Source organism: Streptomyces durhamensis, from assembly GCF_000725475.1.
Lineage (GTDB): Bacteria > Actinomycetota > Actinomycetes > Streptomycetales > Streptomycetaceae > Streptomyces > Streptomyces filipinensis.
Map to the genome: position 1 here is coordinate 281372 of NZ_JNXR01000005.1, position 56503 is coordinate 337874.

The 56503-nt window shown below is 72.4% G+C and carries 51 protein-coding genes (1 of these 51 only partly in view); 24 read left to right on the forward strand and 27 right to left on the reverse strand.

What is annotated here, in order from left to right:
• Positions 1–833: the 3' portion of a CaiB/BaiF CoA transferase family protein gene (locus IO33_RS0109045; RefSeq protein ID WP_031162289.1), read on the forward strand. It extends 376 nt beyond the left edge of the window; the window shows 833 of its 1209 coding nt (coding positions 377–1209); the start codon falls outside the window, past its left edge; the stop codon is at positions 831–833.
• 47 nt (positions 834–880) lie between these two features.
• Here IO33_RS0109045 and IO33_RS0109050 read toward each other — a convergent pair whose 3' ends face one another.
• From IO33_RS0109050 to IO33_RS0109060, 3 genes are all read right to left on the reverse strand, one after another.
• Positions 881–1150, reverse strand: a complete 270-nt coding sequence (locus tag IO33_RS0109050) for a hypothetical protein (RefSeq protein WP_031162291.1) — start codon at positions 1148–1150, stop codon at positions 881–883.
• Between the two features lie 126 nt (positions 1151–1276).
• The gene (locus tag IO33_RS0109055) at positions 1277–2092 is read right to left on the reverse strand and encodes an anti-sigma factor (protein WP_031162293.1); all 816 of its coding nucleotides are present in this window, start codon (positions 2090–2092) and stop codon (positions 1277–1279) included.
• The gene (locus IO33_RS0109060; protein WP_031162295.1) at positions 2089–2631 is read right to left on the reverse strand and encodes a sigma-70 family RNA polymerase sigma factor; all 543 of its coding nucleotides are present in this window, start codon (positions 2629–2631) and stop codon (positions 2089–2091) included. The genes IO33_RS0109055 and IO33_RS0109060 overlap by 4 nt, the downstream gene beginning before the upstream one ends.
• A 210-nt stretch (positions 2632–2841) precedes the next feature.
• Between IO33_RS0109060 and IO33_RS0109065 the strand changes: the two genes are divergently transcribed.
• From IO33_RS0109065 to IO33_RS0109080, 4 genes are all read left to right on the forward strand, one after another.
• Positions 2842–4386, forward strand: a complete 1545-nt coding sequence (locus IO33_RS0109065) for a DUF4331 domain-containing protein (RefSeq protein ID WP_031162298.1) — start codon at positions 2842–2844, stop codon at positions 4384–4386.
• Between the two features lie 99 nt (positions 4387–4485).
• The gene (locus IO33_RS0109070) at positions 4486–6246 is read left to right on the forward strand and encodes a hypothetical protein (protein ID WP_245235736.1); all 1761 of its coding nucleotides are present in this window, start codon (positions 4486–4488) and stop codon (positions 6244–6246) included.
• Positions 6243–7784 (forward strand): HoxN/HupN/NixA family nickel/cobalt transporter, encoded by a 1542-nt coding sequence (locus tag IO33_RS0109075; RefSeq protein ID WP_031162303.1) that lies wholly within the window; start codon positions 6243–6245, stop codon positions 7782–7784. Before IO33_RS0109070 ends, IO33_RS0109075 begins: the two co-directional genes overlap by 4 nt.
• A gap of 42 nt (positions 7785–7826) precedes the next feature.
• Entirely contained in the window at positions 7827–9458 is a 1632-nt protein-coding gene (locus IO33_RS0109080) for a serine/threonine-protein kinase (protein ID WP_031162305.1), read from the forward strand.
• An 18-nt stretch (positions 9459–9476) separates the two neighbouring features.
• On the opposite strand, the gene IO33_RS0109085 is transcribed toward IO33_RS0109080, so the two are convergent.
• Complete coding sequence (locus IO33_RS0109085) at positions 9477–10283, reverse strand: SGNH/GDSL hydrolase family protein (protein WP_031162307.1); 807 nt, start codon at positions 10281–10283, stop codon at positions 9477–9479.
• A gap of 375 nt (positions 10284–10658) precedes the next feature.
• Here IO33_RS0109085 and IO33_RS43980 point away from each other — a divergent pair, with 375 nt between their 5' ends.
• From IO33_RS43980 to IO33_RS0109110, 5 genes are all read left to right on the forward strand, one after another.
• Positions 10659–10979 (forward strand): hypothetical protein, encoded by a 321-nt coding sequence (locus IO33_RS43980; RefSeq protein ID WP_245235737.1) that lies wholly within the window; start codon positions 10659–10661, stop codon positions 10977–10979.
• A 367-nt stretch (positions 10980–11346) separates the two neighbouring features.
• Entirely contained in the window at positions 11347–12168 is an 822-nt protein-coding gene (locus IO33_RS0109095; protein ID WP_031162311.1) for a glycosyltransferase family 2 protein, read from the forward strand.
• On the forward strand, positions 12165–13250 hold the full coding sequence (locus IO33_RS0109100; protein ID WP_078963411.1) for a glycosyltransferase family 2 protein: 1086 nt from the start codon (positions 12165–12167) through the stop codon (positions 13248–13250). Before IO33_RS0109095 ends, IO33_RS0109100 begins: the two co-directional genes overlap by 4 nt.
• Entirely contained in the window at positions 13243–14043 is an 801-nt protein-coding gene (locus tag IO33_RS0109105) for a polysaccharide deacetylase family protein (protein WP_031162315.1), read from the forward strand. Before IO33_RS0109100 ends, IO33_RS0109105 begins: the two co-directional genes overlap by 8 nt.
• Positions 14036–17908, forward strand: coding sequence for a lipopolysaccharide biosynthesis protein (locus IO33_RS0109110; RefSeq protein ID WP_031162317.1), 3873 nt, complete (start codon positions 14036–14038; stop codon positions 17906–17908). Before IO33_RS0109105 ends, IO33_RS0109110 begins: the two co-directional genes overlap by 8 nt.
• Positions 17909–17923: 15 nt before the next feature.
• Here IO33_RS0109110 and IO33_RS0109115 read toward each other — a convergent pair whose 3' ends face one another.
• Positions 17924–19339, reverse strand: coding sequence for a GH39 family glycosyl hydrolase (locus tag IO33_RS0109115; RefSeq protein ID WP_031162319.1), 1416 nt, complete (start codon positions 19337–19339; stop codon positions 17924–17926).
• Between the two features lie 203 nt (positions 19340–19542).
• Here IO33_RS0109115 and IO33_RS0109120 point away from each other — a divergent pair, with 203 nt between their 5' ends.
• Complete coding sequence (locus tag IO33_RS0109120; RefSeq protein ID WP_031162322.1) at positions 19543–20637, forward strand: DUF5925 domain-containing protein; 1095 nt, start codon at positions 19543–19545, stop codon at positions 20635–20637.
• Positions 20638–20652: 15 nt separating this feature from the next.
• Positions 20653–21423, forward strand: coding sequence for a DUF72 domain-containing protein (locus tag IO33_RS0109125; protein ID WP_031162324.1), 771 nt, complete (start codon positions 20653–20655; stop codon positions 21421–21423).
• A 380-nt stretch (positions 21424–21803) separates the two neighbouring features.
• On the opposite strand, the gene IO33_RS0109130 is transcribed toward IO33_RS0109125, so the two are convergent.
• The gene (locus IO33_RS0109130; protein ID WP_031162326.1) at positions 21804–22172 is read right to left on the reverse strand and encodes a GntR family transcriptional regulator; all 369 of its coding nucleotides are present in this window, start codon (positions 22170–22172) and stop codon (positions 21804–21806) included.
• 70 nt (positions 22173–22242) lie between these two features.
• Here IO33_RS0109130 and IO33_RS0109135 point away from each other — a divergent pair, with 70 nt between their 5' ends.
• Both IO33_RS0109135 and IO33_RS0109140 read left to right on the forward strand, forming a co-directional pair.
• Positions 22243–23172 (forward strand): GNAT family N-acetyltransferase, encoded by a 930-nt coding sequence (locus IO33_RS0109135; RefSeq protein WP_031162328.1) that lies wholly within the window; start codon positions 22243–22245, stop codon positions 23170–23172.
• Positions 23153–23653 carry a ribonuclease FAU-1 family protein gene (locus IO33_RS0109140; RefSeq protein ID WP_031162330.1) on the forward strand — a complete coding sequence of 167 codons (501 nt, stop codon included), beginning with the start codon at positions 23153–23155 and terminating at the stop codon, positions 23651–23653. The genes IO33_RS0109135 and IO33_RS0109140 overlap by 20 nt, the downstream gene beginning before the upstream one ends.
• A 25-nt stretch (positions 23654–23678) precedes the next feature.
• Here IO33_RS0109140 and IO33_RS0109145 read toward each other — a convergent pair whose 3' ends face one another.
• Positions 23679–24311, reverse strand: coding sequence for a class I SAM-dependent methyltransferase (locus IO33_RS0109145; RefSeq protein WP_031162332.1), 633 nt, complete (start codon positions 24309–24311; stop codon positions 23679–23681).
• Positions 24312–24422: 111 nt separating this feature from the next.
• Here IO33_RS0109145 and IO33_RS53495 point away from each other — a divergent pair, with 111 nt between their 5' ends.
• Positions 24423–24557 carry a hypothetical protein gene (locus tag IO33_RS53495; RefSeq protein ID WP_107069264.1) on the forward strand — a complete coding sequence of 45 codons (135 nt, stop codon included), beginning with the start codon at positions 24423–24425 and terminating at the stop codon, positions 24555–24557.
• A 14-nt stretch (positions 24558–24571) separates the two neighbouring features.
• Here the strand turns inward: IO33_RS53495 and IO33_RS0109155 are convergent, their stop codons facing one another.
• Positions 24572–25030, reverse strand: coding sequence for a GNAT family N-acetyltransferase (locus IO33_RS0109155; protein WP_031162334.1), 459 nt, complete (start codon positions 25028–25030; stop codon positions 24572–24574).
• Positions 25027–26313 (reverse strand): cytochrome P450 family protein, encoded by a 1287-nt coding sequence (locus IO33_RS0109160; protein ID WP_051926557.1) that lies wholly within the window; start codon positions 26311–26313, stop codon positions 25027–25029. The genes IO33_RS0109155 and IO33_RS0109160 overlap by 4 nt, the downstream gene beginning before the upstream one ends.
• A gap of 394 nt (positions 26314–26707) precedes the next feature.
• Between IO33_RS0109160 and IO33_RS0109165 the strand changes: the two genes are divergently transcribed.
• Complete coding sequence (locus tag IO33_RS0109165; protein WP_031162336.1) at positions 26708–27700, forward strand: lytic polysaccharide monooxygenase auxiliary activity family 9 protein; 993 nt, start codon at positions 26708–26710, stop codon at positions 27698–27700.
• A gap of 51 nt (positions 27701–27751) precedes the next feature.
• Here the strand turns inward: IO33_RS0109165 and IO33_RS0109170 are convergent, their stop codons facing one another.
• Together IO33_RS0109170 and IO33_RS0109175 are read right to left on the reverse strand one after the other, a co-directional pair.
• Complete coding sequence (locus IO33_RS0109170) at positions 27752–28612, reverse strand: esterase/lipase family protein (RefSeq protein ID WP_031162337.1); 861 nt, start codon at positions 28610–28612, stop codon at positions 27752–27754.
• Between the two features lie 169 nt (positions 28613–28781).
• Positions 28782–29228, reverse strand: a complete 447-nt coding sequence (locus IO33_RS0109175; RefSeq protein WP_031162338.1) for a MarR family winged helix-turn-helix transcriptional regulator — start codon at positions 29226–29228, stop codon at positions 28782–28784.
• A gap of 87 nt (positions 29229–29315) precedes the next feature.
• Here IO33_RS0109175 and IO33_RS0109180 point away from each other — a divergent pair, with 87 nt between their 5' ends.
• Positions 29316–29690, forward strand: coding sequence for a cupin domain-containing protein (locus tag IO33_RS0109180; protein WP_031162339.1), 375 nt, complete (start codon positions 29316–29318; stop codon positions 29688–29690).
• 17 nt (positions 29691–29707) lie between these two features.
• Here IO33_RS0109180 and IO33_RS0109185 read toward each other — a convergent pair whose 3' ends face one another.
• The 8 genes from IO33_RS0109185 to IO33_RS0109220 all read right to left on the reverse strand — a co-directional run bounded on the left by IO33_RS0109185 (position 29708) and on the right by IO33_RS0109220 (position 40739).
• The gene (locus IO33_RS0109185; RefSeq protein WP_031162340.1) at positions 29708–30682 is read right to left on the reverse strand and encodes a DNA polymerase Y family protein; all 975 of its coding nucleotides are present in this window, start codon (positions 30680–30682) and stop codon (positions 29708–29710) included.
• Positions 30679–34116 carry a DNA polymerase III subunit alpha gene (locus IO33_RS0109190; RefSeq protein ID WP_031162342.1) on the reverse strand — a complete coding sequence of 1146 codons (3438 nt, stop codon included), beginning with the start codon at positions 34114–34116 and terminating at the stop codon, positions 30679–30681. Before IO33_RS0109190 ends, IO33_RS0109185 begins: the two co-directional genes overlap by 4 nt.
• 190 nt (positions 34117–34306) lie before the next feature.
• Positions 34307–35389 carry a S1 family peptidase gene (locus IO33_RS0109195; RefSeq protein ID WP_031162344.1) on the reverse strand — a complete coding sequence of 361 codons (1083 nt, stop codon included), beginning with the start codon at positions 35387–35389 and terminating at the stop codon, positions 34307–34309.
• Between the two features lie 328 nt (positions 35390–35717).
• Positions 35718–36620 carry a S1 family peptidase gene (locus IO33_RS0109200; RefSeq protein ID WP_031162347.1) on the reverse strand — a complete coding sequence of 301 codons (903 nt, stop codon included), beginning with the start codon at positions 36618–36620 and terminating at the stop codon, positions 35718–35720.
• Between the two features lie 207 nt (positions 36621–36827).
• The gene (locus IO33_RS43985; RefSeq protein WP_342448264.1) at positions 36828–37295 is read right to left on the reverse strand and encodes a hypothetical protein; all 468 of its coding nucleotides are present in this window, start codon (positions 37293–37295) and stop codon (positions 36828–36830) included.
• Positions 37296–37366: 71 nt separating this feature from the next.
• On the reverse strand, positions 37367–38128 hold the full coding sequence (locus IO33_RS0109210; RefSeq protein WP_031162349.1) for an amino acid ABC transporter ATP-binding protein: 762 nt from the start codon (positions 38126–38128) through the stop codon (positions 37367–37369).
• Positions 38125–39885 (reverse strand): FAD/NAD(P)-binding protein, encoded by a 1761-nt coding sequence (locus IO33_RS0109215; protein ID WP_031162352.1) that lies wholly within the window; start codon positions 39883–39885, stop codon positions 38125–38127. Before IO33_RS0109215 ends, IO33_RS0109210 begins: the two co-directional genes overlap by 4 nt.
• Positions 39882–40739 (reverse strand): amino acid ABC transporter permease, encoded by an 858-nt coding sequence (locus IO33_RS0109220; protein WP_031162353.1) that lies wholly within the window; start codon positions 40737–40739, stop codon positions 39882–39884. Before IO33_RS0109220 ends, IO33_RS0109215 begins: the two co-directional genes overlap by 4 nt.
• A gap of 412 nt (positions 40740–41151) precedes the next feature.
• Here IO33_RS0109220 and IO33_RS0109225 point away from each other — a divergent pair, with 412 nt between their 5' ends.
• Positions 41152–42102, forward strand: a complete 951-nt coding sequence (locus IO33_RS0109225; protein WP_031162355.1) for an ABC transporter substrate-binding protein — start codon at positions 41152–41154, stop codon at positions 42100–42102.
• 342 nt (positions 42103–42444) lie between these two features.
• A complete protein-coding gene (locus tag IO33_RS0109230; protein WP_031162357.1) occupies positions 42445–42888 on the forward strand; it encodes a cell division protein SepF in 444 nt (147 codons plus the stop codon).
• Between the two features lie 37 nt (positions 42889–42925).
• Here IO33_RS0109230 and IO33_RS0109235 read toward each other — a convergent pair whose 3' ends face one another.
• Complete coding sequence (locus IO33_RS0109235; RefSeq protein ID WP_031162359.1) at positions 42926–44116, reverse strand: acyl-CoA dehydrogenase family protein; 1191 nt, start codon at positions 44114–44116, stop codon at positions 42926–42928.
• A 101-nt stretch (positions 44117–44217) separates the two neighbouring features.
• Positions 44218–45831: an MFS transporter gene (locus tag IO33_RS0109240; RefSeq protein ID WP_031162361.1), complete on the reverse strand. Its 1614-nt coding sequence runs from the start codon at positions 45829–45831 to the stop codon at positions 44218–44220.
• A 260-nt stretch (positions 45832–46091) separates the two neighbouring features.
• Here IO33_RS0109240 and IO33_RS0109245 point away from each other — a divergent pair, with 260 nt between their 5' ends.
• Both IO33_RS0109245 and IO33_RS0109250 read left to right on the forward strand, forming a co-directional pair.
• Positions 46092–47456 (forward strand): glycosyltransferase family 39 protein, encoded by a 1365-nt coding sequence (locus tag IO33_RS0109245; RefSeq protein ID WP_031162363.1) that lies wholly within the window; start codon positions 46092–46094, stop codon positions 47454–47456.
• A 237-nt stretch (positions 47457–47693) separates the two neighbouring features.
• A complete protein-coding gene (locus IO33_RS0109250; protein WP_031162366.1) occupies positions 47694–48722 on the forward strand; it encodes a phosphatase PAP2 family protein in 1029 nt (342 codons plus the stop codon).
• A 190-nt stretch (positions 48723–48912) separates the two neighbouring features.
• On the opposite strand, the gene IO33_RS0109255 is transcribed toward IO33_RS0109250, so the two are convergent.
• Positions 48913–49128, reverse strand: a complete 216-nt coding sequence (locus IO33_RS0109255) for an I78 family peptidase inhibitor (protein WP_031162368.1) — start codon at positions 49126–49128, stop codon at positions 48913–48915.
• Between the two features lie 450 nt (positions 49129–49578).
• Between IO33_RS0109255 and IO33_RS50320 the strand changes: the two genes are divergently transcribed.
• Positions 49579–49914 (forward strand): hypothetical protein, encoded by a 336-nt coding sequence (locus IO33_RS50320; RefSeq protein WP_031162370.1) that lies wholly within the window; start codon positions 49579–49581, stop codon positions 49912–49914.
• On the opposite strand, the gene IO33_RS0109265 is transcribed toward IO33_RS50320, so the two are convergent.
• Together IO33_RS0109265 and IO33_RS0109270 are read right to left on the reverse strand one after the other, a co-directional pair.
• Entirely contained in the window at positions 49796–50836 is a 1041-nt protein-coding gene (locus IO33_RS0109265; protein WP_031162373.1) for a helix-turn-helix transcriptional regulator, read from the reverse strand. The genes IO33_RS50320 and IO33_RS0109265 overlap by 119 nt on opposite strands.
• Before the next feature lie 80 nt (positions 50837–50916).
• Positions 50917–51624, reverse strand: coding sequence for a LysM peptidoglycan-binding domain-containing protein (locus IO33_RS0109270; protein WP_031162375.1), 708 nt, complete (start codon positions 51622–51624; stop codon positions 50917–50919).
• Between the two features lie 539 nt (positions 51625–52163).
• On the opposite strand from IO33_RS0109270, the gene IO33_RS0109275 reads away from it, so the two are divergent.
• Complete coding sequence (locus IO33_RS0109275) at positions 52164–52955, forward strand: hypothetical protein (RefSeq protein WP_031162377.1); 792 nt, start codon at positions 52164–52166, stop codon at positions 52953–52955.
• A gap of 137 nt (positions 52956–53092) precedes the next feature.
• Positions 53093–53491 (forward strand): hypothetical protein, encoded by a 399-nt coding sequence (locus IO33_RS0109280; RefSeq protein WP_031162379.1) that lies wholly within the window; start codon positions 53093–53095, stop codon positions 53489–53491.
• Positions 53492–53556: 65 nt separating this feature from the next.
• Here the strand turns inward: IO33_RS0109280 and der are convergent, their stop codons facing one another.
• From der to cmk, 3 genes are all read right to left on the reverse strand, one after another.
• Positions 53557–55050, reverse strand: coding sequence for a ribosome biogenesis GTPase Der (der, locus tag IO33_RS0109285; RefSeq protein WP_031162381.1), 1494 nt, complete (start codon positions 55048–55050; stop codon positions 53557–53559).
• A 79-nt stretch (positions 55051–55129) separates the two neighbouring features.
• Positions 55130–55837 (reverse strand): lysophospholipid acyltransferase family protein, encoded by a 708-nt coding sequence (locus IO33_RS0109290; protein ID WP_245235739.1) that lies wholly within the window; start codon positions 55835–55837, stop codon positions 55130–55132.
• Positions 55795–56490, reverse strand: coding sequence for a (d)CMP kinase (cmk, locus tag IO33_RS0109295; RefSeq protein ID WP_031162385.1), 696 nt, complete (start codon positions 56488–56490; stop codon positions 55795–55797). Before cmk ends, IO33_RS0109290 begins: the two co-directional genes overlap by 43 nt.
• Positions 56491–56503 lie beyond the last annotated feature (13 nt).

A 56503-nucleotide genomic window follows, 5' to 3' on the forward strand; every position in this document is an offset into this window, starting at 1 on the left:
TCGCCGTGGACATCTCCGGGTACGGGTCCTTCGGGCCGTACGCGGACAAGCGGGCGTACGACATGCTCGTGCAGTGCGAGGCGGGGCTCGTGTCGGTGACCGGGACGCCGGAGCAGCCGGTGAAGGCGGGGGTTCCGGCGGCGGACATCGCGGCGGCCATGTACGCGTTCTCGGGTGTCCTCGCGGCTCTTGTGCGGCGCGGGACGACCGGGCGGGGCGGCCCGGTGGAGGTGTCCATGCTGGAGGCGCTCGCGGAGTGGCTGGGGCATCCGCTGCACCATGCGATGCACGGGGGTGAGCCCCCGGCGCGTACCGGCCTCGCGCACGCCGTCATCGCGCCCTACGACGCCTATCCGACGGCGGACGGCGGACGGGTCCTGCTCTCCGTGCAGAACGACCGCGAGTGGCGGCGGCTGGCCGAACAGGTCATAGGTCAGCCGGAACTCGGGAGGGATCCGGCGTACGCGACGAACGCGGCACGGGTCGCGCACCGGAAGAAGACGGACGAGCTGGTGGCGCGGGCACTCGGCGCGCTGGAGGCCGAGGAGGCGCTGGCCCGGCTGGAGAAGGCGGGCATCGCGTGTGCCCGGCTGCGGGACCTGCACGAACTGGCCGGGCATCCGCAGCTGGCGGCCCGGGAGCGGTGGCGTGAGGTGGGGTCGCCGGTCGGACCGTTGAAGGCCCTCCTGCCTCCCATCACGCTGCCGGGCGGGGACGAGGCGCGGATGGGTGATGTGCCCGCGCTCGGGCAGCACACCGAGGCGCTGCTGCATGCCGTGGGGATGACGGACGACGAGATCGCAGCGATGCGCCGGGACGGTGTGGCGGCCTGAGCGCCGACACCCCTGCGAGCGGACTTCGGGGGCGGCTCAGCAGCCGCTCAGTGTCCGCCGAACAGCGAGCGACGCAGCCGGCGCAGCGGCGCGAACAGGGAGACGCGGCTGACCCGCTTGCCCCGGTCACTGCGCTGGTGTGCCCTGTCACGCGCCGTCAGTTCGAGCATCAGCGAGGTCGCCTCGACCGTCTCCCGCTGCGGTATGGCGGGACCCGCCAGTACCGACAGATGGCGGTCGAGGCGCGAACTGGTCGCGCTGCTCCCGCAGGTGATCGCAGGGACCCTCGCCCTGCTGCGCACTGTTATCTGTTCCATGTCACTCCCCACCCGTACGAGTCCACCCGGCCCGGGCAGGGTAACCCTATCGCCCCAGGGGGGCACGCGTGTATCTCGGCCACAGGATTCACCTTCCCTGTAAGGCGGTTGACCATCCCTCACTGACTACTCTCCGAATCCGACCGGATTCAGGGAGAGTTGGACAACAGGCTGGCCGGTCGGCCGGGCTGAGCCGCCGTCAGGCTCGATGGTTACGGCGAGTGACGCCGACGACGTGGCGAGGCCCTTGGCGACGAGGGGCGTGTCGCCCGCGAAGAGCCCGAGGGAGCGCGGCCCCGCGCCGGGGCGCACGAGCCAGAGCTGGTGGACGCGGCCGCCGGGCGGGGCGCCGTATCCGCTGAGGGTGACGACGGCCTCCCGCTCCGATGCGGAAGCGATCACTCCGATACCGCGGCCCCGAGCGTCCTTGCTGGTCGTCGCCCGGGCGTCGGGCGCGGCCAGAACGTGGGCGATCTCACGTGCCCGGGACCGCTCCGCGGCCAGCCGGTCCTGGGTGCGGTGCGCCTGCACGGCGAAGAGGGAGGCGACGACGAGGGCCGCCGCCGCGGTGGCCGTGGTGAGCGGCACGAACAGGGAGCGCGTGCGGGGCGTACGGGTGCGTCCCGGCGGGGGCTGCGTGCCCCAGACGTGCGGGGGCAGTTGCGGCGTGCGCTCCCGGGCCGGGGCGGACCGCTCCTGCGGGGTGGTGCGCACGGCGGCGAGCACCCGCTCGCGCAGGGCGGCGGGCGCGGGGGCCGCCGTGGACCATGCCAGTCGTACGGCGTCCTCGGCGAGGTCCCGCACCTCCGCGGCACAACGGTCGCAGCCCTGCAGGTGCTTCGCGAACCTGCGCCGCTCGCCCGGTTCGAGGGCGTCGAGCGCGTAAGGCGCGGCGAGGGAGTGCGGGTCCTCCCGGCGCAGCAGCCGGCCGAGGATGCTCATGCGGCGCCTCCCAGGCACTCGCGGAGCCGGGTGAGCCCGTCGCGCATCCGCGTCTTGACCGTGCCGAGCGGCAGCGCGAGCCGCTCGGCCACCTCACGGTAGGTGTAGCCGTCGTAGTAGGCGAGGGTCACGGACTGGCGTTGCAGGTCCGTGAGCCGGCGCAGACAACGGCGCACCCACTCGCGCTCCATACCGGCCTCGACCTCCTCGGCGACCTGGTCGAAGGCGGGCTCCCCGGCGCGCAGGGCCTCCCGCTGCTCGCGTTCGCCGGCCGCGCGGGCGCTGCGCACCCGGTCGACGGCCCGGCGGTGGGCGAGGGTGAGGATCCAGGACAGCGCGCTGCCCCGGCCGGGGTCGAAGCGGGCGGCCGAACGCCACATCTCCAGCAGCACCTCCTGGGCGACCTCCTCGGACTGGGCGGGGTCGCGCACCACCCGTCGTACGAGTCCGTACACCGGCCCGGACACCAGTGTGTACAGGTCCTCGAACGCCCGCTGGTCACCGCCCGCGACGAGCACCAGCAGCTCGTCCGCCCGCATGCGGGCCCCCTCTCCGTGGCCGCATCCGGCCCTTCCGTGCACTCCACGCATCCGCACGAACGCACACCTCCCGCGAGTGATACGGATCGGCGGGCCGAAAACGCGGGTCGGGAAGGGTCCCAAAGTTTTTCTTCGTCCGACCCATCCGATCGGGTCGTCGGCTCCGTATACCCGTCCGTCAAAGGCAAGTCGGCACTGAGGACGGACGGCATGACACCTCTCTTCTCCAGGAGCGGCACGGGACGCACCGGCCTGGTCACGCTCATCTGCGGTGCGCTGGCCGCCGGAGGGCTCACCGCCGCCGGCGCCGCCGCGCTGGCACCCGGGGAGGCCTCCGCCTCCTCCCACCGGGAGGCCCCGCTGATCTCGGGCACCCCGCAGTACGACAACACCGACCTGTACGCGTTCGTCAGCCCGGACAAGCCCGACACGACGACGATCGTGGCGAACTGGATCCCGTTCGAGGAGCCGGCGGGCGGTCCTAACTTCTACACGTTCGCCGACGACGCCCAGTACGACCTGCACGTCGACAACAACGGCGACGCGCAGGACGACTTGGTGTTCCGCTACACCTTCACCACGCACACGAAGAACGGGAACACCTTCCTGTACAACACGGGGCCGGTCACCAACCTGGCGGATCCCGACCTCAACATCACGCAGACGTACGACATCGATCTGCTCCACCTCAAGCACGGGCACGCGGTGTCGAAGACGAAGGTCGCGGACGATGTGCCGGTGGCACCGTCGAACGTCGGCAAGGCGTCCATGCCGTACTACGGCAAGCTGCGCGACCAGGCCATCTACAAGGCCGCGGGCGGCGCCACGACCTTCGCCGGGCAGGCGGACGACCCGTTCTTCGCGGACCTGCGCGTCTTCGACCTGCTGTACGGCGGCAACCTGAGCGAGGTCGGCCGGGACACCCTGAAGGGCTACAACGTCAACACCATCGCCCTGCAGGTGCCGAACGACCTGATCCGCGAGTCGGCGGGGCAGCCGGTCGTCGGCATCTGGTCCACCACCCAGCGCCGCAACGCGCAGGGCTACTACACGCAGGTCTCGCGCCTCGGCAACCCGCTGGTCAACGAGGTGGTCAACCCGCAGAAGGACAAGGACAGGTTCAACGCCTCCCAGCCCGCGTACGACGCCCAGTTCCTGAAGAACGTCACCAACCCCGAGCTGCCGAAGCTCATCGAGTCGATCTACAAGATCAAGGCGCCGGCCGAGCCGCGCAACGACCTGGTCGACGTCTTCCTGAAGGGCGTGAAGGGCCTGAACCAGCCGCCGAACGTGCGCCCCTCGGAGGAGCTGCGCCTGAACACCTCCGTCAAGCCGAGCATGCATCCCAAGCGGCTGGGTGTCCTGGACGGCGACAACGCGGGCTTCCCGAACGGGCGCCGGCTCACCGACGACGTGATCGACGAGGCGTTGCAGGTCGTCGAGGGTGAACTGGTCGGTTCCAAGAACGACCTGGGTGACGCGGTGGACAAGAACGACAAGGGCTTCGAGAAGTACTTCCCGTACGTCGCCGAGCCGACCTCCGGTTCGCGCGGCCCGCTCGCCAAGGGCACGACCGCGGGCACGGACGTGCGCAGCCAGCTGGGCGACGCCCTCCAGCCCGCCGATTCCGCCGGCGGCTCGGGTTCCGGCAACACGGTGCTGATCGCCGCGTCGGCGGCCTCGGGTGCCGCCGGGATCCTGCTGCTCGGCACGGCCATCGGCTGGTGGCGCCGGCGCATCCGTCGCCCGTACTGACCCTCGCACCCCCCTCAGACCGGCGCGGCCCGTATCCCCCTCCCCCACGGCGGGCCGCGCCCTCCCTTCCGACCAGCACCAGGCGACCGAGGAGAGGCCATGTCTCCGCGTACGAACGACGACGAGGCCGGCGCGCGGCAGGTGAACCCGCGGGAGGCGTCGGCCGCGGCGCGCCCCGCCGCAGGAGGCGCCCCGTCCGAGACGGGCACCGACGGCGCCGGGCCCGCTTCGGCGGACTCCCCGGCCGCCGGTCACGAACGCACGCCTCCCGGTCCGAAGGAGCCCCTGGCCGGCGCCACCGATCCCGCGGCGCCCGGCTCCGAAGGGCCTCCGGCCGACGACGGCGAGCACGCGGCACCCCGCGCGGAGCACACCCCCGCCTCCCCCCGCGAAGAACCCCCGGCCCACGCCGCCGGGTCCGGCTCCCACGAGCCCCCGGCCGACGGCGGCGCCGAGCCCGCGGCGCCCGGCTCCGGGGTGTCCTCGGCCGCCCGCCGCGACGAGCGTGTGGTCAGGCTCCGGCGGTTCGCCGCTGCCGGGCGGAGCTGGCGGGGCGTCCAACTGGGCGGCTGCGCCGCCCTGCTGGCGGTCGCGCTGACCGGCGGGGCGATCGCCATGGGTGCGAACCCGGCGCCCACCACGGTGCCGGCCGCCTCCACCGCCGTGGACCCCGGTGTCCTGGGCGGCGGGGACCTGGACGCGAGCATCACCGCTCTCCAGGCACATCTGCGCACCCAGCCCCGGGACTTCGGCGGTTGGGCGACCCTGGGCCTGGCCTACGTCGAGCAGGCGCGGACCAAGGGCGACCCCTCCCGCTACCCGCAGGCCGACAAGGTACTGCGGCGCTCCCTCTCCCTGGCCCCGGACAACGACCAGGCGCTGGCCGGCCGCGCCGCGCTCGCCGCCGCCCGGCACGACTTCAAGGACGCCCTGACCTACGCGGACGAGGCGCTGCGGCAGAACCCGTACAGCGAGCGAGCGCTGTCCTCCCGTGTCGACGCCCTGGTGGAGCTCGGCCGGTACGCCGAGGCGGCGAAGGCGGCCGGGACCGCCGACGCCCGCAAGCCGGGCGTGCCCGTCTTCACGCGGTACGCGTACGTGCACGAGCTGCGCGGCGACGTGACGACGGCCCGGCGGGTGCTGGAGCAGGCGCTGGCCGGCGCCACCTCGAAGGGCGACGTCGCCTACGTGTCCGCCCAGCTCGGTCAACTCGCCTGGAACCAGGGCGACTACAAGACCGCCCTCGGCTGCTACGCACGTGCCCTCGCCGCCGACGACACCTACCTCCCGGCACTGGAGGGCCGGGCACGGGCGCAGGCGGCGAGCGGCGACCGCGCGGCGGCGGTCAAGGGGATGGAGACGGTGGTGTCCCGGTATCCGCTGCCGGGCCCGCTCGTCGAACTGGGCGAACTGTACGAGGCGCGCGGCGCGGCCGGCGACCGGGCCAGGGCACGGCGCCAGTACGCCCTCGTGGACACCTGGATCGCGCTGGCCCGCGCCAACGGCGTCAACGCCGACCTCGACACCGCGCTGGCGGCCGCCGACCACGGCGACAAGGCGGCCGCCCTGCGCGCGGCCCGCGCCGAATGGTCCCGCCGCCACACCGTGCACACCGCGGACGCCCTGGCCTGGGCGCTGCATGCGAACGGCCATGACGCCGAGGCCCTGCCGTACGCCCGCAGGGCCACCGCCACCGGCTACCGCAACGCCGCCTTCCTCTACCACCGCGGCATGATCGAGCTGGCCACGGGCCACCGCGCGGCCGGCCGCGCCTCCCTCACCTCGGCCCTGCGCCTGAACCCCGGTTTCTCCCCGCTCGGCGCGGCCGAGGCCCGCAAGGCGCTGGAGGCCGCGCGGTGAAGCTCCGCCTCCCCTTCCTGCTCCTCGCCACGACCGCCCTCGCGCTGCTGCCGGCCGGCCCGGCGAGCGCGCACCCGCTCGGGAACTTCACCGTCAACCGCTACGACGGCCTCGTCGCCGCACCCGGGCAGCTCCGCGTGGACCATGTGGAGGACCTCGCCGAGATCCCGGCGACCCAGGCCGAGCCGGACATCGAGCGGCTGGGCATGACGCGGTGGGCCCGGCAGCGCTGCACGCAGGCCGCTCGGGGCAGCGCGGTGACGGTGGGCGGGCACAGGGTCGCCCTCACGGTGCGGGACGGCAGGGCCGGCCTGCGCCCCGGCCAGGCCGGCCTCAACACCCTGCGGCTGGAGTGCCGTTGGACGGCTGCACTCCCGCGGACCGGCGCGCTCACCCTCGGCTTCCGCAGCGCGGTGAACTGGTCCGGCCCCGGCTGGCGGGAGATCACCGCGCGCGGCGACCGTATGACGCTCACCGCGACGGACGTGCCGAAGACCTCGGTCTCGCACGAACTGACCACGTACCCGAAGGACCTGCTGTCCTCCCCGGCCGACACCACCTCCGCCTCCGTGCGGCTGCGCCCCGGCGGGCCGGCCCTCGCCGAGGAGCCGCGGCAGGAGCCGGGCGCCGCGGTCCTGCCCCGGGGCGCCGACCGCTGGACCCGCGCGCTCGACGACCTCGTGGCCCGGCACGACCTCACCGTCGGCTTCGCCTCGCTCGCGCTGCTCGTCGCGGTCGTCCTCGGTGCGATGCACGCGCTCGCGCCGGGCCACGGCAAGACCCTCATGGCCGCGGCGGCGGCAGCGCGCGGTGGCCGGGCCCGCCTGCGGGACGTGCTGCCGCTGGCCGCCTCGGTCACGGTGACCCACACCCTGGGCGTGGTCGCGCTGGGCCTGCTCGTCACGGCCGGCTCGGCCGCCGGCCCGTCGGTGATCGCCTGGCTGGGCCTCGCGAGCGGCGCGCTGGTGCTGGCGGCCGGCGCCAACCTCGCACGGCGGGCCTGGCGCAACCGGGCCCACGGACACGTCCCTTCCCACGCCCACGACCACACCCACGAGCACCCCCACCCCCACGCGGACTCCGACGACAACTCCCCCACCCATGACCACGCTCACTCCCACGACCACGCTCACTCCCACGACCACCACGTCGAGCACACCCACGGGGGCCACACCCATACCCACCCCACCGCCCCCACCCTCCGCGGCACGATCCTGCTCGGCTTCGCCGGTGGGCTGGTGCCCAGTCCGTCCGCCGTGGTCGTCCTCGTCGGTGCCGCCGCGCTCGGCAAGGCCTGGTTCGGGCTGCTGCTCGTCGTGGCCTACGGTGCCGGGCTCGCGCTGACGCTCACGGCCGCCGGGTTCGCCGTGGTCCGGCTGGGCGCGGGGATGACCCGGGTGCTGGAGCGGCGTCCGAGCTGGACCGCACACCCGGTGGCCACGCTGGTGCGCCGATCCGTGCCGCTCGCGTCCGCGCTGGTCGTCCTGGCCCTGGGCGCCGGATTGGTGCTCAGGGGGGCCGCATCCGCGCTCGGCTGAGCTACTTTGGGGAGACGTCACGCGACTTGCCTGGGGGCGCCCGTGTCCGAAGAACCGGGCCGCGAACGTGTGATCGCGGGCCGCTACCGACTGCTGTCCCCGCTGGGCGAGGGCGGCATGGGCGCCGTGTGGCGCGCCCAGGACGAGGTGCTGCACCGCGAGGTGGCCGTCAAGGAGGTACGGATCCCGGCCGGGCTGCCCGCGTCCGACGTGGAGCGGATGTACGCGCGCCTGGAGCGCGAGGCGTGGGCGGCGGCGCGGGTCGCCCACCGGAACGTGGTCACGGTGTACGACGTGGCGGTGGAGGCAGGCCGGCCGTGGATCGTGATGGAGCTGGTGCGCGGGCTGTCGCTCGCCGACCAGCTGGAGGCGGACGGTCCGCTGTCGCCGCAGCGGGCCGCGCACATCGGCGCCGAGGTGCTGGCCGCGCTGCGCGCCGCACACGCCGCCGGGGTGCTGCACCGGGACGTGAAGCCCGCCAATGTGCTGCTCGCGAACGACGGCCGGGTGGTGCTGACCGACTTCGGGATCGCCTCGGTCGAGGGCAGCTCGGCGCTGACCATGACCGGCGAGGTGGTCGGCTCCCCCGAATTCCTCGCCCCGGAGCGGGCGTTGGGGCGGACACCGGGTCCTGGGTCGGACCTGTGGTCGCTGGGGGTGCTGCTGTACGCGGCCGTGGAAGGCGTCTCGCCGTTCCGGTACGACACCCCGATCAGCACCCTGCGGGCCGTGGTGGACGAGGAGTTGCCGCCGCCGCGCCGGGCCGGGCCGCTCGCCCCGGTCGTCGAGGGGCTGCTGCGCAAGGACCCCGCCGAGCGGCTGGACGCCGAGCGGGCGGAACACGAGCTGCGGGTCGTCGCGGCCGGGGGTGCCCCCGCGCGGGGCGGCACGCCCCGGACGGCGCCGCTGCCGGTGCCGCCGTACACCGGCCCGGCGGACGCGGGCCTGGGGCGTCAGCCGTCCCCGCAGTCCCCCACTCCGCCGGCGCAGCTGCCCGCCGGCACGCCGCCCGGTGTGCCGGAACGCTCCCGGCGGGCCGGTGCGGTGCTGGTGGCGGGCGTCCTCGCGGTCGTGCTCGCGCTGGCGGGACTGACGTACGCGCTGCTGCACCAGGGCGAGGGCGGCGGTCAGGGGAAGCAGGGCGGCGGCCGGGCGAGCGGGAGTGCGCATCACTCGCCGACCGCTCACCGCGGCACCGGCGCGGACACCGGGACGCCGGCCCCGAGCGGCAGCACGGCGTCGAGCACCCAGCCGGCGCAGTCCGTGCGCGTCACCCTGGCCGGGACGGACACGACGTACTCCGGGGGCTGTCCGCCGCCGGCCACGCAGACGCCCGCCTTCACGGCGACGTTCACCGTGGGGCGGCTGCCCGCGCGGGTGGAGTACCGGTGGGTGACGACACGCGGGTCGGTGTCGGATCCGGGGTGGCGGACGCTGTCCTTCCCGGCCGGCGGTGAGAAGACCCAGCAGGTGCGGGTGACGCTGACGGTGTACTCCGGTTCGGGGACGACCGAGGACCGGATGGGTGTGAAGGTGCGCGGTCCGGTGCAGACCACGTCGAACGCCGTCCCGTTCTCGGTGAGCTGTACGGCGACGCCGACGCAGACGGCGACGGAGACCCCGACGGGCGGGGCCTCCGCTTCGGCCTCGGGCTCACCGCAGGCTTCACCCTGAGGGGCGAGCCCGTTCGGATCACGCGTTGCTCGTGAACACCGGCAGATAGCCGCCGGACTGGCCGGCCGTGGTGGGGTGGTACGACTCGCCGATGTCGAGCCAGTTGACGCTGTGCAGCCAGGAGTCGCCGGAGCAGATCTCATGGCTGGAGAACGCGGAGCGGATGTCGCCGAAGACGAAGCCGTGGGCCTGGGCGCGCTTCTGGATGGCGGCGTCGATGTAGTCGGCCGCGCCGTTGATCGCGGACCGCTTGGTGTCGGAGAGTCCGAGGCAGGTCTGGCCGAGCAGGTAGAAACGGGGGTAGCTGAGCACGACCACCCGGGCGCCGGGGGCCTTGGCGCTGATCGCGTTGTAGACGGTGTCGAGCTTGCCGGGGAGCGTGGAGTCGACGTACGCCTTGGCGGTGGCGATCCGGGAGAGGCAGGAGCTGTCGGACTGGATCACACAGGTCGTCATGACGTCGGAGAAGCCGGCGTCGTTGCCGCCGATGGTGAGGGACACCAGCGAGGTGGAGGAGTTCAGCGAGCCGAGCTGGTTCGCGAGGACGTCGTCGGTCGTGGCGCCCGAGCAGGCGTTGAAGGCGAACGAGGACGGGTTGTGCGCGGCGTTCCACAGATAGGGGTACGCCTTCGTGCTGCGGTCGCAGCTGCCGCTGGAGCTGATGTAGCTGCCGGCTCCGACTCCGGAGGAGTAGGAGTCGCCGAGTGCGACGTAACCGCCGCTCGCGGCGGTCGAGGACGCCTGCGCCGAAGCGGCCCCGGTGAGACCGAGGCCGGCGGCGAGGAGGAGCGAGGTAACGAATCCGGTAAGTCGGGAACGTCTCATGGAACCTCCCTTTAGCAGGATCTCTGCCACAACTGTCGTAGCAACTACGCGTGTTGACGGGAAGTGTCCATGCCAAGACCATTCGGTTCTCAACAGGATCGACCCGAGACATTCACCGGTCATCTATTGCATGTGCATGCCAAACCTGTTGACGGTTCGACAATCGCCTTCTTGACGACCCCCCTCGGTCCGCGCCACAGTGAAGCCCGGCATCCGGCGCGTCGGGGGGCAAAGTCGCCAATGCAGACCTTAGGGATCAAGTCACCTTCATCAGATGGCGCCACCGAGCACTCCGGCGCAGCGCGGACCGGGCCGGGGAGGGCCCTGTCACCGCTGCTCGGGGGGGCGGCGACCGCCATCGGAGGCGTCGGCGCGGTGCTCGCGCTCGTCGACTCCCCCTCGGTACTGCGGGGGCCGTGCGCCCTGTTCTTCCTGCTCACGGCGCCGGCCGTGGCACTCGCCACGGTCCTGCGCGGGCTGGATCGGTTCGGCCGGACGCTCTGCGCGCTTGCGGGCTCGGTCGTCCTCAACATGCTGGTTGCCCAAGGCATGCTCGCGGTCCACAGCTGGTCGGTACGCGGCGGGGTGGTCACCGTGACCGTGCTGAGCGTGCTGCTTCCGCTCGCGGTCCTGCTTCGGGAACGCATTTCCGGAAAACGCACACGAAACCGAACAACACCGGCCAAGGTTGTGTAACGGCCAAACCAACAAAAACGTGAGGGAGCCCTCCAGGGGTTGCCTTTCGGGTTCAATCGTCAATACCGTCGTACATCTCACCCGCACCGGCACGTCGGCACACGGCTCCAGGGGAGGGCTCAGGGCCGCGGCGTCACCGGCGCGGGGCGCGGTAGGGGGGTGCCGTGCTCGGTGACCGCACCAGTGACCGAGTCGTGCCGCGCGACCGGCTGCCGTTCTTCTCCGGCGGACCGGCCATCTTTGCCAGCTCATCGGCGTGCACGGAGATCAGTTCGCCGCGCCGAAGATGAGTACCCCCCTTTCGAACCGGACACAGAGCCGGGCTGCCCGGGGGCGGGCGGTCCACCGGACGAGAGGGAAAAGACCCATGAGTTCTGTTCTGCGGCCGCCGAGTTCGGGGCGCGATCCCTCGATCGCGGCGCACTACCGGCCGATCTCCTCCCACCTGGCGATCACTCCGCCGGTGAGCGTGGTGATTCCCGCCATGAACGAGGCGGAGAATCTGCCCTACGTCTTCAAGACGCTTCCGGACTGGATACACGAGGTCGTCCTGGTGGACGGCAACTCCACCGACGACACCGTCGACGTGGCCCGTTCCCTGTGGCCGGACGTCAAGGTCGTCGAACAGCACGGCAGGGGCAAGGGAGATGCCCTGATCACCGGGTTCGAGGCGTGCAGCGGCGACATCATCGTGATGGTCGACGCGGACGGCTCGGCCGACGGCGGCGAGATCGTCAGTTACGTCTCCGCACTCGTCTCCGGCGCCGACTTCGCCAAGGGCTCGCGCTTCGCCAACGGCGGCGGCACCGACGACATGACCCTCATCCGCAAGCTCGGCAACTGGGCGCTGTGCACGGTCGTCAACCGCAAGTTCGGCGCCCGCTACACCGACCTGTGCTACGGCTACAACGCGTTCTGGCGGCACTGCCTCGACAAGATCGACCTCGACTGCACCGGCTTCGAGGTCGAGACGCTGATGAACATCAGAGTGGTCAAGGCCGGCCTGAAGGTGCAGGAGATCCCGAGCCACGAGTACCTGCGCATCCACGGCACCAGCAACCTGCGAGCCGTGCGCGACGGCATCCGGGTGCTGAAGGTCATCCTCAAGGAGCGCTCCAACCGGCGCGAACTGCGCCGCCAGGAACACCACTCGCCGATGCTCGACACGGTACCGGGAGAGGTGTCTTGACAGATCCCGGCATCTCCGTCGTGATCTGCGTGTACACCGAGGACCGCTGGGAGGACATCCTCGCGGCGGTCTCCTCGGTGCGCGCGCAGTCGTACCCGGCCCTGGAGACACTCCTGGTCGTGGACCACAACCCGGCCCTGAAGGACCGGCTGGCCCGCGCGTACGAGGAGACCGAGGACGTCCGGGTCCTGCCCAACGCCGGCCCGCGCGGACTGTCCGCCGGCCGCAACACGGGCATCGCCGCCTCCCACGGCGAGGTGATCGCCTTCCTCGACGACGACGCGGTGGCCGAGCGGGACTGGCTGCGCCGCTTCGCCGAGGGGTACGCCGACCCGCGCGTGATGGCGGTCGGCGGCCGTACGGAACCGGTCTGGGCGTCGGGCCGGCGGCCCGCCTGGTTCCCGGAGGAGTTCGACTGGGTGGTCGGCTGCACCTACAGGGGACTGCCGCCGGGCCGGGTGCGGGTGCGCAACGTGCTCGGCGGAAACGCCTCCTTCCGGCGTACGGCCTTCGAGGCGGCGGGCGGCTTCGCCAGCGGCATCGGCCGCGACGGCGACCGCCGCCCGCTGGGCTGCGAGGAGACGGAACTGTGCATCCGCCTCACCCGTGCCCGCCCCGACGCCGTCCTGCTCATCGACGACCGCGCGGTGATCCACCACCGGGTGCCCGCACCCCGCGAGCACTTCGCCTACTTCCGCACCCGCACCTACGCCGAGGGGCTGTCCAAGGCGCTGGTCGCCCGCAGCGTCGGCGCCGGCGAGGGGCTGAGCTCCGAACGCCGGTACGCCACCCGGGTACTGCCCGCAGGGGTCGCTCGTGGCCTGCGGGACGCCCTGCTGGCCCGGCCGGGCGGCGCCGGACGCGCGGGCGCCATCGTCGCGGGGGTGCTCAGCGCCGCCGGCGGCTATGCGCTGGGGGCCCTGCGGGCGCGCCGGAACGGTACGGCCTTCGCGCCGGTGCCGGTCCCCGAGGACGGCGAACCGATCCGGCGCGGCGCCGGACCGGAAGCCGGTGCGGCCGCGCCGGCCCGCGCCGAGCGCACCCGCGGCGGAGAGCCGGCCCGGGGAGGCGGCCATGGCTGACGCCCCCGTGCCCATCCTCATGTACCACTCCGTCGCCACCGCGCCCAACGACGCCACCCGCGCCCTGTCGGTCGCGCCCGAGGCGTTCGCCGAGCAGATGGCGCTGATCGGTGACCTGGGCCTGACCCCGGTCACCACCGCCGGCCTCGCGGCCCGCTGGCGCTCCGGCCGCCCGCTGCCCGCGCGGCCGGTGCTGATCACCTTCGACGACGGCTACGAGGGCGTGCACCGGCACGCGCTGCCCGTCCTCGCCAAGCACGGCTTCCCGGCCACGCTGTACGTGTCCACCGGCTGGCTCAGGGGCGCCCACGACACCGGGGGCGGCCTGGACACCATGCTCGACTGGCCGCAGGTGCGGGACCTGGCCGCCGCCGGCGTCGAGATCGGCGGGCACAGCCACAGCCATCCGCAGCTCGACCAGCTCGACGACGCCCGGCTGTGCACCGAGCTGAGCCGCTGCACGGAGATCGTCGCGGACGAACTCGGCACGCGCCCGGTCTCGTTCGCCTACCCGTACGGCTACTCCAGCCGCCGGGTCCGCGAGGCCGTGCGCGCGGACGGGTACACGCAGGCGCTCGCCGTCGGCAACGCCCTCGCCCGCCGCCGCCAGGGGCCGTACGCGCTCCAGCGGGTCACGGTCCGGCGCGGCACCGGCGTGGAGGAGTTCGAGCGACTGCTCCAGGGCCGCGCCATCGCCCGCACCTTCGCCAGGGACCGTGCCCTCACCAAGGGGTACGCCCTCGTCCGCAGATCCCGCCAGGTCCGCCGGAAGGCCATCCGTTCCCGTGTCTGACACGACCACCACGACCGAGGCCGCGACGACCGACGCCGAGGCGCCCGCGAAGTCCGGGCGCCGCCTGAGGCTGCCCGGTACGGGCCGGTCCTCCGGCGGCAGCCCGCTGTTCCGCAACGCCTACGCGCTGATGCTCAACACCGGCATCTCCGCCGTGCTCGGCCTCGGCTTCTGGCTGGCCGCGGCCCGCTACTACTCCGAGGACGCGGTCGGACAGGGCTCGGCCGCCATCGCCGCGATGAAGTTCCTCGCCGGACTGACCGCGGTGACCCTGACCGGCGCCCTGGCCCGCTTCATCCCGGTCGCCGGGGCACGCACCGGCCACCTGGTCTTCCGCACGTACGCGGGCAGTTCGCTGCTGGTGGCGCTCGCGGGGGGCGTCTTCCTGCTGACCCTGGACACCTGGGGGCCGTCGTACCGGTTCCTGCACGGGACGGTCAACGGGCTCGGCTTCATCATGGCCGTCGTCGCCTGGAACGTGCTCACCCTGCAGGACGGCGTGCTGACCGGGCTGCGCAGCGCCACCTGGGTGCCGGTCGGCAACACCGTGTTCTCGGCCGTGAAGCTGGCCCTGCTGGTCGCCTTCGCCGCGGCCCTGCCGACCACCGGTGTCTTCGTCTCCTGGGTGGCCGCGATCGCCACCTCGGTGGTGCCGCTGGGCTGGCTGGTGTTCCGCCGGCTGGCACCCCGGCACGCCGAGGCGACCGAGGGCCACACCACGCCGCCGACGCTGAAGCAGGTCGGCAGGTTCCTGGCCGGGGACTACACCGGCTCGCTGTTCTCGCTCGCCGTGGTCTACCTCGTGCCCGTGATCGTCGCCGCGCAGGTCAGCTCCGCGGAGAACGCCTACTTCTACATCGCCACCACCATCGGCGGCACCACCGACCTGCTCGCCATCAACATGGGCGCGTCGCTCACGGTCGAGGGCTCGCACGACCCGGCGCGGCTGGCCGCCAACACCCGGGCCGCGCTGCAGCGGATGGCCCGGATCATGCTGCCGATCGCGGCCCTGTGGATCATCGGCGCGCCCTGGATCCTCGGGGTGTTCGGCCAGGGCTACGCGCAGGCGGCGACCCCGCTGCTGCGCTGGCTCGCCGTGGGCTCGGTGCTGCGGGTCGTGATCGAGACGTACTTCGCGGTGCTGCGCGCGCGCAGCCGCACCGCCGGACTCGCCTGGCTGCAGGGCCTGTTGTGCCTGCTGGTGCTGGGCCTGACCCTGCTGCTCCTGCCCCGGATGGGGCTGACCGGCGCGGGCGTCGCCGAAGCCGCCAGCCTCGCGGTGATCGCGGCGATCGCCGCGCCGAGGCTCTGGAGGACGATCCGGACCGCGGCCGACGCCGTGCCCGACACCGCGGCCCCCGACGGCGATCTCGCCGACCTGGGGGCACCCGAGGTCCTCCCGTCCGCGCCGGCGCGCCGGCACAGCCCGGCCTGGGCGCTGGACTCCGAGACCCTCGCCCTCGGCATCCACGTCGACTTCGACCATGTGGAACGCCGTCCGGACGTCCGCCCGGGGCCCGGCACCCCGCCCGCGGGTACGCCGGTGCCTGAGGGCGGGGTGCCGGCGGGGCTTCAGACGGGGCTCCCGGGCGGTCCGGTGGGGCTCCCGCTGGGGCTCCCGGTGGAGGAGAGGGATCCCGGCAGCGAGGCCTCGCTCGGCCCGGCCGAGGCCGAACTGCTGCGGGAGGCGGAGGCGGCCCAGGTGGACGCCCCGTTCACCGAGGAGGAACGGCAGGCGACCTTCGACAAGCCCGGCCGGGCCGCCCCGGACACCGCCGTACCGGACGAGACCGCGTTCGAGGAGCCCGTGCCCGACGAACCGCCGGCGCCCGTGCCGCTCCGGCAGCGGCTGCTGCCCACCCGCCCTGGCGTCGTCCTCGGCTGTCTGCTGATCGCCGCGCTGCTGCTGTACTGGGTGCCCGCGCTGCGGCTCGGCGAGGCCGATCTGGACCGGATGGGCGGCCTCGGGCTGATCTCGGTGCTCCCGCTGCCGACCCTCGTCGGAGCGGCCCTGCTGGTCATCGTCTTCTCCGCGCTGCTCTGGCTGCGCCGCGAGCACCGGGCACTGCTGCTGGTCACGCTGGTGGCGACCGTGGTGTCGCTGCACGCGCTGCCCGCCGTGATCGAGACCGAGCCGCGGTTCCCGACCGCCTGGCAGCACCTCGGGTTCCTCGACTACATCGACCGCACCGGGTCCGCCGTACCGGACCTGGACGCCCGCTGGAGCTGGCCGGGCTTCTTCGCGGTGGCCGCGTTCGTCGGCAGGGCCTGCGGGGTCACCGACTTCACCGAGGTCATCCGCTGGTGGCCGACCGCCGTCCAGCTCGCCTATCTGGCCCCGGTGTTCCTGCTCACCCGGTCGCTGCGGGCGAGCTGGCGGGCGAAGTGGACCGGCGTGTGGCTGTTCGTGCTGTGCGGCTGGGTCGGCCAGGACTACTTCTCCCCGCAGGGCTTCACCTATCTGCTGTACCTGATGTTCGTGGCGATCCTGCTGGTCTGGTTCCGCCCGCCGCACGTGATCTGGACGAGGTTCCGCCCGGGCGAGGCGGAGGTGGAGCCGGTGGACCGGCGCGGGCGGGCGGTCCTGCTCCTGGTGCTGATCGGTCTGTACGCGGCGAGCGTCCCCGCGCACCAGCTCACGCCGTTCGTCATGCTCGGTGTGCTCGCGGCCCTCGTCCTGCTCGGGCGGTCGGAACTGCGCGGCCTGCCGCTGCTGTTCGCGGTGCTGGTCGCGGTGTGGGTCGGCTTCATGGCCGAGCCGTACTGGTCGGGACACTTCAACGACCTGTTCGGCGGCGTCGGCGGGGTCGGCAGCAATGTCTCGACCTCTGTCTCCGGCCGGATCCAGGGCGGCAGTTCCACCCACAAGCTGGTGCTGTACACCCGGGTGCTGCTGGCCGGCTCGGTGCTGGCGCTCGCCTGCTGGGGCTGGTGGCGCCGCCGGTTCCACCGCTACCGGGAACGCACCCTGCTGGTGCTCACCTTCGTGCCGTTCCTGGGCTTCGGCATGCAGTCGTACGGCGGTGAGATGGCGCTGCGTGTCTTCATGTTCGCGGTGCCGGGCGCGACCCTGCTCGGCGCCCTCGCCCTCTTCCCGCGCACCGGCGTCACCGCGAAGGAGCGCGAGAAGGACCGCCTCAGCCTCGCCCCGCTGGCCGCGCTGCTGGCCGGGCTGCTGCTGATGGGCGGCTTCCTGGTGGCCCGCTGGGGCAACGAGCCGTTCGAGCGGGTCCGGCCCGGCGAGGTCGCGGCCATGAACTGGGTGTACGCCCACGACAAGCCGACGCTGCGGCTGCTGTGGCTGACCCAGGACACGGTCAACGACGTGACGCCGGCGATGCCGTGGGGCGCGAAGGACATGGAGCGGGTGGACTACGTCCCGACACTCGCACCGACCGACCCGGTACTGGTGTCGGGCCTGGTCAAGGCGCTCAAGGACGCCGGTCCGAACTCCTATCTGATGGTCAACCGGAGTCAGGTGACCTATCTGCAGCTGGACGCGGGCTACTCCACGACCTGGGAGCCCCGGCTGGTCGAGAACCTGGACGACCGGCAGGAGCTGACGAAGGTCCTGGTCAACGACGACGTCACGGTGTTCGCGCTGCGCAGGCAGCCGGCGGGGGCGGTGCCGAAGCCGCACCCGGGCCCGATCGGGCCGCAGGTGACCTGGACCGCGTGGTCGGTGGTCGGCGCGCTGGCCGCCGTCGTCCTGGTCCTGCTGCTGGCCGCACGGGAGGTCGTACGGGTCGCGATCCGGCCGGGGGTGCGCCAGCTGCGGCTGATGCAGGGCTCGTTCTGGTTCTCGCTGCCGCTGCTGGCGGTGGTGCTGGCCTCGCTGGTGCAGCGTTTCCTGACCATGAAGTGAGGGTGGCCCGGCCGTTCAGCGGTCGAGCCACCTCACCTCGTACGGCCCCATGTCGAACCGCTTGCCGTCGACCTGGGCGCTGATCGTCCGGTTCAGCGTGTTGACCACCAGGGCCGTGCTGCCGCTCGCGAGGACGCGGACGTTGGGCAGGTCGTCCGGGGCCACGGACACGTTCTCGTACCGCGTCCCGGGCGGGAACGCCTTCGCGAACCGGGACACCAGGCCGTACAGGGGCAGGGCCCGGCCGCCGCCGGCACGGTCGGTGGGGGTCCACAGACAGCCGGCGCAGCCGGTGCCCGTCCTGTCCTCCGGGTTCCAGTAGAACCCGGAGTCGGCGCCGCCCTTGACCATGGCGATCATTCCGGTGGCCTGGACGGCGACGCGGTGCGGCTCGGTCCAGCCCTTGCGGTCGTCGTTGCCGTCGCCGGGCTCGACGTAGTACTCGGCCCACCACAGCGGCAGGTCGTGGGTCTGCCGCCGCACCCACGCGCCGACCGCCGTGAGCTTGTCGGTGGCCGCGAACGCGTCGGGCAGCAGCTCGTCGTCGCGGGTGTAGCTGGAGCCGTCGACCACGGTGAAGTCGGCGCCCGCCTTGTGGGCGTTCCAGTACGAGAAGGCGTCGAGCACCCGCTGGTCCATGGCGCCCCAGGGCCCTTTCAGCGCGGTGGAGGCGTTCGCGTCCCGTGCGTCGACGCTGTCCATCACGAGGTAGGGCCCGCCGACCATGATGTCCTTGTCGACCTTCTTCAGCGCCTGGTACACGAGGTTGTACAGCCTGGTGTACCCCTCGTAGTCCCAGCGGCCCCTGGCGTCGTTCCAGAAGCCCTTGAACTCGTTCCAGACGATGAAGTGCTTCACGTCCGGGTAGCGCCGGGCGACGGTGGCGGCGAGGTCGGCGAAGTCCTGGTAGTGGTCGGGGGTGGGTGCCTTCTCCAGGGAGGGCCGGCTCCAGTCCGTGTGGTCGACCCCGGCTCTGCCGCCCTTCATCCAGTCCGGGGAGCAGCACAGGGTGATCACCGGGGTGCCGCCGGAGGCCCGCATGAAGTCGACACGGCGGTCCAGCGCGCCGAAGTCGTAGTGCCCCCGGACCGGTTCGGGGTTGTCGGCGCCCCAGCCCATGATGTGCTGGTTCTGCGCCAGCCCGGCGTTCTGCCCGAGCAGCTGCCGCACGCGCGCGGTGGCGGCCGGGGCGCCCTCGTCGGCGCTGTACTGGGTGTGGGTGAAGCCCCAGCCGACGTACGGCTCGGGTTTCGCGCCGGTGGCGGGGATGCCGTGCACCTTGTCGCCGTCGCGTGTGGTGCCGGCCGTGCTGGGCCCGCCGGACAGCGTGCTGAAGAGGGTCACCATCAGGGCCAGCGCGGCCGCGCCGACACCGAGGAGAGCGGTGAGCCGCCACCGCCGAGCATCCGAATTCCACCCATGGCGTGCCATCAAGGACAACAGTAACGGCGGAACGGGCGGCTCGGGCGGGACTTGGAGACACAGGTGGCGCCGCTCCCGTGGGGGCGCCGCGTCAGGGGCGCGGGGCCGTTCGTGGGCGCGACCGGCCGCGGACGGCCCGCACATCAGAACCCGGCGCTGCCACCCCGGTGAAATGCCGTGCGCACAGTACATCCGTGCCGGATCATGGCGGCATGTCTGCGAACCCACACGACGCTCTGCCGATCCGGCTCCACGTCGACGACTCCGACTCGCCGTCCGACGTCGTCGACGCGCTGTTCCTCGGCCGCTTCGCGACGGGCGAGCAGCCGTACTCGCACGCGGCCAACATCGACCGGGTCCGCTCCGGCGCGACCCTGCTGCCCGACGGCGCCCGTGTGCTGCGGGTCGCCCGTGACGACGACCGCAGCGCCACCCTCGCCGAGGGCGACGGCTGGACGCTGCTGGTCTCCCGCTGGAACCGCGGCGCGGACGTCACGGTGACCGCGACCAGCGCCGAACTGGCCAAGCGGGTCCTGGACCAGGCCACGGACGGCGCCACCGACGAGCCGGAACCCCAGCCCGAGAACGTGACGATGGGCTTCTGGTACGTCTCCCCCAGGCGCGGCCCGCACCGCACCACACGCCAGATCTCCGCGGGGACCTGGGACGAGATCCGGCCCAACTACACGGCTCCGGTGGCGGACGCGATGGACCGCCTGATGAGGACGACCCCCGAGGACATCGCCGGCCGGCTGCTCCTGCTGCACGGCCCGCCCGGCACCGGAAAGACCTCCGCCCTGCGCACGCTGGCCCGCTCCTGGCGCGACTGGTGCCAGGTGGACTGTGTCCTGGACCCGGAGCGGCTCTTCTCCGACGTGGGCTATCTGATGGACATCGCGATCGGCGAGGAGGACAGCGCGGGCAAGGGCCGCTGGCGCCTGCTGCTCCTGGAGGACTGCGACGAGCTGATCCGCGGCGAGGCCAAGCACACGGCGGGCCAGGCCCTGTCCCGGCTGCTGAACCTCACCGACGGCCTGCTCGGCCAGGGCCGTAACGTGCTGGTCGGTGTCACCACCAACGAGGACCTGGAGCGCCTGCACCCGGCCGTGGTCCGCCCGGGCCGCTGTCTGGCCCGCATCGAGGTCGGCGCGCTGACCCGCCGGGAGGCGGTGAACTGGCTGGGCACCGAGGAGGGCGTCGGCCGGGAGGGGGCGACGCTCGCCGAGCTGTACGCGCTGCGCCGGGGCACGGCACCGACCTCGGTGCCGGGGGCCCGGGACGGCGCGGACGCGGGGCTGTACCTGTAGTGCTTTGATGGTGCTGTGACCTTGTTCGTCGGCACCTCCGGGTGGCAGTACAAGGACTGGCGGGACCTCGTCTATCCGGCCGGGGTCCCGGCGCGGCTGTGGCTGGAGGAGTACACGCGGCTGTTCGCCACGGTGGAGATCAACAACGCGTTCTACCGGCTCCCGTCCCGGGAGAACTTCGAGTCCTGGCGGGAACGGGTCCCCGCGGACTTCGTCGTCGCGGTCAAGGCCAGCCGCTACCTCACCCACATCAAGCGGCTGAAGGATCCCGAGGAGCCGGTCCACCGCCTGATGAGCCACGCGGCGGGCCTCGGCGACCGGCTGGGCCCGGTCCTGCTCCAGCTCCCCCCGACCCTGCGCGCCGACCCGTCCCTGCTGGACACCTGCCTGGCCTGCTTCCCGCCCGGTACGAGGGTCGCGGTCGAGCCCCGCCACGACTCCTGGTGGACACCCGAGGTGCGCGAGGTGCTGTCGGCCCGGGGCGCGGCCCTGTGCTGGGCGGATGTGCTGGCCCGCCCGGTCACCCCGCTGTGGCGCACCACCGGCTGGGGGTACGTCCGCTTCCACCAGGGCCGCGCCCACCCCTGGCCCCGCTACGGCCGCCGCTCCCTGGAGACCTGGCTGGACCGCATCGCGACGACCTGGCAGGACGGGGAGGACGTGTACGCGTACTTCAACAACGATCCGGGGGGCGCGGCGGTCCGGGACGCGGTGGCCTTCGGACGGGCTGCGGGGAGGGCGGGTCTGACGGTGACACGCACACCGGAGCCCGCGGCCCTCCGCTGACTCCCGGCCCACACGGACGCCCAGCGGGGCCGGGCGGTGACCACCCGGCCACGACGGTGACTCCCCAGGCCCAGCTCCGGCTCCTCGGCCACAGCCGCGACTTCCCGGCCACAGCGGTGGCTCCTCGGTCGGCAACGGCGCCGGCTCTCCGGCCCCGCCCATGAGTCCCCGGCTCCCCGTGACTCCCCGGCCACGGCCGTGACTCCCGACCTCAGCCACGACTCCCCGGCCCCAGCCACGACTCCCCGGCCCCAGCCACGACTCCCGACCTCAGCCGTGACTCGACTCCTCAGCCTCGGCCGATTCCCTTCCGCCGCAACGGCACTCAGCCGCGACGGCGCTGTCCGGCGGTGCCGAACTCTCCTCAGCCGGGGACCAGGTCACTCCCCGTAAGCCGCCCGCAGGCCATCCCGCACGGCTGCCAACGCCTCCTCCTCGCTGAGCCCGAGCCGCCGCACCCGCTCGGCGTACGCCTGCGCCGCCGAGGACGCCTCGCGCACCGCGGCCGAGCCGGCGGCGGCCACGAACGTGCCGTTGCGCCCCCGCGTCTCGATCACCCCGTCGTTCTCCAGCGCCCGGTACGCCTTGGCCACGGTGTTCACGGCGAGGCCCAGGGACTCGGCCAGCCCCCGCACGGTCGGCAGCCGGTACCCCACCGGCAGCGCACCGGACCTGGCCTGCTCGGAAATCTGCGCCCGCACCTGCTCGTACGGGGGCGCACTGTCATCGATGCGGATCTTCAGGCTCACGGGGCGATTGTCCCGCACCGGGCGGAAAATGAGAGGCAACCCCCTCCGCCTCCGCCTACCGTTCCTGCTCATGACAGTGATCGTGCGCGACCTGCGCCCCGATGTGCCGGCTGACACCGAGGGCTTCGCCCGGGTCCGCCATCTGGCCCTTCCCTACATCCTGTTCACCCCGGACTCGATCCGCCACAACGCCCTCCACCTGCCGCCCGAGGCGCGTTACCGTCCGCTGATCGCGGAAGAGGACGGCGAGGTGATCGGCACGGCGCAGGTCCATCTGGCCCACGACAGCACCGAGCCGGGCCAGGGCCTGCTGAACATCTACGTCCGGCCGGACCGGACCGGTCGCGGCGCCGGCCGGCTCCTGCTGCGGGCAGCCGAGGAGCACCTGACCGCCCAGGGAGCGACCCGGCTGTTCAGCTGGGTCCTCGACGAGCCGGCCAACCGCGCCTTCGCCGAGGGCCACGGCTACCGCAGCAGCCGGTCCGCCCACTTCCTGCGCCTCGACCTGGCGGACTCCGCCCTCCCTCCCGTTCCCGAAACCCCGCCGGGCATCGAGCTGCGGACGGCCGCGGACTTCGCGGACGATCCGCGCCCGCTGTTCGAACTGGACGCGGAGACGATGCGGGACGAACCGGGTGACCTCGACTACGAGTACAGCGACTACGAGGCCTGGACCGAGCAGTACTGGAAGCATCCGCTGCTGAACCACGACCTGACGGTGGTCGCGTGCGCCGAGGGCCGTCCTGTCGCCTTCAGCGTGGCCTACACCGACGGCGGCACCCGCTACACCACCGCGATGACCGGCACCGCCCGGTCCCACCGCGGGCGCGGACTGGCCAAGCTCGCCAAGATCCACTCCTTGTACCGGGCCCGGGCGGCCGGCATCACCGAGGCGTTCACGGGCAACGACGCCGGGAACGAGCCGATGATCGCGATCAACAGGTGGCTCGGCTACGACATCTGCGCGACGGAGGTGCGCTATGCCCTCGATCTCGTCTGAACCGACGGTCTGGTGGGAGGTCGTGCTGGTCAAGGCGGGCCGGACGAAGATCCGCTATCCGGCCGCGCTGGTCCAGGACGACGGCACCCGCGTCACCGTACGCGCGCCCTGGGCGGGCTCCGGCGTCCGCGACTTCGGCTTCGTCCGCTTCGAACCCGGGGACGTCTTCACCGAGTACTACTGGCTCGACCGCTGGTACTCGGTGAAGGAGGTCCGCGCCGCGGACGGCACCCTGAAGGGCTGGTACTGCGACATCACCCGTCCGGCGGTCCGCGGCGACGGTGAACTGGTCGTGGAGGACCTCGACCTGGACCTGTGGCGCTCCGCCGACGGCACGGACGTACGGCGTCTGGACGAGGACGAGTTCGCCGAGAGCGGGCTCACGCGGACGGACCCGGAGGCCGCGTCCGCCGCCGTGGCCGCCCTCGGCGAGCTGGAGACACTGGCCCGCACCGGCGGTTTCGAGGCGCTGCTGGTCTGACCCCCTCAGCCGCCGCCGGCCGCTCTCACACCGTCGCCACCACCGCGTACCGCTCGTCGTCCACGTCCCTCCCCCACAGCAGAGGGTCGCCGGACAGTCGCTCCACGCGTACGTCGGGGCTCAGCGGTGCCAGCAGCGCGGCGAGCCGGCCGGCGGGTATGCCGACGGGGTGGAGGGCGCCCCAGACGCCCTCCACCAGCACGAAACGGCCTCCCGGCCGCAGCAGGTCCCGCCAGTGCCGCAGCACCCGGTCGGGCCCCGGCAGCGTCCAGAGCACATGCCGCACGAGGACCACGTCGAAGCGCTGCTCCCCCACCGGCGGAGCCCCCGCCTCCCCGTGCAGGACCACCGCGTCGCGCCCGGCGAGCTTGGCGCGGGCCCGCTCGACCATCGCCCAGGACGCGTCGACGCCCGTCACCCGGTGTCCCTGTTCGGCCGCGAGGAGCGACAGGCTGCCGGTGCCGCAGCCGAGGTCGAGGACGTCGGCGGGGCGCTCGGGCAGCCAGGAGCGGAGCCGGTCCGCCCAGGCCGCGCGCACCAAGGGGTCGCGCAGGCCGTGGTCCGGTTCCTCGTCGAAGGCGGCCGCTTCGGCGTCCCAGTCCAGATCGCGGAGTTCGGGGGCGCCCGCCGCACCTGCTCGGGCAGTCTCGTTCGTCATGCCGCAAGAGTGACACCCGCCACTGACAACCCGGCTCCGATGAGGAACGCTCCCCAGGAGCGTCTACCTTCGCGACAACGCGGAACTCGGTAGGCACTGAAGGAGGCAGCCATGCGCCGCGTAACCGTGCACAGGCCCCTGAAGAGGACGGACAGCCGCCGGATCCACGACGAGGCGGAGGAGCGCCCCACGGGGCGCCCCGAAGTGCGCAAGGACATCGCGCGCACCTGGTGGCCCGACGGTTGACACCGCTGGGACCGTCAGTCCAGCCGCTTGCGGTAGTGAATCCGGTCGTACGGCCCGTCGACGCGGCGTTCCACGACCTCGTACCCGTACTTCGGATAGATCTTCTGGTTCTCCCACATCAACGCGTTCGTGTAGAGCCTGATCTCGCCGAGCCCGAGCTCACGCGCGCGGGCGTCGACGAAGTGCAGCAGCCGCCGCCCGACGCCCGTGCCATGGGCGTCGGGCCGGACGGCGATGCTGTCCAGGAAGAGATATCCGGCGAACGCCTCGATCACCACGAGCCCTTGGACGGGCTCTCCGGTGACGAACACCTTCCCGGCGGCCACGTTGGCGGCATGGTCCGCCTCCATGGGCTGCGGCACCACGCCGATGCGCTCGATGTAGGGCTGATAGGCCGCGTCCGTCACCGCCCCGACGGCCGCCACATCACCACCGACGGCCGCCCGCACGCGCTCCGGGTCATTCCCGCTCATGGCCGCACGTCACCTGTCCGAGCGCGGTCCGAGCCGGGTTCCTGCGGGCGTCCCGGGCGGACCGGGAGCGCTTCGACGCTGTTGCCGATGAAGCTGCGCTGGCGGGGCAGTTCGGCCTCGGGGACGGCGAGGTCGAGGTCCGGGAAGCGGGTGAAGAGCCGTTCCAGGGCGATCGTGGCCTCAAGGCGGGCGAGCGGGGCGCCCACGCAGTAGTGCGCGCCCTGTCCGAAGGAGAGGTGCCGGGCCGCGCCGGGCCGGGTGACGTCGAAGCGGTCGGCGTCCGGGCCGTGGAAGGCCGCGTCGCGCCCGGCGGCGGTGTAGCCGGCGAGGACGGGGGTGCCCTGCGGGATCACGGTGCCGCCGAGGGCCAGGTCGCGGGTGGGGTAGCGGAAGGGGAACCAGCTGACCGGGCCGTCCCAGCGCAGCGTCTCGTCCACCACGTCCGACCAGCCGGCCTTGCCCTCCAGGACCAGCGCCAGCTGGTCGCGGTGGGTGCACAGGGCCCGTACGGCATTGCTGATCAGGTTGAGGGTGGTCTCGTGCCCGGCGACCAGCATCAGGCGCATGGTGCCGATGAGTTCGGCCTCGCTGAGCCGGTCACCGCCGTCCTCGCGGGCGGCTATCAGGGCGCTGGTCAGGTCGTCGCCGGGGGCGGCCCGGCGGGCGGCCGCGATCGTGCCGAGCAGCTCGACGAGTTCGTGGACGGCGGCCATCACCTGCGCCGGGGTGGTGTCGGTGGCGATGACCACCGTGTAGGTGAGGTCGTGCAGCCGGCCGCGGTGCTCGGGGTCCACGCCGAGCAGCTCGCAGATGACGCTCATCGGGAGCGGGAGCGCGAAGTGGGTGCGCAGGTCCGCGACGCCGTGCGGGTCCTCGGCGGCGGCCTGGCCGAGGTCGTCGAGGAGGCCGGCTGTCAGCTCCTCGACGCGCGGCCGCAGCCGCTCCACCTGGCGGGCGGTGAAGGCGTTGCCGACGAGGGAGCGCAGCCGGCGGTGGTCGGCGCCGTCGGCGGTGTGCATGCCCTGGGCGTCGGCGAAGACCCGCAGCGGCCAGTCGGCGGGGATCGTGCCGTCGTTCAGGGCCGGGCAGTGGCGGGCGTCCTTGGCCACGTCGGGGTGGGAGAGGAACTCCTTGAGCGCGTCGTACCCCAGGACGACCGCCGCGGGCACCCCGCCGGGCAGGACGATGTCCGCAACGGGCCCCCGACCCCGCAGGTCGGCGTTCAGAGCGTGCGGGCAGCCGCCGGCGGGGTCGACGACGTGAGCGGAGGTATGCGTGGACAAGCCGGGACTCCTGACCGTATGGACGAATACCGGCCAACAGTGGGGCACCAAAGGCCAGTTGCACAAGTTCCCCCAGGTCAACACCTGAACGGGAGGCAAGTGACGGCGCGCGGACGAGCTGCTCAACGCCCTGCCGGGAGCCGATCGGGGAGCCGACCGGGACGTCCGGCGGCGAACGGCCCCGACCCGGCGCGGACGGTCGCGCTGCTCAGCCGCAGGTGGGCGACAAGGTTCCTCCTCCCCTTCCTGAGCCCCCGGTTAGTCCGGCCTTAACGGCACCATAAGGATCGCCTCCACCCGCCTTCAGCAGGCGATTTCCCGGATTCCCGGGGCTAGTTTCGGATCACCCCACGGGATCCAGACCCGCCGGAGGACCGTCTACGAGGAGTTCCGCATGTCCGCTCGTGCCCGTCGCGCGGCCGCCGTCGTCGTCGTGCTCGGTCTGCCGCCGCTCGCCCTGACCGTGCTCGCCGCCGCCCCCGCGTCCGCGCACGGTTCGATGGGGGATCCCGTCAGCCGGGTCTCGCAGTGCTACGCGGAGGGGCCGGAGAGCCCGAGGTCGGCCGCGTGCCGGGCGGCCGTCGCGGCCGGGGGTGCGCAGGCGCTCTACGACTGGAACGGCGTCCGGATCGGCGACGCGGCCGGCCGGCACCGGCAGCTGATCCCGGACGGCAAGCTGTGCAGCGCGGACAACGAGGAGTTCAAGGGTCTCGACCTGGCCCGGGGCGACTGGCCCGCCACGCGCGTGCACCGCGGGTCGTACACCTTCAGGTACCGGGTGACCGCCCCGCACAAAGGCACCTTCAAGGTCTACCTGACCAAGCCCGGTTACGCCCCCGCGAAGCCGCTGGCCTGGTCCGGGCTGGATCTGGGGCACCCGGTGGCCACGGTCACCGACCCGGTCGCCTCGGGCGGTTTCTACACGTTCTCCGGCACGCTTCCCGCGCGGTCCGGGCGGCAGTTGCTGTACGCGGTATGGCAGCGCTCGGACAGTCCGGAGGCGTTCTACTCCTGCTCGGACGTGGACTTCGGCGGTGCCGGTACGGGGCACACGGGCACCGGCCCCGCTCCGACGGCCTCCGCGCCCTCCGACCAGCAGATCGCGGCCGGTGCCGGCAAGTCGACGATGCGGCACCACGGTCACGGCGGCGACGGCACGCCGGCCCGGCGACCGACGCCGTATACGACGCGGGGGGCCGCGCGGCAGGCCGCCGCCGCTTCCTTCGCGCCCGAGGCGGCGGGTTCCTCGGACAACCTCGCCGAGACCGGTGCCTCCTCGGGCACCTCGTACGTCGCACTCGGCGGCGCGGCGGCGCTGGCGCTCGGTTCGGCTGCGCTGTTCCTGTCGGTGCGACGGCGCGCGGCGGGTGGCGCCCACCGCGGGTGAGGGTTCCGGGGCCTGTCCGGCGGCTCAGGTCGGGCAGGCCCCGGCGGCACGTCAGCTGAAGGCCGACGCGCAGGTGGTGGCCGTGGCGTGGGCCGTGTCGAGCGCGTTGGCCACCTCGTGGAAGGCGATGCGGTCGAACAGGCCGATCGCGACGTGCTCGGAGAGGTCGAGCGGGCACAGGTCCTGGAGCAGGACGTTGTGGACGTCGGAGCCGCTCAGGTACTGGCTCCGCCAGGGGGTGGCCACCTCGTCGTACTTGGTGGCGATGACCGTGTAGTGCACGCCGGGGACGGTGTCGCCGTCCGCGTTGAGCTTGGAGAGGAAGCCGGAGCCGGGGATCTGGTCGGCGAGGCCGGGGGTGGTGGCCTTGATCAGGTCGCCGGCGCCGGGGAAGTACGGCAGCAGGTGGGTGAGGCCGCTCAGACTGGCGCCGTGGTTGTCCGGGGCCAGTCCGACGAGGGCGTTCACCTTGGCGGCTCCGCCGAGGAACTTCAGGTAGTAGCGGGGCATCATGCCGCCCTGGGAGTGCCCGACGAGGTCGGCCTTGCCGGTGCCGGTCGCGGCGAGGACCCTGTCGACGAAGGCGGAGAGCTGCTCGGCCGACTTGTCGATGGGGCCGAGGCCGTAGAAGAGGGGAACGCCGGACAACTGGCCGTAGTCGAGGGAGAAGACGCAGTATCCGCGGTCCTTCAGGTACGGGGCGAGGGAGAGCCAGTTGTCGACGGAGTTGCCCAGAGTGCCGTGCACCAGGACGACCGGGCGGGGATGGGTGGCGGAGGGCTTGCAGGAGAAGTCGTTCCAGCCGCTGCTCGGGGCGTCGGAGGCGTGGGCGGCGGCGGCCGGAACGGTGGCGACGGCGGCGGTGAGGAGCAGTGCGGCGAGGGGTCTGAGCGCTCTCTTCCAGGGCAGCATCGTGTGATCTCCTTGCGGCTCAAGGGAGGTGCGACGGCCTTACCTTGTGATCCGGATCACGAGGATGCTGTTCACTTGTCAAGTTACGGGCGAGTAGTGCAAGTGTGAAGTTACGCGTCAGTAAAAACTTCCAGTGATAACCAGCGCCCCACCGGACCCTGACGGATCGTCACCAGACGGGCCTGATCGGACCATGGGGAGCGATCCGCGCCAAACGCTCCCCCAGCGCACGCACCTCCCCCTCGCCCAGCCGCCCGGCCCACTCGCCGACCACCTCGGCCGCCGCCTCCTCGGCCGCCCGGGTGCAGGTCCACCCGCGTTCGGTCAGCACGATCAGCCGGGCGCGCGCGTCGTCGGGATGCGGCCTGCGCTCGGCGTACCCCTTGCGCACGATCTCGTCCACCAGCTGGCTCGCCGCCTGCTTGGTCACCCCGAGGTGCGCGGCGAGGTCGGTGACGGTGGCGCCGCCCGGGGCGAGCCGCGCGAAGGCGAAGCCGTGGGCGGGCCGCAGGTCGGTGAAGCCACGGGCGGTCACCCCGTCGTGGATGCGTTGCGTGAGGTCGCCCGCGACGGCGAGCAGGGCGGCGGACAGGGCCATGGCTTCGGAGTTCTGCACGGAGGCATTGAAACACCCTTGACAGGAAGGTCAAGCAGCTTGACCATATAGTCAAGCCACTTGACCTTATGAACGGAGACCACCGCCATGCCCATCGTCCGCTCGTCGGCCGCCGTCACCCACGAGATCCACGGCGCCCGCTTCGTCTCGTACGCCACCCCGCTCACCGGCAGCAAGGAGCTGTGCGCCTGGCGCGGTGAGATCCCGGCCGGCACCAAGGCGCCCGCGCACACCGTCGACCGGGAGGAGATCTTCCATCTGCTCGTCGGCGAGCTGCTGATGACCCTGGACGGTCACACCGAACGGATCGCGGCGGGCGACACGGTGATCGTCAACCCCGGTGCGACCCTGGCCGTGGAGAACCCCACCGACCACACCGCGATCTCCTGGGTCACCACCTCCATCGGCCTGGAGGCACGGCTCGCCGACGGCACCCGCATCACCCCGCCCTGGGCCAACTAGGGCGTCACCATGGGGAGTTACGCGGCCAAGGTGCCCGGCATCACCGCCCTGGGCCCGAACTTCGCCCGCACGCGGTCCGCGACCTCCTCGATACGGCGGACCTTCTCGTCCACGGGGTCGAAGGTGAGCTGGTGGGAGGCCTGGTCGGCGGGGGCCAGGCCCTCCGCGCGCAGGGCGAGCGCGCGGACCCGGGCGCGCTGCAGGCCGAGCGCCTCGTACATGCCGTAGGCCGCCTCGGTCAGGGCCGCCGAGTGCGCGGTCGGCTCCCTCAGGGTGCGGCTGCGGGTGGTCGAGGAGCGGTCCGCGTAGCGCACGGTGAGGGTCAGGGTGCGGCAGACCTTCTCCACCGCCCGCAGCCGGCCGCCCAGTTCCTCGGCGGCGGACAGCAGCGCCCTGCGGTGCCGGCCGGGGTCCAGTTCGTCGATGCCGAAGGCGCGTTCCGCCGTCAGCGACCGGGAGACGGCGTTCGGCACGACCCGGCCCCGGTCGAGGCCGCTCGCCCGCTCCCTCAGCTCGCGGCCCGCCTTCGCGCCGATCAGCCGCTGGAGCGTGGACAGCGGCGCGGCGGCGACCAGGCCCAGGGTGTCCAGGCCGTACTCGCCCAGGGTGCGCGCCGTCGCCGTGCCGACGCCGGGCAGCGCGGACACGGGCCGCTCGGCGAGGAACGCGGCGATGCCCTCCGGGTCCTCGGGTACGGCACACGTCACCCCCGGCCGGGCGTCCCGCAGCGCCACCCGGGCCAGCGTCGGCCCCGGACCGGCGCCGATCACGCAGTCGACGCCGTACCGGGCGAGGGCGCGCACCCGGATCACCGAGGCCAGCTCCACCGCGCTGCGCCCGAAGTACCGCTCGGCCCCGCGCAGGTCGGCCAGCGCCCCGTCCGGGGGCAGCGCCTCCACGACCGGGGTGAAGTCCTCCAGCAGACCGAGCAGTCCCGGCAGGGCCGCCTCGTACATCGGCGGCAGCTGGAAACGTACGCAGAGAATGGTCATCCCGCACTCCCCGGACTCTGGTGCCACAACTTCCGTATGGCAGCAGGCCCTTGTGAGGCCTCCTGCCCCGCGGGCCGCAGATCGGCCCACGGATGCATCTCGTATCCGGTCGGCAGCTGGATCCGCCGCCCACCGGCCGGATCGCCGCCCGCGCCCTCGGCCACCGGCTCCGCGAGCCGCGCCGCCACCTCGTCGAGACCGCCCGCGGCCCGCAGCTCCACCAGCTCGGCGAGGTTCCAGGCGGCGGAACCCACCACGCTCAGGCTGCGCGGACCACGCCGCTGCACCACTCCGCGCACCAGCAGCAGCCATGAATGGAAGACGGTGTGGGCGCACGCCTCGTGCGAGTCGTCGAAGAACGCCAGATCGACCAGCCCCGTGCCGTCGTCCAGCGTGGAGAAGACGACCCGTTTGCCGGAGCGGATCGGCGGGGTCTGGGTGGCCGCCTTGGCGCCCGCGACCAGCACGGTCTCGCCGTGCCGCAGCTCGCGCAGCCGGCGCGCGGAGACCACGCCCAGCTCCTTGAGGAACTCCCGGTGGTCGTCCATCAGATTGCGCGAGGCGTCCATGGACAGCACGCCCAGCTCGGCGCTGAGCCGTTCCGCCGACGTCAGATCCGGCAGGCCGGCCGAGGCGGTCCTCCGCCCGCCCGCCAGGGGAAGCTGCCCGCCGCCACCGCCCCGGGCACCCCGGTGCAGTTCGGTCAGATGCAGCTGCAGATCCCGCCGGTTGGCGCCGAAGGCGTCCAGCGCCCCCACCTGAGCGAGTCTTTGGGCCAACGGCCGGCTCGGCCGGGCCCGCTCCCAGAAGTCCACCAGCGAGGAGTACGGCTGCCCGGCCGCGATCCGTTCGGCCTCGGCCTCGCTGATGCCGTGCACATCGCGGAGGGCGAGCCGCAGCCCCCACAGCTCGGGCTCGGACACCAGTTCGACCCGATGGGTGGACCCGGACACATTCACGTCCAACGGCAGGATCGGCACCCCACGCCGCCGCGCGTCGGCCAGCAGCAGCCGCTTCGGATACATCCCGGGGTCGTGCGTGAGCAGCCCGGCGTAGAAGGCGGCCGGATGATGCGCCTTCAGCCAGGCCGACTGGTACGTCGGCACGGCGAAGGCGACCGCATGTGCCTTGCAGAACCCGTAGGACCCGAACGCCGCCACGATCTCCCAGGTCCGCCGGATCGTTTCCGCGCTGTACCCCCGAGCCGCCGCGGCCTGCGCGAACCACACCTTGATCCGCCCCTGCGACTCCGGGTCGGACAGGCCGCGCCGCACCCGGTCGGCCTCGCCCCGCCCGCACCCGGTCAGGACAGCGACGATCTCGATGACCTGCTCGTGGAAGACGACGACGCCGTACGTCCCCTCCAGCGCCTCTTCCAGATCCGGGTGCGGACAGCGCACCGGGGCCCGCCCGTGCCGTGCCTCGATGAACGGCCGCACCATGTCGGCGGCCACGGGGCCGGGCCGGAACAGCGAGATGTCGACGACCAGATCGTGAAAGGTGCTCGGCTGCAGCCGCCCCACCAGATCCCGCTGGCCCGGCGACTCGATCTGGAAGCAGCCCAGCGTCTCGGTGGACCTGATCAGCCGGTACGTCTCCGGATCCCCCTCCGGCACCGCGTCCAGATCGATCCGCTCCCCGCTCACCCGCTCCACCTCGGCGACCGCGTGCGCCATCGCCGACTGCATCCGTACGCCCAGCACATCCAGCTTGAGCAGCCCGAGGTCCTCCACGTCCTCCTTGTCGAACTGCGACATCGGCAGCCCCTCACCGCTGGTCGGCACCACCGGCGTACGAGCGAGGAGCGAGGCGTCGGACAGCAGCACCCCGCACGGATGCATGGCGACCCCGCGCGGCAGGGCGTCGAGCGCCTCGACCAGCTCCCACAGCCTGCCGTACCGCTCCCCCTCCCGCCGGAACTCCCTCGCGAGCTGCTTCAGCTCGGGCAGCTCCTCCAGCGCGGCCCGCGCGTCCCGGGCCCGAATGTGCGGAAAGGACTTGGCCACCCGGTCGATCTCGGCCGGGTCCATGGACAGCGCGGCCCCCACATCCCGGATGGCATGGCGCACCCGATAGGTCTCCGGCATGGACACGGTCGCGACCCGCTCGGTGCCGAACCGGCCGATGATCGCCCGGTAGACCTCCAGCCGGCGCGCGGACTCCACATCGATGTCGATGTCCGGCAGCACGACGCGCTCCTTGGACAGGAAGCGCTCCATCAGCAACCCGTGCTCGACCGGATCGGCGTGCGCGATGCCCAGAAGGTGATTGACGAGGGAGCCCGCACCGGAGCCGCGGGCGGCCACCCGGATCCCCATGCGCCGCACGTCGTCGACCACCTGGGCAACCGTCAGGAAGTAGGAGGCGAAACCGTGGTGAGCGATGATGTCCAGCTCGTGGTGCATCCGCTCCCAGTACGCGCGTCTCCCGCCGTACCCGAGTCGCACCATCCCCGCCACCGCCCGCGAGGCGAGGGCCCGCTGGGCGGTACGCCGCCCGGCGCCCACCAGATGCGCCTCGGGAAAGTGAACGGTCCCGACACCGAGGTCCCCCTCGGGGTCGACCCGGCACTCCTCGGCCGTGGCCAGGGTCTGCTCCATCAGCCGCAGGGCGGCCTCCCGCCGGTACCCGGCGGCCTCCACCACCCGCTCGGCGACCCCCGCCATCGCCCGCGCGTCCTTCAGCCACGCCTCCCCGGAGTCCAGCTGCCCGCGCGGGTCGACCGGAACCAGCCGACGGGCGGCATCCAGCACATCGGCGACCGGGCCCGCCCCCGGATCGGCGTACCGGACGGCGTTGCCGAGCACCGGGCGCACCCCCTGTTCGGCGGCGAACCCGACGGTACGGGCGGCCAGCCGCAGGGAGCCGGGCCCCGTACCCGTACGCCCGTGCCACACGGCCTCCAGCCGCAGCGCGTCACCGTAGACCTCACGCCACGCACCCAGCAGCCTCGCGGCCCGGTCGGGACGCCCCGCCGCGAGGGCCCGCCCCACATCCGACCCCGGCCCGAGCAGCACGGTCAGCCCGTCACCGTGGTTGCCCGGCCAGGGCAGCTCGGGCACACCCCCGCCCGCGTGCGCCGCCGAGACGATCCGGCACAGATCAGCCCAGCCCCGGGCGCCGTCCCGGGCGAGAAAGGTCACCCGAGGGGCCGACTCGTCGACGAAGGCCCCGCCCCGCACCGGCGCCCGCCGCCGCTCACGCCGTACGGCCTCGGCCTCGCCCACCGCCAGATCCACCCCGAAGACCGGCCGCACCCCCACCCCGGCGCAGGCCTTGGCGAAGCGCACCGCACCGGCGACGGTGTCACGGTCGGTGAGAGCGAGGGCGTCCATCCCCCGCTCCGAGGCGCGCTCGGCCAGCCGCTCCGGATGGGATGCCCCGTATCTCAGGGAGAACCCGGAGACGGTGTGCAGATGCGCGAAGCCCGGCACACGCACCTCCCGCACTCGTGAGCCCCGAAACAGCTCTCGAACATCAGTTCCCTACTTCCACCTCCACCATACCCCCATTCTCGAACATGCGTGCGACACCCGGGATGGCGCCGCCCACCTGCGCAAACGCACACCAGGAAGCCCCGCTCCCACCCGGGAACGGGGCTCCCCGCGCCATACGCCCGACGCGTCAGCCGATCTTCGCCCCCGTGGCGGAGAGCGCGGCGGTGACCGGCTGGAAGAACGTCTCGCCGCCGGAGGTGCAGTCACCGCTGCCCCCGGAGGTCAGCCCGATGGCGTTGCTCCCCGAGAACAGCGAGCCGCCGCTGTCACCGGGCTCGGCGCACACATCGGTCTGGATGAGACCGCTGACGGTGCCCTCCTGGTAGTTCACCGTGGCGTTCAGGCCGGTGACCGTACCGTCGTGCACATGGGTCGTCGACCCGCTGCGCGTCACCTTCATCCCGACCGTCGCCTCGGCTGCACCGGTGATCTTCTGGGTGGACCCGTTGTACAGGTCCACCTCGCTCGGGTGGTCCACCTGCGCCGTGTACTTCACGAGCCCGAAGTCGGTCCCCGGGAAGTGCGACTCCGCGTTCTGCCCGATCTGCTTGCCGCTGGAGTCCGACCAGCTGGTGATGTCCGCGGTGCAGTGCCCGGCGGTCAGGAAGTACGGCTGTCCGTCCTTGACCACGTTGAAGCCGAGCGAGCAGCGCCCGCCCGACCCGCTGATCGCGTCGCCACCGGCGATGAAGGGCTTGAACCGCCCCTGCGACCGCTTCAGCTCGGCCTTGCCGCCGAGCCCGTCGACGACCTTGCTCAGCTTGGTCCACCGCGCGCCGGAGACCGTCTTGTCGGCGGTGACGACGACCTTGTTGCTGACCGGGTCGGTCGCCCACGAGGTGCCGGGGATGGTCGCGTCCTGCTTCAGCGTGGTCCGCGCCGCGTCGAGCGCGGCGAGCGAGTTGGTGACGAGTCTCGCCTTGGCCCCGGCCGCCTCGACGGTGTTCGCCGCGCCCTGGTCGAGCACGTTGACGACGAGACTCCTGGCCTGGGTGTCGTAGTAGCTGCCGGCCGCGCCGGAGCCGAGGTTCTTCAGCAGCGTCGAGGCGAGGTTTCCAGCCGCCGGAGCGGACAGAACCCGCAGCTGCGGAGCGGACTTCGCAGGCTCGCTGGCGTTCGCATTCTGCAAGGTGACACCTGCGGCGACCAGTGCGGCGATTCCCGCACCGGCCAGGGCGGCCCGCCGCCCGGATATGCGTCGGTGCTTCAACTCACGTCCTCCTGTGGGGGGATGGTCCGCGAGTTGTGGGGACCCGACGGACCGGAAGGCTGGTTGACGAGCGCCCACTCTTCCGAACGACACAGGGAGCACACAAGGTTGACTTCAGGACGCGCACACAGGGGCTCGCACACCCCCCGCAGATTTGACTGAGCACGGTCACGCCCGGAAATTCGCACTGCAAACACTACCTGCGAGGAGTCCACAGCGGAACGTCACGACAGCGCATGGCTTGTTCTCCACCCTCGCCGGGCAACGGAAGAGCCCCCGTACGCGCCTCGCGCACGGGGGCTCCCCAGCAGGCCGGACTCGCCACTCGCTAGGGCAGCGTGACCCCGTAGTAGCTCAACGCCTCGGTCACCGGCTGGAAGAACGTCGTACCGCCGGACGTGCAGTCACCGCTGCCCCCGGACGTCAGTCCGTAGGCCACGCTTCCCGCGTACAGCGGACCACCGCTGTCACCGCCCTCGGCGCACACCGTGGTCTGGATCAGCCCGTAGACGATGTCGCCGCTGCCGTAGTTGACGGTGGCGTTCAGCGCGGTGACCCGGCCGCTGTGCGTGCCGGTGGTGGAACCGCGCCGGTAGACGGTCGCGCCCACGGACGGCGTGGCCGCGCTCGTGATGGACTGGCTGCCCACGGAACTCGGGTGCGACACGCCGGAGTTGGTGTACCGGACCAGTGCGAAGTCGTTGCCCGGGAAGCTGTAGCCGACGTTGGTGCCGAGCACCGTGCTGTGGCTGGAGTTGCTGTACCAGGTGGAGGCGACCTGGCCGCAGTGACCGGCGGTCAGGAAGTAGTAGGTGCTGCCGCTGTGCACGTTGAAGCCGAGCGAGCAGCGGTAGGAACCGCCGTAGATGGCGTCACCGCCGCTGATCAGCTTGCTGAACCTGCCGGGGGTGTGCTTGATGGTGAGCGCGCCCGCGTCGGAGCCGGCCTGCCGCTTGATCCTGGCGATCTCGGCCTTGGACACGGTGCTGTCGACGGTGACGACGACGCGGTCGGTCCTGCTGTCCACCGCCCAGGCCGTGCCGGGTACGTCGGCCTTCAGGACGGAGTCGTCGACCTTGCTGAGCTGGGCGGCGCTGAACGTGTGGCCGTCGACGCCGGCGTTCGCGGTGGGGGCGGCGAACGCGGCCGCGGCCAGGAAGCCGGTGGCCACGGCGATCAGCCGGGTCCGTCTCGCAGTGCCGTTGCGGGGAGTGGTGCGCTTGATCCTCACTTTTCGTTCCCTCCCAGGGGAAGTCGGGGGCCCGCGTGGGGTCGGGGCCCGTGAGGCGCAGCCAGGGGGTGTGGCCGGATTCCGAACACGCATGCCCCCTGACAAGCGCTGAGGGGGAGTATTCGGCCGAACGACCGGTCGCCACAAGAGTGCCTTTCGGCCGTCCGACTTTAAACCACTCATACGCAGCAGCATCCTGACGTCAGCTCAGCGCACGCTCGCCCGCCTCGCCCGCCACGTCGAGCGAGTTTTCACCGCTGGTGGCGCCGGCGAACACCGCCCACAGCCGCCCGTCGCCCACGCCCTTGAAGGCGCGCCGGGCCCCGGAGTCGGGTCGTAGACCCGCACGCCCCAGGCGCCCTCGCGGACCAGCACGAACAGCCGCTTCTTCGCCAGCGCGACCCGCGAGTCGGCCTCCGGCCCGGAGTCGGCGGCGAGCCGGACCTCGCCCGCGAAGGGCTGCCCGTCCACGGTCAGTCCGTCGGTCTCGGCGGCGGTGAGCACCACGCCCTCCCCCTCCGCCATCCAGGTCCCGGGAATGTCCGGGAGCCGCCCCTCCGGATGGTCCGGGAGCCAGTGCGTGGCGGTCAGTGCGAGCGGCCCGTAGGGTGCCGAGACCGCCTCCACGCGTTTGCCGTGCCACTGCTGCCACGCCTCGGTCGCGTCCGTCGTCATGCCGTCAGCCCGCGGCCGTGGCGCGCGCTCCCCCCGACGCCTCCCGCCGCGACCGGCCTGCCTGCCCGTCCTCACAGCACCTTCCCCAGGAACGCCCGCGTCCGCTCCTCCCGCGGAGCGCCGAGCACCTCACCCGGCGGCCCCTGTTCGACGATCCTGCCGTCGGCCATGAACACCACCGTGTCGGCGACCTCACGGGCGAACGCGATCTCGTGCGTGACGACGATCATCGTCGTGCCCCGCTCCGCCAGGTCCCGGATGACGTCGAGGACTTCGCCGACCAGCTCGGGATCGAGCGCCGAGGTCGGCTCGTCGAACAGCAGCAGCTTCGGCTCCAGCGCGAGGGCCCGCGCGATGGCCACCCGCTGCTGCTGGCCGCCGGACAGCTGCCGGGGATAGGCGTCGGCCTTGTCGCCCAGCCCCACCCGCTCCAGCAGCCGGCGCGCGGCCGCCACCGCCTCCTTCCGGGGCCGTCTCAGCGCGGACACCGGCGCCTCCACGACGTTGTCCAAGGCCGTGAGGTGCGGGAACAGGTGGAAGTTCTGGAAGACGAACCCGATCCGGGTGCGCTGGCGGAGCACCGCGCGCTCGGGCAGCTCGTACAGCTTGTCCCCGGCGCGCCGGTACCCCATCAGCGAGCCGTCGACGCTGATCTCGCCGCGGTCGGCCTTCTCCAGATGGTTGATGGTGCGCAGCAGCGTCGACTTGCCGGAGCCGGAGGGGCCGAGCACGACGGTCACCTCGCCGGCGCGTACCGTCAGGTCGATGCCCTTGAGGACGTCGAGCGCGCCGAAGCTCTTGTGCACGGACCTGATGTCGACCATGACGCTCATCGCGCGAGTTCCTTTACGTGTGAGGCGCTCAGAAAGGCCAGCGCCGCCCGGGCGGTGGCGTCGTTCTGCCGGAACGCGGCCCCGCCGGTGCGGGGCCGGGTGAAGGCTCCGGGGGTACGGGCATCGGTGTAGGGGCCGAGGGCGAAGCGCCGGGGATGCGGTCTCCCGGCCCCGTCGAGGATCCGGCCGTCGCCGGGATCGACCCGGAGCAGCCCCTCGGGGGTCTCGGCGGCGCCGTCGGCGTGCAGTTCGCGCAGCAGACTGTCGCGGGCCCGGCCGAGGGTGGGCTCGGGCAGCCGGGCCTCGACCAGCGCGCGGGCCTCGACCGAGAAGCCGGGCACGGTGGGGCTGGTGGCCCGGAACACCCCGTCCTCGGCGGTGACGGTCATGCCGGCGCCGACGAACTTCAGCAGGCCGGCCCGGGACAGCGCGAGCATCTGCCGCAGCCGCGGTCCGGGCGGCCCGGACGCCAGGTAGCTGAAGAAGCCGTGCCACCAGGGGCCGGTGTTCCCGAGCCGGACGAGCTGCCCGTAGACGGAGAGCAGCCCGAGGAAGACGCCCAGGTCGGCGCTGTGCGACGGGTCGTGGCGCCGCTTGAGGTCGCCCTCGACGTACGCCCGCAGCCCGTCCTGGAAGTCCTCGTGCGAGGTGTACCGCACCCCCGCGAGGGGGTGGTCGAGCGCGGTGAGGTCGAGCCGGTCGGCGGGGTCCGGTACGGCGGCGGTGACCAGCGCCTGGGTCTCGGCGGGGCCGGCGGCGGCCGCGTACTTCTCCTCGAAGTCGGTCCAGGCCATCGCCGTGCGCCCGGCGTGGGCGGTGAACAGCCGGTGGTAGTGGGCGTAGCCCAGCTCCTTCTCCACCAGCGGCCACACATCGCGCCGGAAGTCGAAGCCGTCCGGGCGGGCCAGCAGCGCCTCCACCTCGGCCGGGCCGAAGAAGCGGGGCAGCGGGGGCCGGTCGCCGGTCCAGTCGTAGCCGATCTTCGAGTGGTACGGCACCCCGCGCCGGGAGCCGACGTGGAGCACCGGCTCCCGGCCCGAGGGAAGGTACACCTCGCCCTCGTACCGCCCGCCGCGTCCCTCGGTGAGCAGCACCATCAGGTCGACGAAGGCCAGCCCGAAGCCCCGCACGAGGACGGGTTCGCCGGGCCGCAGCGGGGACAGGTCGCTGTCGGCGGTGAAGTCGGGCGGCAGGTGCACCAGGCCGTGTTCGCGGGCGTAGGCGGCCAGGGCGGACTGCTCGTCGTCGGGTTCGGCGTCGAGGTGGCCGATGGCGAGGACCACCAGGTCGGCGAGGAGGGGGCGTGAGCGGCCCTCCAGCCACACCTGCTGGCGGCCCTCGCGCGGGCCGCTGACGCGCACGGCGCGCCGGGGGTGGTGCCGGACGGTGACGCCCGGCGGCAGGTCGGCCAGGGCCTGCTCGTACACCCAGCGCAGATAGCGGCCCTGGAGCTGCCGGTCGGCGAAGGTGCCGCCGTCCAGCGCGGCCCACTCGTGCAGGGTGGGACCCGTGCGCACGGGGCCGTCCATGGTCACCGTCTCGTCGGTGAACATCGTGACGTCCTCGGCGTGCGAGTTCATCCACAGCAGCGGCGACTGGGCCTGGCGCCAGATGCGGCCGCCGCCGGGCGGGTGCGGGTCGACCACATGGATGTCGAGTCCGGAACCGGTGTACAGCTCGGGGGCGTTGGCGGCGATGCGCTCCAGGAGTCCGGTCGCCCGCGGCCCGGCTCCCACGATCACCAGCTGCGGCCTCATCGGGTGTTCTCCGTCCCCCGCGCGTAGTACTTCTCGACGTAGTGCTGTCCGATGCCGAGCAGCGAGGTGACGACCGCGTACCAGAGGGTCGCGACCATCAGCAGCGGGATGACCTGGTAGGTGCGGTGGTAGATCAACTGGGCGGAGAACAGCAGGTCGTTGACGGCGATGACGCTGACGATCGAGGTGCCCTTGAGGGTACCGACGAGCATGTTGCCGGCGGGCGGCACGATGGAGCGCATGGCCTGGGGCAGCACGATCCGCCACCAGCGCCGCCACCGGCTCAGGCCGAGCGCCTGGGCGGCCTCGATCTGTCCGCGGTCCACGGAGAGGATGCCGGCCCGGACGACCTCGGCGGCGAAGGCGGCCTCGTGCAGGGTGAGTCCGACGATCGCGACGGCGACCGGGGTGAGCAGGTTGACGGTCCGCACGCCGAACACCTGCGGGTACAGCGCCCCGATGTTGAACCACAGCAGCAGCTGCACCAGGATCGGGATCGACCGGAACAGCCACACATAGCCCCAGCCGACCGCCCGCAGCACCGGGTTGGCGGAGAGCCGGAAGGCGGCGAGCAGGGTGCCGAGGGCGAAGCCGAGGACCATCACGACCGCGGTCAGCCACAGGGTGAGCCACAGCCCGCGCAGGATGGAGTCGGTGGTGAGGTAGTCGACGACGACGTCCCACTGGAACGCCTTGTTGCGCACGACGGAGTTGACGGCGAGTCCGAGCAGCACGAGGACGGCGGCGGCCGCCGCCCACTGGCCGTAGCGGCGTCGCGGGACGATCCGCGGGGCGTCCGCCGGCTCGGGCATCTGCGCTGCGGTGGGGGATTCGGCGAGGGTGTCGGATGACATGCGAAGGCTCCGTGACGCTTGGTCGAACGTCAGAACACGGGTGGTGCCTTCACACGGCCGAGCCCCTCAGCAGGGCCGTCCGTCGAGAGTACGTGGGCGTTTCCCGGCGCTGTCAAGGCTGTCCGTAGTGTGAGCCGCACGTCTCAGGTCAGTTGACGCGAAACCGGATGCCTGTTCCACTTGGCCCATGCATCCACAGCAGTGGCTGGTCACCCGCTCCCACATCGACTTCGGTCGCGTGTGGTCCTCTTCCTGTTGAGCTGACCCCCTGCGCACGCCTGCCGGGTCGGCAGGCGTCCTCGCGTTCTCCCGTTCCTCGCCTTCCGTCACGCCTTCACACGCGCACCCCTCCCCTCGCGCCCTCGCGTCACTTCCGCCTTCCGCCCTGCTGCCCACAGGAGACGACTGCTCGATGCGCTCACGCCTTTTGCTGCCTTTCGCCATGATCACGTCGGCCACCCTGTTCCTCACCGCCTGTGGCTCCGGCGGCCCGGGCGGGGCGGGTGCCTCCGCTGTGGCGGCCAGGTCCGGCGGGGTACCCACCACGGACGTCGTCTCCGCCGAGCGGAAGGACGACGCGGCGGCCGGGCTGCTGCCCGCCGGCACCACCCGGCTCACCGTCGCGATCAGCGTCGGCGGCACGCCGCCCGGCACCACCTACCTGCCCGACGGCACGACGCTGACCGGCCAGGACGTCGACTTCACCAAGGCGGTCGCCAAGGTGCTCGGCGTCCGGCTCAAGGTGGAGCAGGCGAGCTTCGAGGCGATCCTGCCCGCGCTGGACAGCGGCAAGTACGACTTCGGCGCGAGCAACTTCGGCGTCACGGACGAGCGCCGCAGGACCATCGACTTCGTCACCTACGTCAACGACGGCCAGGGCTTCGCCACTCGCGGGGACAGCGAGCTGACGAGGATCACCGACCTGAGGCAACTGTGCGGCCTGAACGTGGCGACCGGCGCCGGCACCACCTTCGAGGCCACGCTGGAGGAGAACAAGCACGTGTGCGCCGACGCGGGCAAGAAGGCCTACCAGGTGCAGACGTACTCCGAGCAGAGCGCGATCTGGTCGTCCGTGCAGCAGGGCCGCAGCGACGTCGTGATGTCCACGATCAACGGCCTGCGTTACGCGGTGGCCCACCAGCCGGGCCTGAAGTTCCTGGGCGAGTACCACCGCCTGGACGTGGGCTTCGCCTTCAGGAAGGGCACGAAGCTGGCCCCGGCCTTCCAGGCGGCGGTCAACAAACTGCTGGCTGACGGCACGTACGCCAGGATCCTGAAGAAGTGGGGCACGACGGGCTCGGCCATCGGGAAGTCCCGGATCAGCCCGCCGGAACTGAAGCGCCCGGCGGACCGCGCTGCCTGATTCTCCGTCAGGAGCTGGCGGAGAAACATGCCATCGTTCGTCACGATGAGCGCACAGTCTGACGATCCCGCACACGGCGATCCCCCGTGATGTGGTACGAGGTTGACGTTCACCCGGACGCACCGGGCGTCACCCGTCCGCCGCCGACTATCATATTTCACTCTCAGTCAGCAGCCGTATGTGTCGGGACCCTTGGGGCACAAGGACTCTCGACGGATCGTCTGTGCACCAGTACCGTCACAAACCCCCCGCGCGGCGTCTATCCACTTGGCGCGCCGTCCGCATCATGGATGACCATAGGGATGCGGAAAGCAAGAATGACCGCTGTGAGAGGAGGCGTCCATGGGATCGGTACGCAAGGCGAGTGCGTGGCTCGGCCTCGTCGACGACAACGATGACGAGCGTTACTACGACGACGAGTACTCCGAGGGCACCGAGTCCGGGTCCGGGGACGCCTGGGTCACGGACCCCCGGGTGAAGGTGGCCGCGGACACGGCCGAGGAGAAGGGCCGCCGGATCGGCACGGTCACCCCGGACAGCTTCCGGGACGCCCGCGCCATCGGCGAGCTGTTCCGGGAGGGGGTCCCGGTCATCATGAACCTCACCGCGATGGAGCCTGCCGACGCCAAGCGCGTGGTGGACTTCGCGGCGGGGCTCATCTTCGGTCTGCGCGGCTCGATCGACCGCGTGTCCAACCGGGTGTTCCTGCTGACGCCCGCCGACACGGAGATCATCAGCGGCGAGGCGTCCGCCCACCGCGAGGACGGCTTCTTCAACCAGAGCTGAGGCAGGGCCGCTCACCGGCCCTGCCTCCTTCGGGTGCTCACCGGAAGGCGTCGAGCCCGGTGAGCGCCTTGCCCAGCACGAGCTGGTGCATCTCGACGGTGCCCTCGTAGGTGAGCACCGACTCCAGGTTGGTCGCGTGCCGCATCACGGGGTATTCGAGGGAGATCCCGTTGGCGCCGAGGATCGTGCGGGCCGTACGGCAGATCTCGATGGCCTCGCGGACGTTGTTGAGCTTGCCGAAACTGACCTGCTCGGGGCGCAGGCGGCCGGCGTCCATCCGCCGCCCGAGATGGTGGGCGAGCAGGATTCCCTTGTGCAGTTCGACCGCCATGTCGGCGAGCTTGGCCTGGGTGAGCTGGAAGCCGCCGATGGGGCGCCCGAACTGCTCGCGCGTCCTCGCGTAGTCCAGGGCCGCCTCGAAGCTGCTGCGCGCCGCGCCCATCGCGCCCCAGACGATGCCGTACCGGGCGTGGGACAGACAGCTGAGCGGTCCGCGCAGGCCGGTGACCCCGGGAAGCGCGGCGGTGGCAGGCAGCCGTACGTCGTCCAGCACGAGCTCGCTGGTGACGGAGGCGCGCAGGGACCACTTGTGCTTGATCTCGGGCGCCGAGAAGCCGCGGCTGTCGGTGGGCACGACGAATCCGCGGATGCCGTCCTCGGTCTGCGCCCAGACGACGGCCACGCCGGCGACCGACCCGTTGGTGATCCACATCTTGCGGCCGTTGAGGATCCAGTCGTCGCCGTCGCGCTTGGCGTGGGTGCGCATGGCGGCGGGGTCGGAGCCGTGGTCGGGCTCGGTGAGCCCGAAGCAGCCGATCACCTCGCCGGCCGCCATGCGGGGCAGCCACTGCTGCTTCTGCTCCTCGCTGCCGAACCGGTGGATCGCATACATGGCGAGGGAGCCCTGCACGGAGACGAGGGACCGGATCCCGGAGTCGGCGGCCTCCAGCTCCAGACAGGCGAGCCCGTACTGCACGGCACTGGCCCCCGCGCAGCCGTACCCGCTGAGCGACATGCCGAGCGCCCCGATCGCGCCGAGCTCCTGCGCGAGCTCATGGATGCCGGGCAGCTCCCCCTGCTCGTACCACTCGGCGACGTGCGGCAGCACCCGGTCCGCCGCCCAGGCCCGCACGGTGTCCCGTACGGCCAGGTCTTCCGGTTCCAGCAGGTCGTCGATCCCGAGCGGGTCGGCGGGATCGAAGGGGGGCAACTTCGAGGACGCGGACATGGGAAACCCTCCGGCACACACGAAAACTAGCACCGCTAGTTACATTTCGACGCCGACGTTACGGTGCAGTCTCCCGCACGTCCAGTGGTCTTCGTGTCCCGTCAGGCCGAGACGCGGGACTCCGCCACTTCCCGCGGCGCGGGCAGCTCCACCGCCGCCGCGGGCTCCCCGCACTGCATGACCCGCGGCAGCCGCAGCGCCATCACGGCGCCCAGCAGCAACAGGACCGCGCTCACCAGCAGCGTCACATGCAGCCCGTGCACGAAGGAGTCCCGCGCGGCCCGGCGCAGCGCCTCCCCGGCGGGCCCGCCGAGACGTCCGGCGATCTCGTAGGCCTCACCGAGCGAGTGGCCCGCCGCGTCCTCGGCGGGCCGCGGGACGCCCGGCACCGCGCGCAGACCCGGGGCATAGGCGGCGTTCATCACGCTGCCGAGCAGCGCGATGCCGATGCCCGCACCGAGCTGGTACGACGTCTCGCCGATCGCCGCCGCCCCGCCGGCCTGGTCCGCCGGGGCCTCACTGAGCATCGACTCGTACGCCCCGAAGAGCGTGGTCTCCAGGCCGAAACCGAGCAGCACGAAACCGGACAGCAACAGCGGTGCGTTGTCGGTGCCGCCCATCGCGGTGAGCGTCACCACCGCGGCCGCGGTGAGACAGAAACCGAAGCAGACCATCCGGCGCGGCCCGAAGCGGCGCAGCATCCGCGCGCCCGCCAGACCCGCCGCCATGGCCGCGATGGTCAGGGGCAGCAGCCTGAGGCCGGTCTGCAGCGGGGAGAGCCCGAGCACCAGTTGCAGATACTGGGCGGCGATCAGCTCCAGACCGACGAGCGCGAGCATCGCCAGCACGATGCAGCCCACCGAGGTGCTGAACGCGGGCCGGCGGAACATCCGCAGGTCCACGAGGGGATGCGGGAGCCGCCGCTGCCGTCGCAGGAAGAAGAACACAAGGGCCGCGCCGGCCAGCAGCGGCAGCACCGTGAAGGGGCTCGCCGGTGCCTCCCCGCCGCCCAGCCGCTTCACACCGAGGACGACGCCGAAGAGTCCGCCGGCCGCCATCAGGGCGCCGGCGACGTCCCAGGGGCCGCCCTGGTCACCGCGGGACTCGGGCAGCAGGATCCGGCCCACCGGCAGGCTGACCAGCATCAGGGGGATGTTCACGAGGAAGACCGCGCCCCACCAGAAGTGCTCCAGCAGGAACCCGCCGAGCAGCGGTCCGACGGCCGCGCCGACAGCGGCCACCGCGCTCCAGACGCCGATGGCGAGCGCGCGCTCGCGCCGGTCGGGGAAGACCTGACGCAGGATCGACAGAGTCGCCGGCATGATCATGGCGCCGCCGACGCCGAGCAGCGCGCGGGCGAGGATGAGCATCTCGGCCGTCTGCGCGAACGCGGCCACGGCGGACGCGACACCGAACAGGCCGTAGCCGAGCAGCAGGACGCGCCTGCGGCCGATCCGGTCGCCGAGGGTGCCGAAGAGGATCAGCAGCGAGGCGCAGACCAGCGGATAGACGTCGACGATCCAGAGCAGTTGTATGGCACCGGGCTTGAGGTCCTCGGTGACGGCGGGCACGGCCACGTGCAGCACGGTCGCGTCGAGGGCGACGAGCAGCAGGCTGACGCACAGGACGACGAGGACGACCCAGCGGTCGGCACCGGCACCGGCCCCGGCCGCCCGACGGCGCGGCCGTACGGCAGCCGTGGTCGTCCCGGACATGTACGTACCTCCCAGATGAGCCTCGCGTCGGGGCGGACCGACAGGGTGGGGACTCCCTGTCGTACGGCCGGAGAGGAGCGGTGTCTCCGGCCCGCGCGAACCCACGCGGGTGACTCGTCAGCGTACGCGAGTTCGCCACGGGGGCACGTGGCGGACCTCTCACACGCTCGACGGAACCCGTGTGGCGTACGCCACGTCGCTCTCTCCCGACCACGCCCCGGGGGCCAGGACGGTTCCGCCCCCGGTCGATAATCGAGTCCGTGACCGATCTTGACACGCGCGTGACCCCGTCCCGCGCCCCCCTCCTGCGCCGGGCGGCCCCGGCCCTCCTGGGCTATGCGGCGGTCCGCACCCTGGGGCTGGTCGTGCTGGCGGGGTGGAGCGCCGCGCGCGGCAAGAGCGCGCACACCTTGCTCACCGCGCGCTGGGACTCCCTGTGGTACTCGCGGGTCGCCGAACTGGGTTACGGCTACGAGGTGCGGCTGCCGAACGGCGACTTGCACTCCAACCTGGCGTTCTTCCCGCTGCTGCCGTGGCTGGAGCGGTTGCTGCACGCGGCCCTGCCGCTGTCGTACGCGGACGCCGGTCTCGTCGTCAGCCTGCTCGTCTCGCTCGCCGCGGCCTGCGGAATCTTCGCGGTCGCCGAAAAGGTGTACGGCGCCCGGGTGGGGGTCTGCGCCGTCCTGCTGTGGGCGGTGCTGCCGGTCGGGATCGTGCAGTCGATGGCGTACAGCGAGTCGCTGTTCACGGCGCTGGCGGCCTGGTCGCTGTACGCGCTGCTGACCGGCCGCTGGCTCACCGCGGGCACGCTGGCCGCGCTGGCGGGGCTGACCCGGCCGGTCGGTGCGGCGGTGGTCGCGGCGGTGTGGGTGGCGGGCGTGATCTCGTTCGTGCGGGAACGGAGCGCGATGCGCACACCCGGCGCACGCAACGCAGGACACGCCCAGGCGCATACGCCGAGCGCATCTAATGGAGAGAACTCCCCGGCGCACGCACCTGGCGCACCAGAAGGGACACACACCCCAGCGCCCGCTCCAGGCGCATCCGCCACCACCCGCACTCCAGGCGCACAGACCCCAGCGGCCACGCCGGACGCACGGCACACGCCGGACGCCCCGGCGGTGTCCGGCCGGCGCCGTGCGCTCGGCATGCTCATCGCGCCGCTCGGGGCCGCCGGTTATGTGCTCTGGGTCGGGCGGCGGACCGGCCGGGGCCCGCTCGGGTACCTGGACGTGCAGGCCGGCTGGCGCAACGGCTTCGACGGCGGTTATGCGTTCGCTCGCTTCGTGGCCGACAAGTTCACGTCATTTCCGTCCGCCCTCGCCGGCACCGGCCTGATCGTCGGGGTGGCCCTGCTGCTGTGGCTGTACGTGACCGGTGTGCGCCGGCGCCAGCCCGTCGAACTGCTGGTGTACACGGGTGTGGTCCTCGCGCTCGCCCTGTGCGCGTCGAGCTACTTCGGCTCCAAGCCGCGGCTGCTGCTGCCCGCCTTCCCGGTGCTGCTGCCGCTCGCCTGCGCCCTGGCCCGGCTGCGCACCTCCCGAGCGGTGCTGGTCACGGTCGTGTCGGCCCTCGCCGCGGCGGTCTACGGGGCCTTCTGGCTGAACGGCTCCGGTCCGCCATGATCGACATCGCCGGCCGATGACACCCCGGAGAATTCCGCGCCAGGACCGGGTTAACGCATTCATAAGCGCCATATAAACAACGCCCGGCATGATCAAAGGAATTGAACAGAACACCGTGGCGGGATAGCGGAATCGCTGGAATTCGGACCGCGCTTGAGACGTTTCCCACATCACATCGTCATCACAAAGCCCCTGTTTCGACCGGGAACACAGCTCACTCGCTGTAACGTCGATTGGGTGCGTACCGAACGAAACGTCACCCGGCGTCTGGACCGGGTGTTCGCCAGACTCGACCGTGAGCCGGAACGGCCGGCCCACATCGACATGCCAAGGATGAGCCGGCACCGGGTCGTTCTCTTCACCGCGACCCTGGCTTTCTACCTGGCCATCGTGTGGGCCGTGGTGATCACGTCCTGGCTGGTCCGGCTCGACTGGCAGGTCATGTTCTTCCGGCCGTACCAGCAGTGGCCCCAGATCCACGCCTTCCTCGACTACTACGTGGTGCTCGGCCAGCGCGGCCCCACCGCGGTGATGGTCGCGGCGTGGCTCGGCTGGCGCTCCTGGCGCCAGCACACGCTCCGGCCCCTGCTCACCCTGGCCGCCTCCCTGCTGCTGCTGAACATCACGGTCGGCGCCGCCAAACTCGGCATGGGGCGCCTCGGTCCGCACTACGCGACCGTGATCGGCTCGAACGAGATGGGCCTGGGCGGCGATATATTCCCCAGCGGCCACACCGCCAACGCGGTGGTCACCTGGGGCATCCTGGCCTATCTGGCCTCGACCCCGAGAGCGCGCCGCTGGCTGTCGGCACTGTCCGCCATCACGTCGCTGGGCGTCGGCCTCACCACCGTCTACCTCGGTACGCACTGGCTGAGCGACGTCCTGCTGGGCTGGGCCGCGGGCCTGCTGATCCTGCTCGCCCTGCCGTGGTTCGAGCCGCTGATCGCCAGGGCCGAGACCGCGCTGTTCGATCTGCGCGACCGCTGGCGCGCCCGCCGCGGCCGCCCCGTGCCCGAACCGGCCGTCCCGGTCACGCCGGTGGTGCTCCGGCCGCGCGCCACACCGGCCGAGCAGCCGACGCCGGCGCGCGAGCCGGTCGCCTCGACCCGCGCCTCGCGGGGGCTGGCCCATCTGGCCCCGGGCCCGCACACGACCCGTTCGGAACGCACCCCGGTCACCCCGGCGGGCAGCCGCCGCCCCCCGCACGCCGACCACCGCCTGCCGCGCGGCACCACCCAGCCGGCCCGGCCGCTGACGGGCGGCTGACCGCGGGAACGAACACGGGGCCCGGTACGCACCACTGCCCCGCACCACGACGAAGGCCCCGTACTCCGCGGAGGGAGACGGGGCCTTCGCCGTGCCGGGCGCGGGGAGCCGCGCGACGAGCGACGACGGCCCCACGGAGGGGCGACGACCGGCCCCGGCACGTGCGCCGCAGGCCGGACCCGGCAGGGCGTCAGCCCTTCCAGGCGCGGGCCACCCGGCCCTCGCGCACCTCGAAGTTCAGCCGCCCCGCCCGGTACTCCATCGTGATGACCGCGCCCGGCGGCAGCGACCGTACCGTCGGCCAGCCGCGCTCCCGCGCGAGCCGCTCGGCGTGCGCCGCGTCGAGGCCGACGTACCCGTCCGGACTGTCCTGAGGCTCCGCTGGCGGAGTGGGAATCGGTACCATGCCGCCACGCTACCGCGCAGCGCAGGGTAAGAGTCCTATCAGACTCCCGTCACACTTCTGTCACAGCTTCCCGGCCGGCGTACCCCTCGAACTCCTTCACACGTACGAGGGTTTCCGTAGGGCTCAGCGGTGTAATCCCAGACAATTCACGTGTCGCGCAGCACCGCTTCGAATTACTCCGCGAAAAGTTCCGCAGCGCCGTTCCGGACGCCGCCCTGAACGGGATTCCCCGGCCAATCCGGAGTCGTCCCGGGGCAGCTGACGCCGCATAGGAATTTCACGGATCCGGCACACGACCGCCGTACACCTCCGGGAGGAGCAGGCGGCCCCGCGCGCATCATGGCGCCTGCTCGCGGGTACGCGTGCCCCGGGCTGGGGCGGGCCCGGACGCCGGATGCGGAGGGCGAGTGAGCGAGGGGGGCCGAGACCGTACGGGCGCCGGCAGGACCGGTGGGCGGCAGGAACCGGGCCGGACGGGTGGTGGTCGACTGGCTCACCACCACCGACCACAAGAAGATCGGGCATCTGTATCCGATCACGGCGTTCGGCTTCTTCCTGGCCGGCGGGGTCATGGCGCTGCTGATGCGCGCCGAGCTGGCCCGGCCGGGGCAGGACGGCCGCTCCCTGGAGTGGGCGACCTCCTGCCCGCCGCCCCGGCACAACTTCGTCACGCTGCCCCGGATCCGCTCGGAGTCCCCGGCGTTCGACCTGCACCACCCGCAGTACGCGGGGCAGGCGCCGCGGCCCGGGCCAGAGCCGCGTCGAGCCGGTCCCGGATCCTCGTGATCGCCTCGGTCAGCTCGGCGGGCTCGATGACCTCGAACGGGAAGCCCAGCATCATGACGTGAACGACCATCAGGTCCGGGTTCGCCGCGCCGGAGCGCAGGACGCACGCGTCCGCGCCGTCGGCCTCCAGCGTGCCGGCGGACGGCGAGATCCGCTCGGCGGCCTCGTGCAGCGGCACCAGCAGCCGCACGGCGGAGTGCGTGGCGTACGCGCGCGTGGAGACGCCCTTCGAGACATAGGCGGCCAGGTCCTCGGCGGGCGGCTCGCGCGGGGTGAAGCGGGGTCCGTGCGGCGGTCTGGGGGTGATCCGGTCGACGCGGAACGTCCGCCAGTCCGCCCGGTCGACGTCCCAGGCGACCAGGTACCAGCGCCGCTCGCTGCACACCAGCCGGTGCGGCTCGACGGTACGCCGGCTGGCGGCCCCGTCGTGGCTCCGGTACTCGAAGCGCAGCCGCTCGGCGTCCCGGCACAGGTGCGCGAGTTCGGTGAGCAGGGCCGGGTCGACCGGCGACACGGCCGGACCGCCGCGCAGCATCGGCACGGTGAAGGCGTTCAGGGCGCTCACGCGGCGGCGCAGCCGGTTCGGCAGCACCTGCTCCAGCTTGGCGAGGGCGCGTACGGAGGTCTCCCCGATGCCCTCGATGCCCTGGCCCGCGGCGGTGCGCAGGCCCACGGCCACGGCGACGGCCTCGTCGTCGTCCAGCAGCAGCGGCGGGAGTTCGGCCCCCGCGCCCAGCTGGTAGCCGCCGCCGGTGCCCGGGCTGGCGTTGACCGGGTAACCCAGCTCGCGCAGCCGGTCCACGTCCCGGCGGACCGTGCGCGGGGTGACGCCGAGCCGGCCGGCGAGTTCGACCCCGGACCAATCGCGGTGGGCCTGGAGCAGCGACAGGAGGCGTAGAAGGCGTGCCGAGGTCTCCAACATGGGTGCGAGTCTGCCAGGGGATGCGGACAGCCACTGTCCTCGATGGGGACAGTGGCTGTCTCGGGCGGAGCCGGCGCGGCTCAGAGCGCGAGGCGCTGGCCGGGCACGATCAGGTCGGGGTCGTCGCCGATGACCTTCTTGTTGGCGGTGTAGACCCGCTGCCAGGTGGTGCCGTGCCGGGCGGCGATGGCGCTGAGCGTGTCGCCCTCGCGGACGGTGTAGTCACCGCGGGAGGCGCTGCGGCCCGTCGGAGCGGCCGGGCGCTGCGGCGTCCTGGCCGGGACGGACTTCGTCGGGGCGGACCGGGCCGGCGCGGACTTCGGCGGGGTGGACTTCGTCGTCACGCCCTTCGAGGCCGCCGTGTCGGAGGAGCCGCTGTGCGCCGCCGCGGGTGCGGCACCGAAGGCTCCGGCGCGGGCCGAGCAGACGGGCCAGGCGCCCCAGCCCTGGGCGTGCTGGACCTTGGTGGCGACGGCGATCTGCGCGCCCTGGGAGGCCTGGTCGGCCGTCGGGGCGTAGGCGGTGCCGCCGTACGCGCGCCAGGTGCCGGCGGAGAACTGGAGCCCGCCGTAGTAGCCGTTGCCGGTGTTGATGTGCCAGTTGCCGCCGCTCTCGCACTGGGCGATGCGGTCCCATACCCCGTTGTCCGCCGCTGCGGCGTTGCCGGTGGCGGCCAGCAGACCCAGCGGGGCCAGCAGGGCGGCTCCGGCGAGCGCGGCCGTCGTCCGGCCCTTGCGGGCGCTGTCGTGACGGGCGGTGCTGCGGGTGGTATCGGCACACTCGGACATGTAATTCCCTCTCCACGAACCCGGGCTCCCCCGGGCGGAGCACGCCTCGCCGCGCAGGAGCGCGGTTGCTCGTGCCCGCCCCGTCCGCGTGGCCGGTGCCGGCGGTGGTGCCGTGCCGGTGCCGGTCGTCGGACGTACCCGAGCGGTGCTCGTTGCACACGGCGGAGGAATGTAGGGAGGTCGAGCGGCCGGAATCAACCAACTGCCCGTCCTTCCAGGCCAGTTGCCCGTTACCGCGAGTATCAGCAATTTTCGGCCACCCACTACATGCGCTGTTTTCCTGATTTATCGACCAACGACGGAAGCGATCTGTGACCCACTTCACCCTGTCAAGTTCCTTGACGTGGCAAGGAGTTGACCGTGAGTGGCGGAATCCGCACACAAGGTGACCGTGTGCGCTGGTTGGTTCGAACCGGTTGTCGCCGGGGCGTGACCCCCACCACAGGACGCCCGTTGTCTTCTTCATGAGCCCGGAACCCCGGGGCTCATCGGCCGGGAGCCACCCGGCCGACCCAGCACAGCATCCCGAGGGAGCCACCGTGCCGCGCATGCTCGACGTCAGCGACGCCGTACGCGCCGAGATCGGCGACGAAGAAGCCGACCGGCTGCTCGCCGGAGAGAACGCCCCGGGCAGTTACGACTGCACGTCCTGCCGCACCCCGGGCGACTCCGAGCAGGAGCGCACCAGCACTGTTCTGTTCGTCGGCGACGAGACCGCCGTCCTCGCCTTCGCCCACGCCAGCTGTCTGCCCTCGCAGGTCGTCCAGGTCACCGAGGAGCAGCTGCAGGGCGCTGTCCGCTCCATCGGCGGGATCGCCGGCGGGGCCGCCGCGGGCGGGCCGCGGCAGGCGGCGGCCGAGCAGGCGGTGCTCGGCGTGACCAGCGGACTCGTCCTGGTCGAGGGCGAGTTGCACCCGGCGCTGGTCGTCGAGCCGACCTCGCCGATCGTGCGTCCGGGCACCACCGGGGACGGCGACGACTTCCTTCCGCTCCTCATCGAGCAGGGGTTCATGCCGGTGACCGAGCTGACGTCGGTGCCGCCGGTGCTGCACGGCTGGTCGGTGCTGCTGGCCGCGGGCCAGCTGCACGCGGTGCTGCAGCCGTCGACGGGCGGCGGGCAGCCGGTCGCCTGGTGGCAGGCGCACCAGCCGCTGCAGGTGACGGACAGCTGGCGGGCCGCCGCCAACAAGCACCAGCAGGTGCTGATGTTCGCGGCGCCGGTGGGGTCGATCGGGCGGCAGCCGCGGGAGGACCTGCTGCGGGACTCCCTCGACAAGGCGGCGGCGAACGGGAAGCTGGTCGCCGCGGCGCTGCCTCTCGCGGGTACGTGATCTTCTCACCCGCGGGGCGGGGCGCTGTGGTGCGTGGGCGGCCGCGGGTGGTACGCGGTTGTTCGCGCGGTTCCCCACGCCCCTAAAGGCATGCTGCGGGACCGCATCCCTTTAGGGGTGCCGTCGTTTGGACATACGTGCACGCATATGACAGTTCTCCCCGCCGGTCATCGTTCTCCTCCATTCCCTCCGCCCGGACGGGGCAGGAAGGGGCTGGTGGTGCCTCGGCCACGCCGATCTACGACTCGCTCTACGCGGAGTGGGTCAAGAGTTTCCGCACGCTGCCGGGCGACCGGAGCGGGGAGGAGGGGCTGAGGTTCAGCCCCTTCGGTCAGCTTCCGGACCGCACGGGCGGCTACGGCGGGCACCGGGCGGGGTCGTTCAGCAGCTCGTACAGCGCCTACAGCGCGGGGGCCTACAGCGCGCGGCAGCAGTCGCAGTGGCAGCGGATCGGCACGCTGGGCCGGCAGCAGCACGACACCGGGATGCAGCATGTGCCGGCGGCGCTTCCTCCGGGGCCGCGCCGGGGCGTGTGACCGGCGCACGGTGAAGGGCGGCACCTGGTTCTCCAGGCGCCGCCCTTCACGTCGTACCGCTGTTGCTACTTCTTCTTCGCGCCGCGCTTCTCGCGCACCCGCACCGAGATGTGGATCGGGGTGCCCTCGAAGCCGAACTCCTCGCGCAGCCGGCGCTCGATGAAGCGGCGGTAGCCCGCCTCGATGAAGCCGGAGGCGAACAGGACGAACCGCGGCGGCTTGGTGCCGGCCTGGGTGCCGAACAGGATGCGCGGCTGCTTGCCGCCCCGGACCGGGTGCGGGTGGGCCGAGACCAGCTCGCCGAGGAAGGCGTTCAGGCGGCCGGTGGGGACGCGGGTCTCCCAGCCGGCGAGGGCGGTCTCGATCGCCGGGACCAGCTTCTCCATGTGGCGGCCGGTGCGCGCCGAGACGTTCACGCGCGGGGCCCAGACGACCTGGCCCAGCTCGGTCTCGATCTCCCGCTCCAGGTAGTAGCGGCGCTCCTCGTCGAGGGTGTCCCACTTGTTGTAGGCGATGACCATCGCGCGGCCCGCCTCGACGGCCATGGTGATGATCCGCTGGTCCTGCACGGAGATGTTCTCGGAGGCGTCGATCAGGACGACCGCGACCTCCGCCTTCTCCACGGCCGCTGCCGTGCGCAGGGAGGCGTAGTAGTCGGCGCCCTGCTGGAGGTGGACGCGCTTGCGGATGCCGGCGGTGTCCACGAACTTCCAGGTCTTGCCGCCGAGTTCGATCATCTCGTCGACCGGGTCGCGGGTCGTGCCCGCCATCTCGTTGACGACGACGCGCTCCTCGCCCGCGACCTTGTTCAGCAGGGAGGACTTGCCGACGTTCGGGCGGCCGATGAGCGCGATGCGGCGGGGGCCGCCGATCGCGGTGCCGAAGGACTGCTCGGGCGCGCTCGGCAGGACCTCCAGGACGGCGTCGAGCATGTCACCGGTGCCGCGGCCGTGCAGGGCCGAGACGGGGTGCGGCTCGCCGAGGCCCAGGTTCCACAGGTAGGCCGCGTCGGCCTCGCCGCTCGGGCCGTCGACCTTGTTGGCGCACAGCACGACCGGCTTGCCGGCCTTGCGCAGCAGCCGGACGACGGCCTCGTCGGTGTCGGTCGCGCCCACCTTTGCGTCCACCACGAAGACGACGGCGTCCGCCGCCTCGATCGCGTACTCGGCCTGGGCGGCCACGGAGGCGTCGATGCCGAGGACGTCCTGCTCCCAGCCGCCGGTGTCGACGACCTTGAAGCGGCGGCCGGCCCACTCGGCCTCGTAGGTGACGCGGTCACGGGTGACGCCCGGCCGGTCCTCGACGACCGCCTCGCGGCGGCCGATCATCCGGTTCACCAGGGTCGACTTGCCGACATTGGGGCGGCCGACGACGGCGAGCACGGGCAGCGGACCGTGGCCCGCCGCCTCGATGGCGCCCTCGACGTCCTCGATGTCGAAGCCCTCTTCCGCGGCGAGCTCCATGAACTCCGCGTACTCGGCGTCGCCGAGAGCCCCGTGGTCGTACTCGTGCGCGCCCTCGTACGCGTCCGAGCCGTCGGGCTGGATCTGGTCGTTCATGAAGTCCGTACCTCGTTCGTTCGTGGTGATCGGTGGATCGCCCGGTTTTCTCCCGGCTGATCCACTACTCAAGTGTCGCCTAGCGCCCGGTCAGGCGCCTGGCGTTTTCCAGGTGGCTGGTGAGCTGCTTCTGAATCCGCTCGGTCGCCTCGTCCAGCGCCCTGCGCGTACGCCGTCCACTGCCGTCCCCCGCGTCGAAGGGGTCGCCGAAGACGACGTCGATGCGCGAGCGCAGGGGCGGGAGTCCCTTTATCAACCGTCCGCGCTTGCCAGCGCTTCCCAGGACGGCGATGGGCACGATCGGCGCCCCGCTGCGGACCGCGAAGTAGGCGAGCCCGGCGCGCAGCGAAGCGAAGTCGCCGTCGCCCCGGGTGCCCTCCGGGAAGATGCCCAGCACTCCCCCGGCCTCCAGTACGCCGAGGGCCCGGCCGATCGCCGTGCGGTCGGCCGCGGCGCGGTCCACCTTGACCTGGCCGATGCCGGTCAGGAAGGGGTCCAGCGGGCCGATGAAGGCTTCCTTCTTGATCAGGAAGTGCGTCGGCCGGGGGGCCACGCCCATGACCATCGGGCCGTCGATGTTGTGGGAGTGGTTCACCGCGAAGATCACGGGGCCGGTGGCCGGCACCTTCCAGGCGCCGAGCACCCGCGGCTTGAACAGTCCGTGCATCAGGCCGACGCCGATGCGCCGGCCGACCTCGGCACCCCGTGCGGAGGGAAGGGCGTCCTCCCCGCGTGACGGAAGGCTCACTTCCCGGCCCGCTTCTCCTCGACCAGGGTGACGACGCACTCGATGACCTGGGCGAGGGTGAGCTCTGTGGTGTCCACCTCGACCGCGTCGTCGGCCTTGGCGAGCGGCGAGGTCTTGCGGCTGGAGTCGGCCGCGTCCCGCTTGATCAGCGCCTCACGGGTGGCGTGGACGTCGGCGCCCTTCAGCTCGCCGCTGCGGCGGGCCGCGCGGGCCTCCGGGGAGGCGGTGAGGAAGATCTTCAGGTCGGCGTCGGGGAGGACGGTCGTACCGATGTCACGGCCCTCGACGACGATGCCGCGTTCCGCGCCGGCGGCCAGCGAGCGCTGCAGCTCGGTGATCCGGGAGCGCACCTCGGGCACCGCGCTGACCGCGCTGACCCTGGAGGTGACCTCCTGGGTGCGGATCGGGCCGGCCACGTCGATGCCGTCGACGGTGATGGTCGGCTTGTCCGGGTCCGTGCCGGAGACGATCTCCGGCTTGCCGGCGACGGCCGCGATGGCGGTCGGGTCCTCCAGCTCGATGCCGTTGGTCACCATCCACCAGGTGATCGCCCGGTACTGGGCGCCGGTGTCCAGGTAGCTCAGGCCGAGCTGCGCGGCGACGGCCTTCGACGTGCTCGACTTGCCGGTGCCGGAGGGGCCGTCGATCGCGACGATCACGGGCCTGGCGGTCGGGGCGGCGCCGTTTTCCACGGAGGGACACCTT

Excerpts from the sequence above, each read along its gene's own strand:
- IO33_RS0109210 (WP_031162349.1), bottom strand. The coding sequence starts at position 38,128 with ATGAGCGTCATGGTCGACATCAGGTCCGTGCACAAGAGCTTCGGCGCG.
- IO33_RS0109060 (WP_031162295.1), bottom strand. The coding sequence starts at position 2,631 with ATGCGGGCGGACGAGCTGCTGGTGCTCGTCGCGGGCGGTGACCAGCGG.
- IO33_RS0109085 (WP_031162307.1), bottom strand. The coding sequence starts at position 10,283 with ATGAGACGTTCCCGACTTACCGGATTCGTTACCTCGCTCCTCCTCGCC.
- IO33_RS0109055 (WP_031162293.1), bottom strand. The coding sequence starts at position 2,092 with ATGAGCATCCTCGGCCGGCTGCTGCGCCGGGAGGACCCGCACTCCCTC.
- IO33_RS0109140 (WP_031162330.1), top strand. The coding sequence starts at position 23,153 with ATGCCCTCGATCTCGTCTGAACCGACGGTCTGGTGGGAGGTCGTGCTG.
- IO33_RS0109115 (WP_031162319.1), bottom strand. The coding sequence starts at position 19,339 with ATGGCACGCCATGGGTGGAATTCGGATGCTCGGCGGTGGCGGCTCACC.
- IO33_RS0109135 (WP_031162328.1), top strand. The coding sequence starts at position 22,243 with ATGACAGTGATCGTGCGCGACCTGCGCCCCGATGTGCCGGCTGACACC.
- IO33_RS0109095 (WP_031162311.1), top strand. The coding sequence starts at position 11,347 with ATGAGTTCTGTTCTGCGGCCGCCGAGTTCGGGGCGCGATCCCTCGATC.
- IO33_RS0109050 (WP_031162291.1), bottom strand. The coding sequence starts at position 1,150 with ATGGAACAGATAACAGTGCGCAGCAGGGCGAGGGTCCCTGCGATCACC.
- IO33_RS0109235 (WP_031162359.1), bottom strand. The coding sequence starts at position 44,116 with ATGTCCGCGTCCTCGAAGTTGCCCCCCTTCGATCCCGCCGACCCGCTC.
- IO33_RS0109185 (WP_031162340.1), bottom strand. The coding sequence starts at position 30,682 with ATGACCATTCTCTGCGTACGTTTCCAGCTGCCGCCGATGTACGAGGCG.
- der (WP_031162381.1), bottom strand. The coding sequence starts at position 55,050 with ATGAACGACCAGATCCAGCCCGACGGCTCGGACGCGTACGAGGGCGCG.
- IO33_RS0109230 (WP_031162357.1), top strand. The coding sequence starts at position 42,445 with ATGGGATCGGTACGCAAGGCGAGTGCGTGGCTCGGCCTCGTCGACGAC.
- IO33_RS0109255 (WP_031162368.1), bottom strand. The coding sequence starts at position 49,128 with ATGGTACCGATTCCCACTCCGCCAGCGGAGCCTCAGGACAGTCCGGAC.
- IO33_RS0109120 (WP_031162322.1), top strand. The coding sequence starts at position 19,543 with ATGTCTGCGAACCCACACGACGCTCTGCCGATCCGGCTCCACGTCGAC.
- IO33_RS43985 (WP_342448264.1), bottom strand. The coding sequence starts at position 37,295 with ATGACGACGGACGCGACCGAGGCGTGGCAGCAGTGGCACGGCAAACGC.
- IO33_RS0109145 (WP_031162332.1), bottom strand. The coding sequence starts at position 24,311 with ATGACGAACGAGACTGCCCGAGCAGGTGCGGCGGGCGCCCCCGAACTC.
- IO33_RS0109215 (WP_031162352.1), bottom strand. The coding sequence starts at position 39,885 with ATGAGGCCGCAGCTGGTGATCGTGGGAGCCGGGCCGCGGGCGACCGGA.
- IO33_RS0109105 (WP_031162315.1), top strand. The coding sequence starts at position 13,243 with ATGGCTGACGCCCCCGTGCCCATCCTCATGTACCACTCCGTCGCCACC.
- IO33_RS53495 (WP_107069264.1), top strand. The coding sequence starts at position 24,423 with ATGCGCCGCGTAACCGTGCACAGGCCCCTGAAGAGGACGGACAGCCGC.
- IO33_RS0109240 (WP_031162361.1), bottom strand. The coding sequence starts at position 45,831 with ATGTCCGGGACGACCACGGCTGCCGTACGGCCGCGCCGTCGGGCGGCC.
- IO33_RS0109225 (WP_031162355.1), top strand. The coding sequence starts at position 41,152 with ATGCGCTCACGCCTTTTGCTGCCTTTCGCCATGATCACGTCGGCCACC.
- IO33_RS0109270 (WP_031162375.1), bottom strand. The coding sequence starts at position 51,624 with ATGTCCGAGTGTGCCGATACCACCCGCAGCACCGCCCGTCACGACAGC.
- IO33_RS0109155 (WP_031162334.1), bottom strand. The coding sequence starts at position 25,030 with ATGAGCGGGAATGACCCGGAGCGCGTGCGGGCGGCCGTCGGTGGTGAT.
- IO33_RS0109170 (WP_031162337.1), bottom strand. The coding sequence starts at position 28,612 with ATGCTGCCCTGGAAGAGAGCGCTCAGACCCCTCGCCGCACTGCTCCTC.
- IO33_RS0109165 (WP_031162336.1), top strand. The coding sequence starts at position 26,708 with ATGTCCGCTCGTGCCCGTCGCGCGGCCGCCGTCGTCGTCGTGCTCGGT.
- IO33_RS0109220 (WP_031162353.1), bottom strand. The coding sequence starts at position 40,739 with ATGTCATCCGACACCCTCGCCGAATCCCCCACCGCAGCGCAGATGCCC.
- IO33_RS0109065 (WP_031162298.1), top strand. The coding sequence starts at position 2,842 with ATGACACCTCTCTTCTCCAGGAGCGGCACGGGACGCACCGGCCTGGTC.
- IO33_RS0109265 (WP_031162373.1), bottom strand. The coding sequence starts at position 50,836 with ATGTTGGAGACCTCGGCACGCCTTCTACGCCTCCTGTCGCTGCTCCAG.
- IO33_RS0109180 (WP_031162339.1), top strand. The coding sequence starts at position 29,316 with ATGCCCATCGTCCGCTCGTCGGCCGCCGTCACCCACGAGATCCACGGC.
- IO33_RS0109070 (WP_245235736.1), top strand. The coding sequence starts at position 4,486 with ATGTCTCCGCGTACGAACGACGACGAGGCCGGCGCGCGGCAGGTGAAC.